We start from the raw sequence: 55,278 nt of genomic DNA, 5'->3' as shown, positions 1-55,278 counted from the left end.
ATAGGCCTTCAAAGAGCATCCATAATCGTGCAATCGAACACCAGTTACCCGTCCTATCAAACGATTCGCAATTTTCGAAGGCAACTTTCGTCGAATTGCAGCGTCTTGTCGTTGATACCGCCAGCCGCTAACCAAATCAAACCCCTCCTTCAATTTTGAAACGAGTAGAGGAATATCAGCTGGATCGTTCTGCAAATCGCCATCAAGGCTAACGATTATTTCTCCCTGCGACAAATCAAAACCTGCAGCCATAGCAGCAGTTTGTCCATAATTTTTTCGCAGTAAAACGCAAACTAGTTCTGGGGTCTCAGAACTTAAACGAGTTAAGACCTCAGCACTCCGATCACTAGATCCATCATTAACCAAAACAAGTTCAAATGATTCACCAATCTGGCGCATAGCAACTAATAATTGCTCAACCAATTGAGGGAGGCTGTCTTCTTCGTTAAATATTGGAACTACTACGGAGATATCTATCTGGTTGTTTGTCATCCCTTCAATTCTTGGAAAAGAGAAAATCAATAAGCCATAACCCTAAGGATACGTCATCCCCTCATAACAGTTCATTACTCTGCCTGCACCTCGAAGGTGTGAACGGTAATAGGAAGCCACTGGATTGTTATCAATTGATTGAAGCCCATCAAACCCAATCCCATTTCTACCATTAATTACACCAGAACTATGACAAAATTTGCCCTCACCTATATATATCCCCACATGATTACACTGCTCGGGTGTACCAAAAAACAACAAATCGCCCGGCAGCAATATTTTAAAGCTAATGGAAGAGATTTTGAGCGGTTGGCAAAATCTTTCTTGCTGGTATGCATCACGTGGAAGCCAAATTTCTTCACGAGAAAAAGCGGCCTGTACAAGACCTGAACAATCAAAATCAGGACCTAGTGTTCCACCCCAAAGGTATTTATTCTCTAGAGTTGCTGAATTCGTTAACCAATTCAAAATAGATGGAATCCGACGTTGAATTTGCCCACTATTAAAAAGCCTAGGTCTCCAGGATTCAATAGAAAGGGCGTGACCAACAACATCTTTAAGTTCTACCCAGCATTGATAATCATCTTCTAATAGTCGAATCTCTACACGTGGAAAGTTATTCATGCCGATAACATTTTTAGCATCATCATGAATTAATTGAAACCTACGGCCAGCTGAGGCCTGAGTAACTAATTCATCACTGTTGGGCCCTGCAAATCCATTAACGTCAACACACAGTTGCCAACAACTTCCCAACAACATTCCATGAATGGTCATTAAGGCTCCTAGGGTCATCAGTGAACAATGCGAGCGCTATGGCGTTCTACCGTGCCGATACAGAAATGGCTTCCCTGCTTGGAGAGCTGCTTAATCAACTAGCTAAGCAAGGACGTCCAGGACTTCACAAAAGTATCGCAATCACCTGGATTCGTTATGACTGTCCAAATCCAGAGTCCTGCAGCGGCATAGGAACTGGGTGGTCAGAAGAAAAGCTCATCTACCCAGCCAGCGTTGTCAAACTGATTTATGCAGTAGCAATAGAAGCATGGCTTCAAAAAGACTTACTCCTTAATACCAGAGAGCTACAAAGAGCGGTTAAGAAAATGATCGTTGATTCAAGCAATGATGCAACTAGCCTTGTACTAGATCTACTTTCTGGAACTACAAGTGGTCCTTCCTTGTTTGGAGAAAGGTTGCAGGCTTGGCAAAAGCAGCGTCTACTTGTTAACGAATGGTTGAAAACCTTTAATTGGGCAGAACTAAAAGGCAGCAACTGTTGTCAAAAAACTTGGGAAGACGGCCCATATGGAAGGGAACAAGATTTCTACAAAGATGGCTATGACAACAGAAACAGTCTTAGTACTGCAGCAACAGCCCGCATGCTGGAAGGGGTCATGACAAATGGGATACTTTCTCCGCCCGCCTGCAATAGATTAAGAACATATCTCTCCAGATCCTTAGATGAAAAGCATCGGAAAGAAAACCCAGAGAATCAAATAGACGGTTTTCTTGGAGAAGGTCTACCTAAAGGCACTCGATTGTGGAGCAAAGCTGGATGGATGAGTCAAGTAAGACATGATGCGGCATGGTGTTGCCCCCCAAAAGGGAATCCCATGCTCCTAGTGATATTTAGTCAAGGCAGACAAAACTCAACTGACACAGATCTCTTACCTAATCTAGCGAAAAAACTCATCAACTACCACATGGAAAAAGACTCCTCTTGACACTGCAATACAGGAGAAAAATTCAATTAAATAAAATTAGAAAGTACTGCAGCAAAAGATTTTACAAGGAAAACAAGGCTGAGATAAAGATAAAAGTCTTTTAAAATGTTTGCTTTGGAAGAATAAAAATATTTTACTTGGCAATCTTCCGCCAACTAATTTCCATCAAATTAATTCCTTTACTAATCAGCCCACCCTAAATTTGGGCTCCCAAGTAAAGGGATCAAAATTTTTAACGGTGAGCTGTGTGAATTATCTAGCAAGCAGCATGACACCTGCAAAAAGAACTGATCCAACGATGAAACCAACTCCCAAAAGGACTGCCACTATTGGTGTATTCAAATATACGGATATGCTTGCCAACTCATTTCCTTGTTTTTCGGCCACTTGTTGATCCCATAATTAGCCCCAATATTCAAGCATCACATATCACCTCAAACACGGAAGACAGGACTCCTCAAAGCAATTACTACAAAAAATTCTGCAATCCTTTACACAGAGGCTGGCAGAGTATTGAACTTTGGGTATTGCAGAGCTAAAAATATCTTTTCCTGAGAATGATATTAAGGACTAGTTTTGAAGCTTCGACCACCAAGCGCAGCAGCAGCAAATTCGGATTTCTTTTGAGCTCTTTCTAATTCAAGCTTTCTATCAGTCTGCTGATCATCTTCGTTAGAAGCTGGAAAAGGCAAATCAGAGGCTATTAACTGATTGCTTTGCTCTTGGAGAACTGGAACAAATTCCTTTGATACCTCAACCCTTTCTGGCTCCAACTGAGCAATACCTAAAGGGGTCTGAAATCTCCCATGAGCAAAGGAAACAGAAGTGAAAACAAATATCACCGCAAGAAAAACGACAATAAAAAGAATTAATAATATTTCATTTATAGGCTTCCAATAAACAGAGACATTTGCGAATTCATTTCCTGGAAGAGAGTTTTTCTCGTTTGATTTACCCCACTCTATGTAGACATCATCAGTCAGCCATCCTTTATTGGCATCTCTATAGGGTGATTCGGTCGTTGCGAAATCAACCAGCTCTTTAATTCTCTCCCTTACCACTAGTACTTCCTCAAGGTGAACCTATATTCAAGCATCGAAAGAGAGCTTCCCTAGGCCACAGAGAAGCCTATCTAACAAAAACAAACTTATTCATACTTCCACTTTCACTCAACTGGCAATAAACACTAAAGCTGCGACCAAAATTGCTGAAGCGACAACACCAACAGACACTATTGCTGCAATTTTCCCAGTATTGACAGAGACAGAAACAGATAGCAACTGGGTGCGTTGATCACGCTTCTTTTCTGATACTGATTTCGTTGCAGAAGAAGGTCTTTCCTTCTCAGCTGCTGCCTTCTTATCAGCTGCTGCCTTCTTATCAGCTGCTGCCTTCTTATCAGCTGCTGCCTTCTTATCAGCTGCTGCCTTCTTATCAGCTGCTGCCTTCTTATCAGCTGCTGCCTTCTTCTCAGCTGCTGCCTTCTTATCAGCTGCTGCCTTCTTCTCAGCTGCTGCCTTCTTCTCAGCTGCTGCCTTCTTATCAGCTGCTGCCTTCTTATCAGCTGCTGCCTTCTTATCAGCTGCTGCCTTCTTATCAGCTGCTGCCTTCTTCTCAGCTGCTGCCTTCTTCTCAGCTGCTGCCTTCTTATCAGCTGCTGCCTTCTTCTCAGCTGCTGCCTTCTTCTCAGCTGCTGCCTTCTTCTCAGCTGCTGCCTTCTTATCAGCTGCTGCCTTCTTCTCAGCTGCTGCCTTCTTCTCAGCTGCTGCCTTCTTCTCAGCTGCTGCCTTCTTATCAGCTGCTGCCTTCTTCTCAGCTGCTGCCTTCTTCTCAGCTGCTGCCTTCTTCTCAGCTGCTGCCTTCTTCTCAGCTGCTGCCTTCTTATCAGCTGCTGCCTTCTTCTCAGCTGCTGCCTTCTTCTCAGCTGCTGCCTTCTTCTCAGCTGCTGCCTTCTTATCAGCTGCTGCCTTCTTCTCAGCTGCTGCCTTCTTCTCAGCTGCTGCCTTCTTCTCAGCTGCTGCCTTCTTATCAGCTGCTGCCTTCTTCTCAGCCGCTGCCTTCTTCTCAGCTGCTGCCTTCTTCTCAGCCGCTGCCTTCTTCTCAGCCGCTGCCTTCTTCTCAGCCGCTGCCTTCTTCTCAGCCGCTGCCTTCTTCTCAGCTGCTGCCTTCTTCTCAGCTGCTGCCTTCTTATCAGCTGCTGCCTTCTTATCAGCTGCTGCCTTCTTCTCAGCTGCTGCCTTCTTCTCAGCCGCTACTACGTTCTTCTCTGCCACTGGTTGCTCTAAAAAATATAAAGGTATTCAAGCACTTTGGTAGTAACAAAAATTACTCGGACAGCATCGTTGAAATCAACTGGGATAATTGACTTCTATTCCTTCACAAAAATTGGATCCTAAGAACAAGTCTATGAAAAGAAACTAAGCAAGGTAAAGATTTACAAGGCATGGCCCTCTAAAAATATATTGAAAAGTTTTTAAAAAATTTATGTCTTTCTGAATCACTTAGAAACGGAGAGGGAGGGATTCGAACCCTCGACAGAAGTTGCCTCCTGTAACTCCTTAGCAGGGAGCCGCTTTCAACCACTCAGCCACCTCTCCAGCAGCCTGCATACCTTATCAAGAGCTTTATCCCCTAAGAGTCTCTTCTTGCATTCAAAAACATCAAATCACTATGCGAGGGAGGCGGTTTTTAAATCCACAGAGAACTTCCCAAGGTATAGATCCACTCCAATCACTCCATTGCTGAGGGGTGATGCAATTTTTGCCGTCAGAGCCAAGTAAAGTCACAACACTTCCAGGCCCAACATCTAAGCGATCTGTTACATCCAAGACAAGCTGATCCATTGTGATGTTTCCTACCTGAGATAAAGGCCGGCCATTTATAAGGACCAGAAGCCTGCCTGAAAGTGCTCTACTAACGCCATCTGCATAACCAATTCCAACAACAGCTAATCGGGAAGAACGTTTTGTTATGAAACGATGGCCATAACTCACCCCAACACCTTTAGCAACTTCACGCACAAGAGTCACTTTTGCTTTAAGTGACAAGGCAGGTTGTAGGCCTAAATCACCCTGAAACTTTTTAAGAGGACTATATCCATACAGAGCTAGGCCCACTCGAACCATGTCATAGTGAAAGGCTTGGTCTCGAAGGGTTCCAGCAGAATTCGCCAAGTGAAAACATAAGTCATGATGTTTTTGCTTCAAACTTCCCAATAACTCTTCAAATCGTTGGTACTGCTTAGTAGTCACGCTCGAAAATTCATCATCAGCCAATGCCAAATGGCTATAAACACCCTGAAGATCAACATCATTACATCTATCGATTGTCTGAATAAGCGCTAATGCTTTCGTCAAATCACAACCGAGCCTTGTCATGCCAGTGTCTACCTTCAGATGAACCCTAAATTTGACGCCACGGTCTTCGGCTACCTTTTGACAAAGCAATGCTTCTCGGGAACTACTTATAGTGGGCATAAGCCGAGAATGAAGACAAGCAGCCAATTCTTCACTATTGATAAGGTTTCCAAGCAAAAGGATCGGACAAGTTATTCCTGACTGCCGCAGTTCTAATCCTTCCTGCAAAGTTGCAACTCCAAGGGTGTCAGCCCCACCTAGCAAGGCTGCACGTGCAACTGTTTGGGCCCCGTGACCATATCCATCTGCTTTAACAACTGCCATTAATAAACAACTATCTGCTATTAGATCCTTCAAAATGCGTGCATTAGATTCAATGGCAGCAGGTTGAATCTCTATCCAAGCTCTCTGACGAGGATCAGCATTTACTAGTACCGTCTGACTTTTGCTCAAGAAATGGGCACCTCTACTGAGCGATCAGCCTCTGTATGAGCAGAATTTTCTGCTAAAGGCATGCATCTAACAGTTGATACAGTAAGCATGCCGCGAAATGAAGGGGCTGGCATGGGCCAGGTTCTCGTTCTCAATGCATCCTATGAGCCGCTAAATATCACCACCTGGCGTCGTGCCACGGTCTTAATGCTTAAGGGAAAAGCAGAAACTTTAGAAGAAGATTCAAGCCACAAGTTAAGGCATGACACCCTTCTACCTACAGTCATTCGCCTAAGACATTTTGTTCGTGTGCCTTATCGCGAACTACCTCTGACTCGCAAAAATATCATTCAAAGAGATAACAATTGCTGCCAATACTGTGGATCATTCAATGAAAAGCTCTCCATTGATCACGTACTCCCTCGCAGCCGTGGAGGGAGGGATGAATGGTCAAATGTCACCACTGCTTGCTTGACATGCAATGTAATGAAAGGCAATCGAACACCTCAGGAAGCTGGAATGACATTAAAAAAGATTCCTTTTAAACCTCTAAGCAACATGAGTTTTGAAGCTAAGAAACAAATTAATTCTGGACGTTACAAAGAGTGGAGCAAATATGTAATCGGTTGGAGCTAGAAAATGTTCTTTTAATCACTTTGTTGACTAAGTTCTTGCATCTGACGTCGCTGTTCTTCTGCAATACATGCTCCAATCAAATCTTCTAATTGACCTTCAAGAACAGGGTCTAAAGAAAAATTGCAACCTAAACGATGATCAGTAGTTCGATTATCTTTGTAGTTGTAAGTACGTATTTTTTCACTACGATCTCCCGTACCTACCTGGGCCAATCGCGCTGACCTTTCTTTAGCATTTGCCTCTGCTATTTCCATTTCCAACAACTTTGCCCGCAAGATCTCCATAGCTCGTTCTCTATTCTGAAGTTGCGAACGCTCCTGTGTACAGAAAACTCTGATTCCAGTGGGTTTATGAAGTAAATCAACAGCTGTTTCTACTTTATTTACATTCTGCCCACCAGCACCGCCAGAACGAGCAGTACTAATTTCTAAATCTTTTGGATCAATCTGTACTTCAACAGGGTCGGCCTCAGGCATAACAGCGACAGTAGCTGTTGAAGTGTGCACCCGCCCTTGGGATTCAGTTGAAGGAACTCGCTGTACTCGATGCACGCCTGCCTCAAATTTAAGTTGACTAAAAACCGCATCGCCCTTGACTGAAATAATGAGTTCACGAAATCCTCCTAAATCAGCCTCAGTAGCACTCATAGGCGTGACAAGCCAACCTACACGCTGCCCATATCTTTCATACATTCTTGCAAGATCACCCGCCCAAAGGCATGCCTCATCACCACCAGCTCCAGCACGAATCTCAAGCATCACACTACGCTGATCTCTAGGGTCTTGTGGCAAAAGAGCCAAAGTCAAGCGTTGCAATAATTCTTCCTTCAAAACGCCTAAACGATGCAGCTCTTCCTGAGCGAGGCACTCCATATCTTTATCTTCTTTGATCGTTCTCAATAAAGTTCTTGTCTCATTCAACTCTTTCTCAACATTCTGCAAAGACTCATAATCCAATACCAAAGGTTCTAATCTGGCTCTTTCGCGTGCAATATTTTCAAGCTGTTTAGGGTTCGAAGCAACATCAGGATCTGCAAGCTGAAGTTCCAAATTCCTAAAGCTAATACTTGCTGTTTCAAGCCTTGACTTTAGGGTTGAAGAGTCCATACCCATCAACTCCAAGTAAACATAAAAGTAGATTGAGGAAAAATTATAAGAAGCCCAAGCTTCTGCAATTAAGGCTTAATTTGAATCTTTTTCTGAATTGGTTGTTTCATCAGAACTTTCTGAAGTTGATCCCATTCCATATTTCCTCATAAATCTATCAACACGACCCTCTGTATCCAAGATCTTCTGTGTACCAGTAAAAAATGGATGATTACCACTCCAAACATCAACATGTATTTCTGGCTGAGTAGAGCCTGTTGTCATAACAACTTCTCCATTACAAATAACCTTGGCCTCTGGATACCAGGTGGGATGAATATCTGACTTGGGCATTTGAGAAATAAGTTAGGAATTAAGGGAAAGACCTGTATGAGGTAGAGGTTAACGCTTAGAAAACTGAGGAGCTTTCCGAGCTTTCTTCAGTCCATATTTACGACGCTCTTTAGCTCTTGGATCCCTACTTAGATGGCCTTCAATTTTTAAAGGTTTTCGATTATCAGCAGACAAATCACAAAGTGCTCTAGCAGCACCCTGCTTAATTGCATCTGCCTGGCCTGTCAGCCCCCCTCCATGCACATTCACTAGTACGTCATATGAATCTGCAAGACCTAGAGTTTGTAATGGAGCTTTAACAGATGCAAGATAAGCAGGATTGAAATTCAAGTAATGATCACCTGGTCGACCATTAATGGTAATAGCGCCATTACCTGGGACCAAACGAACACGAGCTACAGATGTCTTACGACGCCCAGTACCCCAATAAACAACTTTGTTATTAAGAGTGCTATTCATTGAGCTAAGACAGAGGGGTCGAGAGTAAGAGTCTGTGGCTTTTGTGCAGCATGAGGGTGCTCTGAGCCTTTATAAACCTTGAGTTTGCGAAACAATTGTCTTCCCAAAGCATTGTGAGGAAGCATACCTTTAATAGCCTTCTCAACAATTCTTTCAGGAAGACGATGCTGTAAGGAGCTAAATGTCTCAACTTTCATGCCGCCTGGCCTTCCTGAGTGCCGACGATAAAGTTTTTGCTGAGCTTTCTTCCCAGTGACCCGGATCTTGTCAGCATTCACAACCACTACAAAATCACCTGTATCTAAGTGAGGTGTGAAGTTGGGTTTGTTTTTTCCTCTAAGGATTGAAGCAACTTCAGTAGCCAATCTTCCTAGAGTCTGATCAGCTGCATCCACCAAGTACCACTGGCGGTCACTTGAATCAAGGGAAGGGATAGAGGTCTTGTTCATCTCGCCGGCATGCCGGTTTTAATGCCCCTATCGCAAGCGAAAGGGCTGGTCTTTGGAGCTACAGGCCCATGGGTCTAAGGCCTATTTAAATGCTCAAGTTATAACTTTACACTTTCATGCAATCAAAATGCTTTTGTATGTCAGCGTTCAGCCTGAGATAACCAGTTCAAAGTTCAAAAGGCAAAAAAATCTCCTTTAAAGCTCAAATAGGAGGAGGCGCAATTGGCGAATCAATTGTTGCAAGAGAATATCTAGGGAAAGAGTCATGCCAGGCTGACTCAGAGAAGACAGGTTCTGCATACCCCGCACGCACTAAACACAGTCCTTTTGCAGGTGCAGATTCTTTAACCTCTGACCGCAAACATTCTTTCCAACGCTTTTCGAAGGTTTTCAAACTAATCCTATGTTCTCCCAAGGCAACCAGCTGACCTACCAATAATCGAACCATGCCATACAAAAAACCACTCGCCTGAATCTCAAGTACTAATAAATCACCATGGCGGTCTAATTCAACTTCTTGAATTGTTGTCCATGAATGTTTCCTTTTACTGCCCGAACGCTGAAAAGCATAAAAATCATGGAACCCAAGAAGTCCCTCCAAAGCAATTCTCATTAACTTTTCATCTAAACGAAACTTATAACGATGCCAACTCCATGGAGCTAAAAAGAGGTTGGGCATACATGCGTTATAAATCGTGTATCGATAACGTCTATAGATAGCTGAATAGCAAGCATGCCACTCCGAAGGTCTTAAGACCGCTTGCCGAACTCTGATTTGTTTTGGGAGTCTGCCATTCAAGGCAGAAGACCAACTGCCTGCTGGAATCGGCCCACTAGCATCAAAATGTACAACTTGTCCTGCTGCATGGACTCCAGAATCTGTTCTACCAGCAGCAATTGTCCTAACTGGTCTGAGTGGGTCAAGAATAGATATTGCTTCTTCCAGAACACCTTGAATGCTCTTGCCTTTAGGTTGCCTCTGCCAGCCACAAAAACTTGAGCCCTCATATTGAAGGCACAAAGCAATTCTTTTCAGATTGAAAGAGTCACCTGCCACTCTTGAAGATTGATCGAATTATTAGTACCTAAAGTGTCTTTTCTACAAAGACAAAATTTCTTTTAAATTAAACAAGCTCAATGATTGCCATTTGAGCATTATCGCCTCTTCTAGGAACTGTTCTGACAATTCTTGTATAGCCGCCCTGCCTATCACCATAACGATCTTGAGCCTTATCGAAAAGTGCGTGAACTAATTGCTTGTCATAGATATATCCAATAGCACGACGCCTTGAAGAAAGACTGCCTTCTTTCGCCAAAGTAATCATCCTTTCAACTTCATCTCTTAATGCTTTAGCTCTTGCTTTAGTTGTGGTTACACGACCCTCACGAATCAACTGAGTAGTCAATCCACGAAGCATTGCTTTTCGTTGATCAGCTGGACGACCAAGCTGAGGAACTCGACGAAGGTGACGCATGGTATTAAGAAGTAAAAGACAAGAGAAGTTAGGAAGTACGGCTCTGAGGAATTGAAATGCCTATTCTTTCTAAGGCCTCAATCACTTCATCGGCAGACTTAGAGCCAAAGTTTTTAATTTCCAGAAGGTCCTCATAACTAAATCCCATCAGGTCTGAGACTGAATTAACTTGAGCACGTTTGAGACAGTTATAAGCCCTTACAGACAGATTAAGCTCTTCTAATGGAATTTGAGCTTCAGCAGATGGTTCAACCTCTGGAATTTCTTCTTCAACCATAGTTACTGTGGCCAAAGGTTGAAAGAGTTCAATCAACTGATTAGCAGCCTCAGCAATGGCATCGTCAGGTGTCGTGGAACCATCAGTCACAACCTCCATGCGAAGACGCTCACGAGAAGATCCCCCTTCAGCAACTGCGGTTTCATCAATCGTGAAATTCACACGACGAATAGGCATAAAAACAGCATCTATTTGAAGCAAGTCGATAGCACTGGTTTCTTCGTTACGTCGATCAACAGGCCTATAACCAACACCCCGTTCAACATGGACCTCAAATTCAAGACTATGACCCTCATGGACTGTTGCAATTGGCCGCTCGCCATCAACAACCTGGACCTGTGAAGAAAATTGAAGGTCTTTGGCCTTCACTTCAGCAGGACCTGTTACTACTAAACGACCTATTTCCAACTCTTCACTTCTACTATTGACTGATAATTGCTTGCAATTTAGAAGAATATCCAAAACATCTTCACGCACTCCAGGAATAGTTGCGTATTCATGGTTCACACCAGCAATCCGCACTGCAGTAACAGCACTTCCTTCCAGACCTCCCATTAAGACCCGTCTCAAGGAATTGCCCAAAGTTGTTGCCTGGCCTCGTTCAAGAGGGCCTATTAAGAACACACCTGTTTGGGCGCGATCAGCTGCGACTTGATGGTCAATCCGATCGATCTGGTATTGCAACACGGGCTGAAGCGGGAGAGAGGGTTAAAGGTTGAGATTCAATGAAGAGAAGCGGATATCAAACGCGTCGACGTTTGGGTCTCCGGCAACCATTGTGAGGAAGGGGGGTAACGTCTCTGATCAGAGTGATCTCGAGACCAGCGACTTGAAGAGCCCTAATAGCTGTTTCACGGCCAGAGCCTGGCCCTCGAACTAGGACTTCTATCTGGCGCATACCTTGCTCAAGAGCTCGCCTTGCTGCAGCTTCAGCTGCAGTTTGGGCTGCAAAGGGAGTCCCCTTTCGAGCGCCCTTAAATCCACTAGCCCCAGCGGAAGACCATGAAATAACTTCCCCAGAGGTATCGGTAATTGAAACGATGGTGTTATTGAAGGTGCTTTGAATATGCACAACACCGTTAGGTACATTGCGCTTGACCTTCTTGGAACCTGTTTTCTTTGCTGGTGTGGCCATTGTGTGTGTTTGGGCCTTTTAGATTAAAAATTTAGGAATTGAGGTACTGCATAGAGAGCAGTCTTAAGCTTATTTCTTTTTACCTGCCACAGTTTTTCTAGAACCCCGTCGTGTGCGTGCGTTAGTCCTAGTCCTTTGTCCTCGAACAGGAAGACTCATGCGGTGTCGGCGACCCCGCAAGCAACCTATATCTTGTAAACGCTTTAACGCCATCCCTTCCTGACGTCTTAAATCACCTTCAATAGTGAAAGCTTCAGTAGCTGTTCTTAGCTTCTGAACATCACCATCTTCGAGATCCTTTACTCGTATATCCGGATTGACTCCGGTTTTAACAAGAATGGTTTTGGCTCTAGTCAGACCAATTCCATAGATGTAGGTGAGGGCAACTTCAACCCGCTTATCACGGGGTATGTCAACGCCAGCAATCCTTGCCACTTAGCAATCAATCAAAAGGAACAGGTGCCATCCAAAGGAGGCGGGAAGCAAAGAAAGAGTCATTGGATAAATGCCCATAACTCTTTCGATGGTGTTAATTCCAGAGGTTTAACCCTGGCGTTGTTTGTGCTTGGGGATGGTGCAGATGACCATTACCCGACCGTGGCGGCGAATCACCCGGCACTTCTCACACATTTTTTTTACTGAAGCACGCACCTTCATATGGTGTGGCTCTCCAAAGTCCAAACTAAAAGTTTACTACACCAATCAAATTAATTTTTGCTGTATTCGACTTGATATTGCTTCGATGTCACCTTCGCCCGAAATCGTCATCACCAACCCGTGTTGGTTGTAGTGATCTATTAAGGGAGCAGTTTTTTCTTTATAAACCTCAAGTCGATGACGAATCACAGTTTCCTTGTCATCAGCTCTACCCCTAGCTATCAGTCTTTCAACTAAGAGTTCATCAGCTAATTCAATTAACAAGACAGCATCAATAGGTTGATTGATTTTCTCTAGCAAAACTTCAAGCGCTTCAGCCTGAAGAAGATTTCTAGGGAACCCATCTAAAAGCCAGCCATCATTAGAAGTAGCAAGTCTTTTCTCAACAATGGACAAAACAATAGAGTCACTAACCAACTCACCACGATTCATTATTTCAGCAGCCTCAATGCCCAAAGACGTTTGAGATGCGACTTCTGCCCTCAACAAATCCCCAGTAGACAAGTGTAAAAGGTTCTGTTTTTGACACAAAAGGGCCGCTTGAGTTCCTTTACCAACTCCTGGAGGGCCAAGGAATAGTAAACGTTGCTTCATTTGTCTAATTCGTTGGAAAGCAAGAGTTAATTGAAGGTGGACTATTGACGGACCAATCCTTCATACCTCTGAGAAATGACATAAGTCTGAACTTGCTTAGCAGTATCTATAGCCACTCCAACAAGTATCAGCAAAGAAGTAGCGCCAAGGCCTTGAAATGTTTGCACATTCGTAGCTCTCTCTACAGCTGAAGGGATAATCGCTACCGAACCCAAAAACAAACCACCAAGCAAAGTCAATCGATTTTGAACTCCAGATAAGTAGCCTGAAGTAGCACTTCCTGGTCTTACCCCAGGAATTGCTACTCCTCCACGTTTAAGGTTTGCAGCTATATCAATTGGATTAATAGTTAATGAAGCATAGAAATAAGCAAACCCAACTATTAATCCAAAAAAAGCAATTGCATAAGGCCAAGGATTTGCTGCGCCAGGACTTAATGCACTTGCAGCTTTAATAAGAAAAGAGTTCTTGCTGAAATTGGCAATTGTTAAAGGTAAAAAAATCAAAGCCGAGGCAAATATTATCGGCATCACACCACCTGCATTAAGCTTCAAAGGAAGGTAACTCTGACGATTAGGCAAAAGGCTACTGCCACCAATCTGTCTTTTAGCACTAATAATTGGCAACCTTCGCGCACCTTCTTGCACAAATATGATCCCAACAATAGTTATCAAAAAAACAACTAATAAAACAATTATTCCTACTACATCATTCCTATCTCCAGTTTGAGCCTTTTCAATAGTGGAGCTAAGTGCCTTGGGAAGAGTAGCAACAATATTCAAAAAGATAACTAATGATGCACCTTGGCCTATCCCTTTTTCTGTAATGATTTCACTAAGCCACATCACTACCATTGACCCAGTAACCAATGCAAGTGCAGTCTGAAAAACAAATGCCCCTGAGCTAAGACTTTCTATTGCATATGGACGAAGGATTGAAGCAAAAACCAAACTTTGGAGAAGTCCCCAGCCCAAAGCAACATAACGAGTTATTTGGGCTAATTTTCTCCTTCCTGCTTCACCTTCATTTTTTTGAAGATCCTCTAGTTGAGGGATTGCAGCGGTAAGTAACTGAATAATTATCGAAGCATTTATAAAGGGAAGAATCCCAAGCGCAAAAATTCCTAACGTGGAAATACCTCCCCCTGTAAAAATGTCCAAAAATCCAATCAACTGACCACCTTGTGCAATAAAGCTCTGAAAGGCCTCTCTATCAATCGCTGGAAGAGGTATATAAATACCAAGACGTATGAGCAACAACAAACTTAAAGTTGTAAGAACTCTTCCTCGAAGTTCTTTGTTCCTAAATAACTGAGTAATAATCTCAGCTGCACTTGGATTACGACCCCGGTCTACGAGCATGTATGTAATTAATAGTTGGACTTTATGGAGGAGGCTTGAATAAGAGGGTCTCTTTACTAAGAGGTGAAGGAGAGTATCTTTTGACTATGATTTGTTCATCTAAGTCAAAACTTCACAAGTTCCTCCAACACTCTCTATCTTGCTTCTAGCAGAAGCTGTAAACGCAGATGCCTGTACATTAAGTTTAACTTTTAGCTGCCCATTACCAAGTACTTTGAGAGGATGCTTAGGGCTAGTCAACAGTCCTTCCTTAACAAGTGAATCAAGATTCACTTTACTGTCTGGTTTGAGTTCATTTAGAGCTGACACATTTATAACAGTAAAGGCTTTTGGATTAACTAATGGGAAATGCTTGAGTTTTGGTACGCGTCTGTAGAGAGGCATTTGACCACCTTCAAAACCAGGTCGAGTAGGACGCCCTGATCTTGATTTTTGTCCACGCATGCCAAAACCACAACTTGCACCTTGGCCAGCTGCTATACCACGTCCTTTCCGCAACTTACGGCGACGAGCTCCAGAGTTTGCTTTGAGAGTATCGAGTCGAAGTGTCATGAGAAATCAAGAGTAGATCTGCTGGAGGGAGATCCCTCGTTCTTTTGCTGTCTGCTTATGAGTCCGGAGACTAGCTAAAGCAACCATGGCAGCCCTTGCATTATTAAGCGGTGTTTTACTGCCAAGTCTCTTAGCAAGAACATTTTTAATTCCAGCTAGTTCTAGAACAGTACGAATTGAACCTCCAGCAATTACTCCAGTACCTGGAGCAGCAGGTCGAATAAGAACACTAGCGGCACCGTCGCGCCCATTCGAAAGCGTAGGAATAGAACTATTTCGAGTTAAAGGAACCTTAACAATATGCTTCTTACCATCAGCTACTCCCTTTCGAACTGCACCAATCACATCACCTGCCTTTCCAACTCCTACGCCAACTTGGCCACGCTCATTACCAACAACAACAATTGCTCTAAAACTCATTTTTTTACCTCCCTTGACCGTTTTAGAAACCCGGCGAATTTGCACAACACGCTCTTGCCATTCGGAATCACGGTCTTGACCACGTCGGTCTCCTCGTCGGCCACGTCGCTCTCCTCGCCCACCTCGGCGTTGCTGCTGCTGCTGATTTTGCTGTTGTTCTTGGCCTTGTTGGCTTTCAGCGGCTGCTGGCACGTCTGCTGCAGGGACTTCTTTAGATTTGGACTGTGAGTTTGGTTCGGTCATGGTTAAAGCAGGAATCAAAATTGAAGGCCCGCTTCACGGGCTGCACTAGCGAGGGCTTTAACCCTGCCGTGATAGAGGTTGCCGCCACGATCAAAGACGACTTGTTGTATACCCTTTTCTAAAGCACGTTTAGCGACAAGCTCACCAACAGCACTAGATGCATCGCAATTATTCCCACCAGTTTTTAAAGTCTCCCGTAAATCCTTATCTAAGGTTGATGCAGCACAAAGTGTATTTTGAGCCTGATCATCTATAACCTGAGCATAAATATGGTTATTAGAACGAAAAATTGCAAGCCTTGGACGATCTGATGTTCCATTAAGGTTGCGGCGCAGGCGCTTATGACGCTTCTGAGTTTGTTGTTTTCGAGAAAGAATAGACATGATTGAATAAATGAAAAAAAATTAAGAAAGTCCTCTACTTCTTGCCGGACTTACCAGCTTTTCTAAGTATTCGTTCGCCCGCATACTTAATCCCTTTGCCCTTATAAGGCTCAGGAGGCCTGATTGCACGAATCTTGGCTGCTTCATTTCCAACAATCTCCTTATCGGTTCCTGAAACAGTGACATTTGTGTTATTTGCGACAGCAAAGCTAATTCCTGCCGGAGGGATAACTTCTACTGGATGACTGAACCCAGCACTAACAACAAGGTTTTTTCCTTTTAACTGAGCACGTGAACCCACTCCTACAATTTCCAAGTTGCGGGTATATCCCTTACTCACACCTTCAATCATATTGGCCACCAGTGTCCTACATAGTCCGTGAAGCTCTCGAGACTTACGCTTATCGGTTGTGGGTGCGACAACAATACTGTTTTCTACTTGAGTAATACTCACACCATCAGGGAGGGTACGATTTAACTCTCCTTTTGGGCCTTTTACTTTGACAGAAAGGCCGTCAAATGTAACAGCTACCTTTTCAGGAATTGGAATTGGTTGTTTTCCGATACGAGACATAATTAAAACTCCAGATCAGTACACATAGCAGAGGACTTCTCCCCCAACACCTTGTTTACGAGCATCCCGATCACTCATCACCCCTTTAGAGGTTGAAATGATGGCAACTCCTAATCCTCCCAAAACTTTGGGAAGTCCACGAGTATTTTTATAAATACGAAGTCCAGGCTTACTAACCCTTTGCATAGAGCGGATTGTTGGATAACGATGCTTACCGCTGTACTTCAACCCAAGAATTAACTGCGTACTAATTCCTTCACCTTCTTCACTGATTTCTGAAATAAAGCCCTCTTGTCGCAGCACTTTTGCAATACTGCGAGACATGCGTGATGCAGGAACACGCGTAGTCTCATGTCGTTTTTGACTCGCATTACGTATGCGAGTGAGCATGTCTGAAATTGGATCGTGGTTTGCCATAGTCGTCTACGAAGAGGGCTCAGTTATTACGGAAGGGGAATCCAATCTCGCGGAGGAGGGCTCGGCCCTCTTCATCGTTGCGAGCACTTGTAACGATGGTGATGTCCATCCCCCGAATAGCGTCAATTTTGTCAAAAGAAATCTCAGGAAAAATAAGCTGCTCTCTGACCCCAAGGGTGTAATTACCACGACCATCAAAGCTCTTAGGGCTCACACCTCTGAAATCTCTAATTCTTGGTAGAGCAAGATTGACAAGTCGTTCCAAAAAGGCGTACATGCGTTCCCCCCTAAGGGTGACAGCGCAGCCTATTGGCATTCCTTCTCGAATTTTAAAACCAGCAATTGCCTTCTTAGCTCTTGTCACCAATGCTTTTTGTCCTGTGATATTGGCTATTTCAGCCAAAGAAGCTTCCAAAGATTTGGCATTGGAAGCTGCTTCTCCTAAGCCACGATTAACATTGACTTTGAGAACCTTTGGGACTTGATGAATGTTCGAGAGACTGAGATCTTTCAGCAATTTGGGCTGAATTGTCTCCCGATAGCGCTGTTTTAATGACATAGCTAGGAAGGAAAGTTGCTTCTGGTCTTGGTCAGAAGTCGAAGTAATTAGAAGGGATGAGAGAAGAAGAGAAAGAAAGAATCATTAATCAATCAACTCTCCGGTTTTTTTAAGTCGTCGCTTCTTAGTCCCATCTTTTTCGATAATGAGTTCCACACGGCTTGCGACTTTTTTGGCTGTGGAATAAATCATCACGTTGGAAGCATGCAATGACGCTTCTTCGGTAACAATTCTGCCGCTCTCACCATCCTGAGTAGGTTTGACATGACGAGTACGCAGGTTTACCCCTTGCACAACCACCCTATTCTCAAGAGGCAATGTTTTTAAGACCTCACCGGTCTTACCCTTATCTTTGCCATTAATCACCTGCACTGTGTCTCCTTTTCGGATTCGCATCTTGATCCGTTGAGTAGGTTTCGCCTTTTGCATTAAGTTCGCCATTTAAATAACCTCCGGTGCAAGAGAAACAATCTTTGTAAAATTGCGCTCACGAAGCTCACGTGCAACAGGGCCAAAAACCCTTGTCCCACGAGGATTTTTATCCTCATTAATCAAAACAGCAGCATTATCATCAAATCGGATTGAATTTCCAGTCTCTCGTCGCATAGTTGCCTTTGTACGGACCACTACCGCCTTGACTACCTCTGATTTCTTCACTCCCATATTTGGCATAGCGTCCTTCACTGCAGCAACAATTACATCTCCTACATGGGCATAACGTCGATTGGAACCCAAGACACGTATGCACTGAATTCGCTTGGCGCCACTGTTATCAGCGACAGTCAAGAATGTCTCCTGCTGAATCATTTGGGAACCTCCTGTAAATTGGCACTATGACTGAGAACTTCCAAAACAGCCCAGCGCTTAGTTGCACTTAAAGGACGAGTCTCTGTGATTCGAACTCTGTCACCAACGCGACAGTTGTTCTCAGCATCATGTGCCTTGTAACGAGTGGTCCGGCTAACTATCTTTTGATAAGTGGAATGTGGGAAACGGTTTTGTACCGCAACTACCACTGTTTTATCCATCTTGTCGCTGACTACAGTGCCGACCCTTTCCTTGAGTGCCATTGGTTTATAAGAAGATGATCAAGTGGAGGAATTGGAGCGTGATTGCTCATTTTGGACCGTCAAAAGTTGAGCCAACTTGGTACGGGCCTCTTTAAAGCGGTGTGTGTTGCTCAACTGACTGGTCGCTTTTTGAAAGCGGAGATCAAAGAGCTCACGACGAATGCCATCAATCTGTTCAGTAATCTCTGATTCTGTGAGCTTGCGCAACTCTGAGGTGTCTGATTTGGCCATCATGAAATCTCCTCAGTTACTTCTGATGTTGTTGGCATAGAAGATTGTTTGCTAAGAGTTTTCTGTCCCTGATTTTCCAAGGAAAGGAACTTAGTTTTGACAGGGAGCTTGTATTGGGCTAAGCGCATTGCTTCCCGAGCAATTTCTTCTGTAATCTCTTCACCTCCCATTTCGAAAAGAATTCGCCCTGGCTTGACAACAGCAACCCAGAACTCTGGGTTGCCCTTACCAGATCCCATTCGAGTTTCAGCAGGTCTCATTGTGACTGGCTTATCAGGGAAAATCCTGATCCAGATGTTGCCCCCCCGTTTTACGTAACGAGTCATGGCTCTCCTGCTGGCTTCTATTTGTCGGGATGTAACCCAGCCACAGTCTTGGGCTTGTAAAGCAAACTCTCCAAAGGCAATTTTGTTGCCACGAGTTGCAACACCGCGCATCCGGCCCCGATGTTGCTTGCGAAATTTTGTGCGTTTTGGACTAAGCATGATTTAAGTCTCCTTATGAACTTTCATTTGAGCGGTCTTCAAACTGTTGGGGTCTTCGATTACCCCTTCGCCGAGGGCTTGTACCCACTGGCAATGGCTGATCTTCTTTCGCAAGCACTTCCCCTTTAAAAATCCACACTTTGATGCCTAAAACTCCATAAGTGGTGGTTGCAACCTTCGTTGCATAATCAATCTCAGCCCGAAGGGTATGAAGTGGAACACGGCCCTCTCTGGTCCATTCAGTACGAGCAATTTCAGCACCATTTAATCGACCACCGACTTGAATTTTTAATCCAAGAACTCCTGCTCTTTGAGCCCGCTGCACTGCCATACGAATTGTGCGGCGAAAAGCTACCCTCTTTTCAAGCTGTTGGGCTATGTATTCTGCCAAAAGGAATGCGTCTGCATCTGCTCGCTCAACTTCTACAACGTTAATCCTTACCTGTCTGCTTCTATCTCCAATGGTCTTCTGAATACCAGAACGAAGATCTTCAATACCACTACCCTGACGGCCCACAATTACTCCAGGTCGAGCAGTCTTCAGCTCAACTTCAAGCTGATCTGCTTTGCGAGCAATCAAGACATCACTAATGCCTGCTGTACCATATTTTTTAGTAATGAATCGACGAATCCTGTCATCCTCTTGCAGAAGAATTGGATAAGTCTTGCTAGGAGCGTACCAACGAGAACGATGTTCCTGGGTAATCCCAAGGCGTAAACCAGTTGGATGGATTTTGTGTCCCATCAGTCGATGAAGTCGGGGGTCAGGATTCGGAGGGAGCCGCCACAGCAATGCTGATATGGCAGGTCTGTTTCTTGATCTGAAAAGCACGGCCTTGAGCTCGAGGCCTATAGCGCTTCATAGAAGGGCCCATGTCTGCTATTGCACTGGTGATGACCAGGGAAGCAGGGTCCAGCCCAAGATTATGCTCCGCATTGGCAACAGCTGAACGCAGCACCTTAGTGATCGGGCCAGTGGAGCGATAGGGCATAAATTCGAGCATTATCAATGCATCCCGATAAGTTCGACCACGAATTTGATCAAGAACACGTCTTACTTTTGAGACAGATCCACGTATATATCTGCCATGAGCTTTTGCTATAGAAGTTGAATTAGGAGTTGAGGTTGTCATTGGTTACTAGCGGCCTCCTTTCTTGTCTTTGATATGACCCTTGAAAGTACGAGTAGGCGCAAATTCGCCTAGCTTATGACCAACCATTTGCTCTGTGATAAATACAGGCACATGGCTCTTACCGTTATGAACTGCGATTGTGTGGCCGATCATCATTGGCAAGATAGTTGAAGCTCTAGACCAGGTTTTAATAACAGACTTGTCATCATCTGAATTTTGCTTTTCAACCTTACGAAGAAGGCTGTCAGCAATAAAAGGTCCTTTTTTTAGTGAACGTCCCATAACGGATTAAGCGTAAAGAAGAAAAGTGAAAAGCATTAGGAATCCCTTCCCCCGCGACTCCGTTTGGAGATACGTCGACGTTTCCTAAGAACATACCTATTACTGGGCTTGTTCCGCTTTCGTGTCTTCAGCCCAAGTGCAGGTTTACCCCAAGGCGTAACAGGGCCTGCTCGTCCAATAGGTGCTCGACCTTCACCACCACCATGAGGGTGATCGCACGGATTCATCACACTGCCTCGAACCTGCGGGCGTCTTCCCAACCAGCGTCTTCTCCCGGCTTTTCCAAGACTAGTGTTTCGATTTTCAGAGTTGCCCACTTCCCCAAGAGTCGCGTAACACTCACGACGTACTAATCGAACTTCTGTAGAAGGCAATTTAAGGGCTACATAATCACCCTCTTTAGCCATAACCTGAGCACTTGCCCCAGCAGTGCGAACCATTTGCCCGCCTCGGCCCGCATAAAGCTCTACACAATGCACATCTGATCCAAGAGGAACCGCCGAAAGGGGCATTGCATTGCCAATCTCAATTGGAACTTCTGAACCGGAGATAACTTGTTGCCCAATCTTGATACCAGCTGGAGCCAAAATATAACGCTTCTCTCCATCGGAATAAAACAGCAAAGCCAAACGGGCATTGCGATGGGGATCGTAATGAATAGCTGCGACTTTCGCGGAGATTCCGTGCTTATTCCGTCGAAAATCAACAACCCTATATAAGCGCTTATGTCCACCTCCTCTATGGCGACATGTAATAACTCCTCGATTATTACGTCCCTTTCGACGGTGCTTTGCAACCAGAAGAGAACGTTCAGGCTTCCGAGCGGTTACTTCACTGAAATCAGTAACTACTCTTGTACGAGTGCCTGGGGTATAGGGACGAAAAGAACGAATTGCCATGATTGTATAAAACTCGTTTAGGACTCAGGGAACAATTGAATACTGTTGCCTTCAGCCAAGCGCACAACAGCTTTCTTTACCTGGGCTCGTTTACCAGAGAAACGACCAACTCGACGAGTCTTTCGAGGAGGATTCATTGTGCTTACTCCCACTACTCGCACATCGAACATCTTTTCAACCGCTGCCTTAATATCAGGTTTTGCAGCTCGATGATCGACTTCAAAAGTGTACTGATTTAACTCAAGAGCCTTTGTTGCTTTTTCAGTAATTAATGGTCGTCGAATTACATCCGCAAGTCTGCTTTCAAAAAGCTCAGTCATTGCCATAGACCTCCTGAATAGTTGAAAGAGCCTCTTCTCCGATTACAAGCGAATGAGCATTAAGCAAATCAAAAACGTTGAGTTGATCTGCAGCAATCAACTTGACCTTCTCAAGATTGCGTATTGAACGCCTAATAATCTCGGACGGATTTCTAAGGATAATCAAAACTTTGGACTCAGATGCGATTCCGAAACGGTCTAATGCAGAACTGATCTCGCTAGTTTTTGGAGCTTTTAGAGCTTTACCAAAATCTTTAACAACTATCCAATCTTCTATGCGAGCCATTAAAGCTGTGCGCAAAGCAAGTCGACGTTCCTTGCGGTTCATTGCAAGGTTATAAGTACGAGGTTTGGGCCCGAAGATAATTCCACCACCGGGACGTAAGGGAGTTCGAATTGAACCTTGTCTAGCCCGGCCAGTTCCCTTTTGCTTATAGGGTTTACGACCTCCACCTCTGACTTCCGCCCTAGTAAGGGTACTGGCCGTTCCCTGCCGACTATGAGCCTGCTGACGAAGAATCGACCTATGCATTAGGTCAACGGCAGAGGATTCCTTCGCGACATTTAAATCAAGATTAGCCTCTCCAGATTCGTTTCCTTGCCAATCTCGTACAACACAACTAGCCATCACTTCCCTCCTTTAGCAGGCTGAGAACCCACCCGATTGGCGGGACGGATATTTAGGAAGGAACCTGGTTTCCCAGGAACAGAACCCTTCACTACAAGAAGATTTCTTTGACTATCAATTTTGATAATCGTGAGTCCACGGGTTGTGATCTTCTTACCGCCATAACGACCTGCCATTCGCTTCCCTGGATAAATCCGCCCAGGTGTAGTTCCAGCTCCAGTCGAACCAGGTTCACGATGGTTTTTTGAACCGTGACTCATTGGACCTCGACTAAATCCATGGCGCTTCTGATAACCAGAAAACCCTCGACCCATTGAATTTCCACTCACATCAACCTTTTGACCCGCTTCAAAGCGATCAACAGTAATGGGCGAGCCAAGTTCCAACCCTCCTAGGTCCTCTACGCGATATTCACGTAAATGGCGAAGAAATTCTTCACCAGACTTAGCAAGGTGTCCTTTGGCAGGTTGATTAATAAGCTTTTCACGAGTCAAGCCAAAACCAATCTGAACTGCGGCATAACCATCAGTTTGAGAAGTTTTCAGCTGGGTGATTCGGCAAGGTCCTGCCTCGATCAAGGTGACCGGAACAGCTCTGCCTTGATCATCGAAAAATTGGGACATACCCAATTTTTTCCCGAGGATACCTATAGACATGAGATGAGATGACGCCAGCGCTATTAATCTCGTTATTGAGACTTAGTTTAAGTGGGCTGATCATTTACTCACTTGATCACAATCAAACCTCGGCCGTATTACACGAAACTCAAGGAATAATTGGAGCTAGCAAGCTTAATCAACAGGCTGAGACTTGGCTGAACTTATTGAGTTCAGTCAGTTTCTCGGCAAACAGGGATAAATCACCCATCTGCTATGGCCTTTGGATCCAGCGCAATCGCTGAATCCGCTTAGCCTTATGGAGGCCCGGCTAGCGGACGGGCACATGAAAGCTGAGCGATATAAAACCCTACACCACGATGGCACCCATTTAGTTAAAGTTTTCAAGTGTCAGCCTTTTAATAATTCACCTAAATCCATGCCGCTTTTGTTATCTGGAAAGGGTTTTCGACGTGAGCTTGAAGCTTCCGGCTGCATGGCTATAAATGTTCCTCTTGAAGGTGGAACTGAAACTCGGCTACTTCGTCGTTTAAGAGCGGCTGGATATCGCACCCAAATCGCCTCAGCAAGAGGCCTTGGAGATCCAGAGGTGTTTCTCATGCAGCTGCATGGAATTCGGCCTCCACATCTTGGGCACCAGAGTGTTGGTCGCAATGGTGCTCTAGGAGAAGTGCAACAAGTAATTCCGAAATTAAGCGAATTACTAATGCATGATGAACCTGTAGTGCTCTGGTTACTTGAAGGACAGGTTTTATCTCGTTCAGAACTACTAGCACTTTTAGATCTCTGCAAACGAGAGCCCAGATTAAAAATAGTAGTGGAAATGGGAGGTGCACGAAGCCTCAAATGGCAACCAATGCATTCACTATTAGAAAGCTAAATGTTGCCAAATCGATTGTGAGAAGCAAAGGTTTTATAACCGGCGAAGAGGCTCTCAGAAGAGGGTCATGGGTGAAGTTGATCTGTGGTGCAAGCAATCAAGACCTGTCTTCTATTTGGGACCTTTGTGCTCTCTATGCCACAGCAGGTGTTCACTGCATTGACGTGGCGGCAGATGCTGCAGTGGTCCATACAGCTCGAGAAGCACTTGATTGGGTTCAAAAATCTATAGGTGTCCGTCCTTGGTTAATGATCAGCGTGAGTGACGGACAAGACGAACATTTTCGGAAAGCCTGGTTCAATCCAAAACTTTGCCCTATGGATTGTCCAAGACCATGCCAAAAAACATGTCCCGCCCTAGCAATTACAAAACAAGAAGGAATAAATTCAAAACGCTGTTACGGGTGTGGGCGTTGTATACCCAGATGCCCCTTAGGTCTCATTGTGGAACAGGACCATCACCTAAAACTAAAAGACGTTGGCCCCCTATTAGCAGAGTTACGTCCTGACGCTATTGAAATTCATACAGCTCCAGGACGGAAGAACGAATTCCAAGCTACTTTCAGTGAAATCATGTCTGCAAAAGTACCCTTCCAAAGAGTAGCTGTCAGCTGTGGTCTCCAAGGGTATGGGATTACCGCTAAAGAATTGGCTCAAGAACTTTGGGAGCGTCATTCATACCTACGACGCTATAAGCAAAAGCCATTATGGCAACTTGATGGGCGCCGCATGAGTGGAGATCTTGGTGGAGGTACAGCCAAAGTCGCTGCAAAGTTATGGCAGAAAATTCATCCTTTAGCACCACCAGGGCCTCTCCAACTAGCAGGTGGAACAAATGAAAAGACCATCAATTATCTACCTACTAAAAATGGACCAGCAGGAATAGCTTTTGGAGGTATGGCACGCAAATTGATCCAACCCTGGCTAATACAAGCAGAAGCCAATCAAATTCCTCTTAGAAAATGGCCAGAAGGATGGCAAGCAGCTCTTCAAGAAGCAAAACAACTGATAAATCCTTGGTTATTAAGAAGTTCTGGGCATCACACCTGCTAAAAGTCTTTAAACAGAATCCTTTTTAAAGTTTTCAAGCAAATAGAAGTAATGCAAGCCAAGCAAATAACAGATGATTTAAATAAGCTATTGGAGGTATTACCTCCAATAGTTCAAAAAGCACTGGCTGAAAGTAACAGTAAGGATGACTTAATAGAGGTTGTACTTGATCTTGGCCGACTTCCTGAAGCCAGATACCCAAGTCAGTCAATCACTCTAGGAAACAAATATTTATCTATCAATGATTTACAAGCTACTATAAATCAACTAGGAAAATTCGGATCAGATAACCGTGCTGGAATTGAAAGGACACTTCACCGAATAAGTGCGATTCGAAATCGAAAAAATGATGTCATAGGACTTACTTGTCGAGTAGGTAGAGCTGTATTTGGAACAGTGGCAATAGTTAGAGACCTTATTGAAAGTGGCCAATCACTCTTATTAATGGGCCGCCCTGGAGTTGGTAAAACAACTGTTCTTAGAGAAATTGCAAGAGTAATGGCTGATGATCTCCAGCGAAGAGTCATTGTTATAGATACAAGTAACGAAATCGCTGGTGATGGGGACATTCCTCACCCGGCTATTGGCCGCGCAAGGCGAATGCAAGTGACACAGCCTGAATATCAACATCAAGTCATGATTGAGGCAGTAGAAAATCATATGCCAGAAGTTATAGTCGTAGATGAAATTGGAACAGAGCTCGACACACAGGCCGCAAGAACGATTGCAGAGAGAGGAGTTCAACTTATTGCTACTGCGCATGGAAATGCTCTTTCAAACTTAATAAAAAACCCAACTCTATGTGATTTAATTGGAGGTATTCAGTCAGTGACACTAGGGGATGATGAGGCTAGGCGCAGGCGTACACAAAAAACCGTTTTAGAACGAGCAGCTGAGCCCACTTTTACAATCGCTGTTGAAATCAATAGTCGCAGTTGTTGGTCTATTCACAAAGATGTTGCAAACACTGTAGATTTACTGTTGCGTGGAGAGCCACCGCACCCCCAAGAAAGAACATTAGGCAACAATGGAAAAGTAAGACTATTAGGCAATACAAAGATCTCTTCTATCGTCAAAGAAAGCAGATCCAACAAGGCAAATTTATCTGAATCTATTAATAATTTATCGAGTCTAGGTATTACTGATTTTGATTCTATTCCGAAAGAAAATCTGTCTTGTATAACTAATCAACAGGCTGTTAAGGAAAAAGATAAATCAATCAGTTTGCAAATTCTTTGCTGTGAAATCTCACATCAAATTGTTGAAGAAGCTATACGTCATCATGCTTGGCCCGCTCGTCGAACAGAAAAGCTAGAGGAAGCTGATGTGGTAATAACTATCCGTAATGGGCTAAGTCACAACCCAGCCCTGAGAAAGGAAGCTCGTAAGCTCCAAATACCAATTCTTGTAATCAAATCAGATACCCTGCACCAGATCGAACGAGCTATAAAGCGCCTGCTGAACAGACACCAGATTGAAGCAAATAGCAAAAATGTATCATCCAAAAACATTTGCGCTGATAGAGATAACGAGATTGCTGCTTTGGAAGAATGCAGGCTGGCATTGGAAAAAATCGTTGTGCCCTTAGGACGACCAATGGAGCTTTTGCCACGGAATATGAAGGTGCTGCAGGTGCAAGTTGATCTGGTGCACCGTTATCGTCTTCGTTGCGATATTTTTGGAGATGGTGATCAACAGCGGCTAAGGGTTTACCCCCCCTAAACATGAACCTACTCATACTGAAATGACGTAGTTCAATCCGTCGTATGTAATTATTTGAATGCTACTTACATAAGCCCTGCTTAGGTAAGTAGCCCTACTCAATGGGCCGTCGCCAAGCGGTAAGGCAGCGGGTTTTGGTCTCGCCATTCCTAGGTTCGAATCCTAGCGGCCCAGTTTTCAACTCACATTATTGACATCTAGACCACTGTTAATTTTCGATTTTGACGGGGTCATTGCAGATGGCATCGCCGAGTACTGGTGGAGTTCACGCAGAGCCTGTTTTGAACTTTTAGATTACAAATCAGATTCGACTACGTTGCCTGAAGACGTACCTCAAATTTTTCGTCAGATCCGACCTTGGGTTCATCAAGGATGGGAAATGGTTCTTTTAGCCTCCGAATTAATTCGACCAGAAAGTGCGTTAGTCCTTTCAGGAGCCAAAGCATTCGCAAATAATTACCAATTGAATTGCAAGGAAGCCCTAAACGCACGAAACTGGGAGCCAGGCGTCTTGCAGAACGCACTAGAAAGCGTTCGCAGACAAGCCATAAAAAGCAATCGAACACAATGGTTAGGAAGTTATAAAGCCTTTCCAGGGGTTGTGCAGCGTCTCCACCAACTCAATACGGAAGGCTACGAATTTGCTGTCCTAACAACAAAGGGCTCAGAGTTTACCGCCGAGCTACTGGATCATTTCCACATAACACCAAGCCTGATCTATGGCCATGAATCAGGGAGCAAACAAGATGTTCTACTGCAATTAGCCAAAACTCATTGCCTTAAAGGGTTTATAGAAGATCGTCGTAAAACCCTTGAAACAATGATCAATACCCCTGAGCTGAATTCCCTAACTTTCTATTTGGCAAGCTGGGGCTACCTAAAAGATGAAGACACAAAAGATCTGCCTCACAATATTCACCTACTAGACAAACAAACTTTCATGACCCCCTTGGCGAGCTGGCCTTAATTCGTTAGCGTACGTGTGTACTACAAATGGTGGTTGGAAGCTATAGAAGCACTTACGTACTTCCGCTCCTCACGCTCCCTTAGCACAGCGCTCCTTGACCGGGAACAACCCACCGGTCAAATGAATTCTCTAGATCTTTAACTAAAACAATCAGCACAATGGCAGTCGAAATCCAATCAACTCATTCCTCAAATAAAGATTCTCAACAGCTTGGTACAGCCTCAGGTCAAAGAGACAAAGCGCTGAGCCTGGTCCTCGGTCAAATAGAGCGCAACTTTGGCAAAGGCTCAATTATGCGCCTAGGAGATGCCTCCAGGATGAGAGTAGAGACAATATCTACTGGAGCACTCACGCTAGACCTGGCACTAGGTGGCGGCTATCCAAAAGGCAGAGTTATCGAAGTGTATGGCCCAGAAAGTTCCGGCAAAACAACTCTGACTTTGCATGCTATTGCCGAAGTTCAGCGTCGTGGTGGGGTAGCAGCCTTCGTTGATGCCGAACATGCTCTAGATCCTGTATACGCAGCATCTCTTGGTGTCGATGTTGAAAATCTTCTAGTTTCACAACCAGATACTGGAGAAATGGCCCTAGAGATTGTCGATCAACTAGTGCGTTCAGCGGCTGTTGATCTGGTTGTCATTGACTCTGTAGCAGCTCTAACCCCTAGAGCCGAAATCGAAGGAGAAATGGGAGATTTGGCTGTAGGAAGCCAGGCCAGACTGATGAGTCAAGCAATGCGAAAAATTACTGGGAACATCGGCAAATCGGGCTGCACAGTGATTTTCCTCAATCAACTACGCCTCAAAATTGGAGTCATGTATGGCAATCCAGAAACCACAACTGGTGGTAATGCTTTGAAGTTCTACGCTTCTGTAAGACTCGATATACGTCGCATTCAAACACTCAAAAGAGGAACAGAAGAATATGGCATTCGTGCAAAAGTGAAAGTGGCTAAAAATAAGGTTGCACCTCCTTTTCGTATTGCCGAATTCGATATTCTTTTTGGCAAAGGTATCAGCACACTGGGCTGTTTATTAGATCTAGCAGAGGAAACCTCCATCGTTAGCCGGAAAGGTGCCTGGTATAGCTACGAAGGTGACAATATTGGCCAAGGACGTGATAACAGCATTATCTGGCTTGAACAAAACCCTGAGATCAAAGAAAAAATTGAACTATTAGTTCGTCAAAAACTAACTGAAGGCTCAGAAGTAAGTTCTAACTCAATGAAGCCATTAGCGGCGGCTGCGCGCACAGCCAATGAAAAGCAACAAATAAGTCCAAGCTCTAAAGCCGCCTAACAATTTCACTAAGAGCCAACAATTATCGGATATCAGCAGGTATCCACCAACCCAAAGCAGGTCCAACGAACCTAACTACGACCCATACAACGAGCAAAAGACCAATACCAATCCAAGCACCACGTTGTGTAATGGAATAGAACTGCTCTCTTGGACTTTTATCATTAGATGGCCAGGGGAAAAGCCTAGAAGTATCACCTCTTTTAATCTTTGATTGACGTGGGGGCAATCCCTGCTCCACTCGGCGACGAGCTTCTCCCATGGTCTGACTTAAAGGATTAGGTCTTAAACAGAGTAGGGCCTTTTAGTTAGGCAAAAGCCGTTGTAATGGTGTCCAAGGTTCTAGCGATCTAGAAAACTGCTCTCCCCAACTACGAGAACGTAACCTACCATCAAGAATCGCAAGGCGGCCGTGACTAGCTCTCAGAGGAGCTACTGCTTGCGGTAGCACACTCAACGCTTCTGGTAAAAGTAACTCACGGAACCAATCACGACCTTGTCGTTTCAAGGCCTCAACCCTTGCTGCTATTAATGGTTCTTCAACACTGGACAACGGCAGTATTGCTATAATGAGTTGCTGAGGGGGTGGAAGTTGATCTTGATGAAGAAGCCACCAAGACCATCGGCAACATATAACTCCATTGGAATCAGGAGTAATTGTTTCATGTATCACTCTTTTACCAAACTCTGACGCCAACTCACTAGTTATTTGTCGCCGTAATTGATCGTCATCTAGCAAAAGAATAGTAACTCCAGCAAGTCCAAGGATCAATCTTCGAGATTGATCTAGTAAATGCTGTGCATAAAACTCTGTATTTGGCAGTGGTTGACTTCGAGGTGCAAATAGCGAAATCGGCTCTTGCAAAAGGTGTCCTCCCAATGTGACCTTGACCTTGAGAGGGCTAGCTAATGATTCCAATTGAGTAATCAACAAATCATTGCGGTCCGTGCCAGTCAGCAAAAGATAAGGTTGATGCTTAAAAAGGCCATATAAGTGTTTTAGAGGGTCTAAAAGCTTCAAATGCCAAATCCAATTCAATGTTTTGTGATCAAGTTCAGCCCAACTGGCCCAATGATCACTCTCAGGCTGAAGCAACTCAAACCAAGGGGGGGGAGAAGGCAATAAAGAATCGATGAGATCTCTTAGTGCAAATATTTCACTGCAATCCATACGAACATGAGCACCAACTCGGGTGGATTGCGCAAAAAGTTTTCGACTTAAGCGCTCATGTAACTGCATCAATGCAACATCAACAGAGGGGTGAGCCCTTCTGAGCCGTTCCCAATCTTCTGACGTAATTTTCAACGCCATCACATCACGAAGTCTTTCGTTGAGAAACTCAGCCTCCGGAATAATCAAATGCTTAGATTGCAGTGACTCTTGCCGAAAAGCTTGAACCAACCCCAAATAATCCATTAGCCAGAGTTGTCCATCAGGTGGAGCTTGAGAGCCTTCCCAACATTCCAGCTGTACCCCTTTCTCTCTAAGTCGAGGTAGTTCAATTTTTAAAAGCCGTTGACGTTGCTTTTCTGAAAGAATTAAAACCGCACTTGAGGGATCAAAAGAAAGTGGAATAAGAAGCCCGAGCCACCAAAAATCTTGACTACCTATATCAAGTTGAATCAAAGTGTTATCTCTTCTCCTAAAAGTTCGCGCAACCAAGCGACCAAGCGTCAAGTTGTGCGGCCATGGGCATGAAATAGCCTGCAGAATATCTTTGAGCTGGGCATGGGCACTAGCTTCCAGCATCTTGCAAGTTTAGTTAATACAACACAGTTGATTTCTCCATGTTGATCTACCGATCAACATGGAGAGCAGGTAAAAACTTGAAATGACGCACACAAAAAATTCATCGAACTGCATTGGGATAGTTGGACTCGGACTAATCGGAGGATCATTAGCTCTAGATCTACAAGCTCTTGGCTTTAAGGTGCATGGTCTTGTTCATCGCGCTACTACTGCTACAAAAGCAAAAGAAAGAGGGTTAGCTCAAGTAATTAGCACAGATCCAAAAATCCTTTCAGATTGTGACCTAATAATCCTTGCTTTACCTCTCGACCAACTTCTGAAGCCATCTCAATCACTCCTTAAGGCATTGCCACCATCAGCAGTCATTACAGATGTAGGTTCAGTAAAAGCTCCTGTTTTGAAAACTTGGACCAAGCTTCATCAACGTTTTGTAGCAAGTCATCCAATGGCAGGAAATGCTAATTCAGGGGTAGGAGCCGGCCAAATAGAGTTATTTAAACATCGTCCATGGGTGGCAACACCTGATACCAATACAGACACGGAAGCCCTGAAAAAAGTTCAGGACCTAGCACTTGCTTTAAGTAGTGAATGGATCACAGCTGAAGCTGAAATGCACGATCAAGCTGTAGCACTTATTTCACATTTACCTGTACTTATAAGTGCTGCTTTACTAAAAACACTTTGTAATGAGCGCAATCCATCTTTATTAGAACTAGCCAAAAAACTTGCATCCACTGGTTTCGCTGACACCACAAGAGTTGGAGGAGGTAATCCAACTCTTGGAACCGGAATGATGGAAAACAACAGTTCTGCGATTTTGAGAGCATTGAGCTCTTATCGCTGGAGCCTTGAGCAATTTGAGGAGGCCATGATTTCTCAACACTGGTCGCAGATTCAAGCAGAACTCGAAAAAACCCAAACACTAAGACCAGAGTTTCTTAATGACAAACTTTAATTAACTTGGGAAATTAAATTTCTGTCCGCGTTCTGCCATTAATTGACGACATGCCATTAAGGCTGACTGACTGACTCCTGCAGTTCCCTCACCAGGGTAAATGGAATCTCCACAAAGCCATAACCCTCTAAGTGGAGTTCTACTAGCAAGCCCAAAAGGGCCAAAAAATGATGGGTGTTGACCTAATCCACCCACAATCCCGTTAGGCCGACCAGTCCATTTTGCAAAGCTCGTAGGGGTTGCTAGTTCTTTATGTCGCCAATCGGAACAATCAATTCCCAACCAAGTCTGAAGTTTCTGAACTATTTTATCAACTAAAATTATTTTTTTCTCTTGATAATCAAGTTCCTCTAAATGGAACCAATGTTCTGTTTCACTAAAAACACTAACTATTAAAGTTGCCTGCCCAAGAGGAGCACGACCATCACCTTCACGGCTAATCGAAATAAAAAGAGAACCTGGGTCATCTGCAGCTAGCTGAAGATGACTAGGGCAATTTTCTGGTAATGCATGTCGATTGATCACGCCGTAAAAGACAATTGCTCCACTTGGCTTGGGTAATTTTTCCAGATTCTTTCTATATTTATTGACGAAATTTATATCTGAAGGCAATAACTCTAGAAGACACTGTGGAGGAAGACTGCATACAACATCTTTCGATTGAAATTGCAAAGATTTGCCTTTGGGTCCAGTCACATTGACTGTCCATCGCTCAGACAAACGACCAAAAGACAACCCAACAACACGATGTCTCAAAAGCAAGCGAGCATGATCACGCATCAAACAACTTGTTAAAACATCACTTAGTTTTTGCATAGAGCCATCTAAATGCCATAGCCCTAATGGTGCCTGAGCCATTTGCAGAACAGTCGCCCCATAAAGTGCAGCAGTTCTATTCGAAGGCTCTTGGGAATACAACCTGAGCTGTAAATCAAGAAATTGCCTTAATCGCTGATCTTGATGGGCCCCACTAATTCTTAGAAGATCCTCTACAGTCAATTTGCTAAGAATCCCTGTTGCATAATTAAAAGGACGAAGTGCTTTTAAGAGATGTTGTAAGTCCCAAAAGTTCCTAACTGGCAAGACAGGGTCTCTACCAGCGAAGGCCCAATTACTTTTATGTAACTCAGAACAAAGTGACCAAAAAAGTGCGCTCCCAGGAAAATGTTTTTCTCGCTCCTGTTTCCAAAGTCGAGCATCATGCCAAAGATTTATAGGCCCATATCCATCCGCAAGATCTACTGAACAGCCTGGGTCGAGGATCTCCGCAGCAGGAGCAGAAGTTCCAAGATATCTAAATAAACGCTCATGAATTCCACCAGCCTCCAGCCCTGCAACTTGAGTAGCACCAACATCAAAAACATATGGTCCTCTACAAAAGGTTCCTGCACAGCCACCTGTTTGATGATGAGCCTCAAGAAGAGTGACGGGAATCCCTTCATGGGCTAAAAGGGCAGCAGCTGTCAGTCCAGCAATACCCCCACCAACAACTATTACCGATTCCTCAAACATCACATCATGTTGGAAGAGTTAAAAGAAGAAAAGTACATGCATCAATTTCTCCAACAAGCTCTCTTGGGCGCCAAGGGAGATGGGTCAGGTCAATCAATTTCACAAATTAATTCTGTAGCAGGTGGGTGCATTCACAAAGCTTGGAGATTGACATTGAGTGATGGAAGGCAGTTATTTGCTAAAACTGCGGCGGTTGAAGATTTTCCAAAACTTAGCTTCGAAGCCAGCGGACTGAACTCACTAGCAAAATTCGCTAATAAGCATACGATTGAAATTCCCAAACCTTTACTACTAAAAAAGTTCGAAAACGGTTCAGTGTTGTTTCTACCATGGCTAGATTTAGGCAATGGGAGTCAGACTGCTATAGGGAAAGGACTGGCTTTGCTTCACCAGTCTTCATTAGCCCAACACCCAGAAAAATTCGGTTGGGAGGAGCATGGATATATTGGAGCTGGTCCACAAATAGGAGGATGGAAAGATAGTTGGGGTGAATGTTTTATTAATCTACGCTTACTTCCACAGTTAAAAATTGCCAGAAAATGGGGGCTAAATATTTCTGATTGGAAAGATTTACTAGAGTCTTTAATAGTTTTTCTGGAAAGACATAAACCAAAACCCACTCTTGTTCATGGGGATCTATGGAGTGGTAATGCAGGTATTACAAAAGAAGGAAAAGCTGTGATTTTTGACCCTGCCGTTTGGTGGGCAGATAGAGAGGTAGATATAGCTATGACAAGACTATTTGGAGGGTTTTCCAAAGATTTTTATAAAGGTTATGAAAGTATTTTCCCTCTAGAATCTACAGCAGAATCGAGAGTAGATATCTATAACTTGTATCACTTACTCAATCATGCAAATATATTTGGAGGTGCATATAAAGTTCAATGCCTCACAACTTTAGAAAATATTAAAAGAAATATTCTTTATTAATGTCTCTGATGGGAAGATAAAGGCTTACCCCAAATATTCCTTTCGCAAAGTCTGAACTCTCTCAAAAACAGCATTCCGTTTATCGCTAGTTGATAAGTTTTGCCAACTCCATTGCCCAAGTACAACAACACCAAGAAGCTCAAGAAGTCCTGGCACAACAGGGAAGAAATTTATTGTGTCGATAACTACCTTGATAATTACCTGCGCAACAATTACAACAGCAATAATTCCCAGTGCTTTACCATATTTGCCCATTTGACTCCAATCGATCTTGCCCAAAGTCTGATTAATTGTTCCCATTACTTCAGTGAACCGGTCAGAGACACTATTTTCCTGAACTTTGTTGGCAACATTGTCGACAGGAGGTGTTTCGAAGCCAGGAGCTTGATTCTCCTCTGGATTGGAGTCACTCATGAACACAACGCTAAATGCAATTTGTAATGAGCGTATCGAATTTAACTAATAAATGCCAGGTTCTAAATAGAGATAACCCCGAACCTCGATATAGAGAATTCCGAACCTATGCAATCTGCCAATGAAAAGACCAATTGGTATTGAATTAATTGGAGAATGCCTGACAGTACTTCGCGAAACACTACTCGCTGTAAACCCTAATGAAGGCTGCGCTTTGCTGCTTGGCAATCTAAAGAAATCAACCTCTTTACCAGCAGAATATATCCTGCAATTGCAAATGATTTGGCCTTGCTGCAATGTCTGGGGTTCAGAGATAATTAATTTTCTTGAATCTCCTGAAGAACCAAATAGTGTCCTTCAAAAAGATAATTCAAAGAAAAATCGATTTGCAATAGATCCCCGTGAACAACTCCAAGCACAGCATTGGGCAAGAGAACATAATTGGGAAGTAGTAGGAAGCGCTCATTCCCACCCAACTGGAGATCCAATCCCATCTTCCATCGATCGAAATCTGAATTTTTCTCCTGGGTTAATGTTAATTATTGGGCAATTTGGCGAAGTGCGTGCATGGTGGATGGGTGGAGATGAAACTTTTCCACCAATAGAGGTGGCAATTTGGAAGACTTAGTAAGACGATAGAAGAGTATTTTTCATTCCTGATGCAAGACCACGAAGCCCGTGGAATTGAATTGAGTCAAGAGGAGATTGCTCGTTATGCCCGTCACTTAACTCTTCCAGAAATAGGCCTAACAGGCCAAAAGCGACTAAAAGCAAGCTCAGTCTTATGTATTGGTGGTGGTGGACTGGGTTCCGCAGTCCTGCTTTATCTTGCCGCTGCAGGCGTGGGGCAAATTGGTATTGTCGATCCCGACTGCGTAGAAGACTCAAACCTCCAAAGACAAGTACTGCATGGAGTCAGCTGGTTAGGAAAACCCAAAACCGCTTCTGCAAAAGAGAGGATTCTAGAAATAAATCCAAATTGCAAAGTTAAAACTTTCCAAACCCTACTTACTAGTAAGAATGCGCTAGATATAATTCCAAAGTTCGATATTGTTTGTGATTGCACAGATAATTTTCCTAGTCGATATCTAATAAATGATGCATGTGTCCTTTTAAAAAAGCCAAATATATATGGATCTATTGCTCATTTTGAAGGCCAAGTAACAGTTTTCAATTTAAATAAGCAAAGTCCAAATTATAGGGACTTAATGCCCGACCCCCCGCCACCAGGCATGCTTCCCTCTTGCGCAGAAGGAGGAGTACTTGGTGTTCTACCAGGATTAATAGGGGTAATTCAAGCTACCGAAGTGATAAAGATACTTACGGGCATAGGAAAGCCTCTTTGTGGAAGGTTATTAGTCTTCAATGCTCTAGAAATGAAATTCAGAGAATTAACTTTAAACCCAAGTTCTGATCAAAAGAAAATAGATTGCTTGATTGATTATGAAGAATTTTGCTCACTAGAAAGCCATGCAAAAGATAGTCTTGAGACTTTTTCAATAAAAAGTATTTCCGTTCAGATGCTTAAAGAAGAGATTAAAAATGATTCAGAAAGTATTGTGTTGATAGATGTACGTAATCCAAAAGAGTATGAGTTATCCTCAATTAAAGGAGCAATATCAGTTCCACTCCCAAGCATTAAAAATGATCAAGCAATTGAGCTTATACGAAATATGCTTTCAAATAATCAACGACTTTATGCTATCTGCAAAAGTGGTAGCCGTTCAATTCAAGCGTTAATAGAGCTTAGGCGGCATAACATACAAGGCATCAATATCACTGGCGGCATGAATGCGTGGAGTGCAGATATGCCAAAAGAATCATCTAATTATTAACTCCCAACAGTACAGTTAATAGTCGACTCCTTTCTTTAGGTTCACTCCCTGTTCAGCATAATGCTTATGACACACCATTTCTGAATGAACACTTGCAAGATCAAAATAAGAGGGCAAATTCTTACAGCGCCCAGTAATAATCACTTCGGTTTCTGCCGGCTTTCTAAGTAAAGTTTGAACTATTGGCTCTACAGGTAACAGTTCCAAATCTACACTTGGGTTTAATTCATCAAGAATTACTGTTTTATATAGTCCACTTGCTATGGCAGCTCTTGCTATTTCCCAAGCACGCTCTGCTTCCACATAATCAATAGGTTGCTGTTGACCACGCCAAACAATTGCGTCTCTGCCCGAGCGAAGATGATCGACTAAATGCGGATAACTCTCACGAAGTGCAGCTATTGCAGCATCTTCTGTATACCCACTTCCGCCTTTTAGCCATTGCAAAATAAGTACTCGATGACTCTTATCCTGGCTGATTCCACGACCTATCGCTTGCAAAGCTTTACCTAATGCACTCGTCGATTTACCTTTCCCCTCTCCGGTATAAATCTCAATACCACCAATGGAATTAGGAATAGTTAAATTCTCAGAATCAATTTCTGGGCGTCGATGTGCCCGCATCTCAGAGTGCAAATCAGCAACTCTGACAAGAGAAGCAGGTGCTCCCCTGCCAGTAACAATGATTTCCATGCCCTCTGGTCGATCATTAAGGGTACGCACAACATCTTCGACAGGAAGTAATCCGAGATCCAATACAGGGCTTAACTCGTCGAGCACAACAACTGAATAAAGTGCGCTTGCGATAGCTCCCTTAGCTATATCCCACCCTCGTTGCGCTTCCATGGCGTCGAATTCTGTTGCTTCATGAGCAGTGAAGAAATCTGCTCTTCCTGTTCTCACCTGATCTATTAAATGTGGGAAACCCTGCTGCAAAGCCTCTATCGCTGCATCCTCGTCATACGCTCTACCTGGTCCTTTGAGAAACCGAAGAAGAAGCACCCGAGTTCGTCGCTGCTCACATATTCCTAAACCAATAGTTCGCAATACAACTCCCAGGGCCGCCTGGCTTTTCCCTTTACCCTCGCCGTCATAAATATGAAGCTGACCATGGCTCCGTTCTTTGCTATCAGCAGCAGTAACTATGCCAATACCTCTTACACGTCCTCGGCGAATTGCCTTGGAGTCTTCAGGCTTTAACACCATGTATGGACCTCTTAATGTTTGGAGCTTAACTTGATCAATCAGTGAAGGTAGTCTTCAAAGGATTGCCGGAGAAAAATGTTTCGTCAGCTGAAACTTTTGCCCAAGGCAAAGCAAAAGAAATTAGCACTCTTGAGAGAGAAGCTAAGGAGCTTCGAAAAAGTATGCGTAGCTTATTCAGGAGGAGTTGACAGTTCTCTAGTGGCCGCAATTGCTCAAGAACAACTAGGTGCACAAGCATTAGCAATTACTGGTATTTCTCCATCACTTGCCAGCCATTTAAGAGATGAAGCACGGCAACAAGCGAAATGGATAGGCATTCGTCACCAAGAATGCATCACGAAAGAGCTTCAAGATCCCTCTTACAGCAAAAATCCAAGAGATCGATGTTTTGCATGCAAGCAAGAGTTACACCTTCATCTAAGTGAAATAGCTCAAGCTTCCCCTGGCTGCCAAGTAATTGATGGTGTGAATTTTGATGATCTCAGTGACCATAGACCAGGTGTTGAAGCTGCTCGTAAAGCAGGTGTTCGATCTCCTCTGGCCGAACTAGAAATGAACAAAGTTGAAATCCGTGAAATATCACAATCATTAGGTTTCTCTTGGTGGAACAAACCTTCACAACCCTGCCTAGCTTCACGTTTTCCTTATGGTGAAGAAATAACATCAGAACGACTAAAACAAGTAGAAGATGCCGAAGCTTGGTTGAGAGCGAATGGATTTGATGAAATACGAGTACGAACACACAACCTTTCTGCGAGAATAGAGGTTCCTACAAATCAAATTGAAGAATTAATTTCTCAAATAGGTCGAGATAATATCGTCAATTATTTTTTATCTATAGGGTTTACATCAGTAAGTATTGATCTAGAAGGATTAGTTAGTGGAAAGCTGAACCGAGATCAACACCAAAAGAATAGTTAACAAATAGCCAGTTAATTATATGGATTCAGATCAATTGAAAAACTATAAGTGGCTTATTATACTCAACAAATAATATCAATAGTCAGCGACTTACTTGCTTAACAGAATGTGGCCTGCGAAGTGTATTACTTAAGGTGTCAGGAATTTCACGTTGAAAGCTTTTTAAAGAAAAACGTCTTGCTAGAAATTCTTGTCGAAGTATCTCACAAGCTTTTTCTGGCATCGTATGGTCACCACAAGTGAAAACATCCACAGCTGCATAACCATTTTCAGGCCAGGTATGGATAGAAATATGAGATTCAGCTAAAAGAGCCAATCCAGTTACTCCTTGAGGCTCAAATCGATGAGTAATTAAGTTGAGAAGAGTAGCTCCAGACATTTTTGCTGAAGTTGTAATGGTGGTCCTCAAGAATGCTTCGTCATTCAATCTGGCTGTGTCACATTCATAAAGTTCGAGAATGCAATGCTTACCCACAACTTCGGCAGCACTAGTAGTAACTGTTCCAGGGGTGTGGACAATATCACTATCTATCCATCCAGGATTTGGATGCAAGCAAGGCAAAATATGCTCCATTGGCAAATTAAAAATGACTGCCTACCTTAGCCGACACCTCTTACATTGCGCGCAATAATTCTGCTTCTACCACTTGTGCATGCTTCTGCCAATCTCCTTCAAATGCCTCCAAATGAGTAGCACTTACAAGACATTGATGAGAATCTCCAACCGCATCAAGCAAAAGCAGCTGTCGAGTGGGGTCTAATTCTGCAAGCACATCATCCAACAGCAATATCGGTGGTTCCCCAAAAAGTTTTCCTATTAATTCCAATTCAGCAAGTTTTAAAGACAAAACTAATGTCCTTTGCTGCCCAGCCGAAGCAAAACGCCGAGCAAGATTTCCATTAAGCAAAAGACCTATCTCATCACGATGTGGACCAATCTTGCAACGACCTAACTTCTCTTCATGAGGTCTTTGCGCCAGTAATTGCTGTTCTATTGATATTCTCCAAGATTCTTCTTCCTCCTCTCCCTCTAAAAGACTTCCAGGTAAATAAGAAAGCTCTAAATGTTCTTGACTGTTACTCAATCTCTGTTGCCATGTAGCTGCCAATGGTTCTAAATGTCGTAAAGCGCGACTTCTACGGCGATGAATACGTGTACTCACTAAAGCCATTTGGGAATCAAATGCATCTAACAACGCATCTCGATCTTTAAGAGGAAAATTGTGAGATTGTTTCCAAATCTGACTTCTTTGGCGCAGTAATTTTCCAAAGCGACTTATCAAATCTGAATAAATTGGTTCCAATTGTTGAATCACTCTATCTAGCCAATTCCGTCTCAGTCCCGGTTCACCACGCACTAATTCCAAATCAAGAGCACTAAAGCCAACACATCTCAAGGGACCTATCAAGTCAAGCTGACGCAATAATGGTTTTTGATTTCGATGAGCCTGTCTTCCTCCTTTTCTTCGTAACTCCAATTGGAGCTCTTCAGTGTTATTGGCTGTAGCACGCAATAACGCCCTCTCTTTATCCCAACTAATAAGGTCCTGATCACTACTAGCGCGATGTGAGCGCAGACTACCCAGCAACTCAACTGCCTCTAAAAGATTTGATTTTCCAACTCCATTAGGCCCTACAACCAGCAAACGTTTTTCAGTCAGCTCAAAATTAAGCCGACTGTAATTACGGAATGAATAGAGCTCGAGCTGGTGAAGCCGAATCTTTCTTTGGGCATCTTTTGGCTAAGCTAATTGTAATGAGACTGCTAGAAAGTGGCTCTCATACATCTGCATCAAGCTGATGTTTGGGCATGTAGCTCAGTTGGATAGAGCATCAGATTCCGGTTCTGAGAGTCGGGGGTTCGAGTCCCTCCATGCTCGTAAATTTTAAAGTTCTTGTAATTAACGAAGCTTGAAGCCCATCGCACGAATGCCTCCTGGGTCAATTAAAAATCCATTTTCTTTCAATGCTTCCAGTGCTATCACAGGAGCTGATACTGAAACACTGCAACCAGGCATTTTTTTGCGCAAAATTCCTAATGAACGATGCACTAAAACTGCTAGCAATTGCCCTTGAGCAAAAGATGGCTCCGCGACAAGGTTCCATAGGTTTGCATTTAATCCCTTATCACTTGTAGCCCTTACAAAACCCGATAGTTTCCCACTTGATTCTTCCAAGATGCTTAGATGAAAATCACTCTTTTCCAATGCCAAAGCCAATCTCCTAGAGGGGTGAGTCTCTTCATTACATCTAGCCAAAAGACGATTTAAAGCATCTGGAGAAGGTACATAGTCAATATCTAAGACAAAGCCAGATGGTAAATGGGGGGATCGCTGACGAAAAGAGAACAAAACCTCAACCAGTGTTACGCATACCTGCCGCAATTCCGTTAATTGTGAGCAAAGCACCTCTCAGTAATTCACTACGGCTGTAAGTACGGCCACCATCACCTTCTGCGCCCATAGTCTCACTAATAGGTGGTTGACGATTCTGATCACGTAATCTTCGCAATAAAGCAACTTGCAAAAAACCTAATGGCACAATAGTGCTATTGCGCAAGTCGACTGAGAGTTGCAATGCAGGATCCGCACTCAACAATCTAGAGTTCCCTGTTATATCCAAAATCAACTTCTTCGTCAGACTGTACTCAGTGGAAATAGTGTCAAATATGGATCTAAAAGCATCTCGATGAACGTCACTACCAAGACTAATCATGTAGTGATTGGCCAATTCTAAGTCTACTTTCGATAGAGTCATTTCAACCTTTGATATCAACATACGAAAAAATGGCCAACGTTGATGCAATCTTCTTAGCAAATCCAATTGGTCAGCATCTGACTCGACTTCAGCAGCAAGAGCTGTACCTACCCCAAACCAGCTAGGCAAGAGGAACCTACTCTGCGTCCAACCAAACACCCATGGAATCGCTCTAAGACTTCCCAAGTCCTTAGCTCCAGTTTTACGACGTGCAGGACGGCTTGAAATCTGCAACTTACTGATTTCTTCAATAGGGGTAACCTCTTGAAAAAACGCGACCAAATCAGGATTATCATGAACTAGTGCACGATAATGCTCACGAGAGCTTGCAGCTAGTCGACTCATAAGTTGATTCCAACTTGGTGTTGCATCTAACTGATTTGTAACCAAGCTATTTTGAAGCACAGCAGTTGTAACCGTTTCAAGGTTATAGAGCGCAAGTTCAGGGAGACTGTACTTAGAAGCAAGGACCTCGCCCTGCTCCGTAATTTTAATTCGTCCTTGAAGGGTTCCACTTGGCTGAGCAAGAATTGCTTGATAAGCTGGCCCGCCTCCTCGACCTACAGAGCCACCTCGACCATGGAATAAACGCAAAACAACGCCTTGCCTTTGGGCAAGGTCTTGTAAAGCAATCTGTGCTTGATGAATCTCCCAATTACTAGACAAGAAGCCTGAATCTTTATTGCTATCGGAATAGCCAAGCATCAATTCCTGGAGAGGCTGAAAACTTTCGCCAACACGAGGCAGCAAATTTCTATACATAGTTTCCTGGAACAATTGCTCCATCACTGCCGGTGCTCGCTGTAAATCCTCAACAGTTTCAAACAAAGGAACAACTAATAAGTCAGCAGTGCCAGCAGAAAGATCAACTAATCCGGCTTCCTTTGCTAGCAAAAGAACCTCAAGTAAATCAGACACCGTATGACTCATAGAAATCACATAAGTCCTGCAAATTCGGCTTCCAAATTCTTCCTGTAGTCGATGCAACATACGAAACACAGATATTGTTTCCGATGTAGTGGGGGACCAAGTAATTGCAGAAGGAATTAATGGGCGGCGTGTCTGTAATTCTTGCATTAACCATTGCACACGTTCTCCCTCATCCATCTCGCCATAGGCCTTTGGAAGCTTGAGATATCGAGTCAATTCGTCAAGTGCGTCACTATGACGAGTGCTTTCCTGGCGAATGTCTAAGCTTGCCAATGAAAAGCCAAAAATATGTACCTGAGTCAAGAGTGTATCGAGAAGCTCACAACTCAGATCAGTACTCACCAAGCTATTTCTAATCAGTTCCAAGTCTCCTCGAAATTCTGTAATTAATCCATAGTGAAGTTCATCTCCACCACTGCAATCGAGAGTCGCGGGGTTCAGTCCTTCAAGTGATGTCTTCCAGCCGGCTTCAGCAAGTTGTTGATTGCGTTGCTGAGTTAATCGTAGTCTTTCTAGGGTATAGCTAAGTTTTAATCGATAAGGTTCTAATCGATAGCGAGCAGCCCTTTCTTCATACACGTCAGGGAATCGCAAGCGATCCATCTCCAATGACTCCAACAATGGTGTACTGACCTGACTCCACTGCATGGAAATACTTAATTGATCTCTTAATTTCTGGACAGCGCTTACATAGCGCTCAAGCATCAGCTGACGCTGATAACAAGCTGTGCGCCAAGTAATTTCAGGCGTAACAGATGGATTGCCATCACGATCTGAGCCCACCCAAGATCCGAAAGTACAAAAAGCCTCTTGAGGAATCTGTACATCTGGATAACTAGCCGATAAAGCTGAAGCAATACGTCGACGCAACTGAGGCATTGCATCAAACAAAACCTGCTGAAAATAGTGAAGTGCATAATCAACTTCATCTAAAACAGTCGGCTTGAATTGATGTAACTCATCAGTTCTCCACCAAAGACGGATTTCCTCTTCTAGTTGCAGTCTAAGGCTCTCATGATCTGGTCCAGGCGCTGAACAATCAGACTGCAGTAACTGCAAAAGGCTGGCCACCCGGCGTTGCTTGTGGCGAACTGTATGTCTTACTATCTCAGTAGGGTGAGCTGTAAAAACAAGGCGTATATCCATCTCCTGAAGCAATTTCTCCAACTGTGCAGGAGGCACATTTAATCCACGAAGTCTCTGAAAAAGCTCTCTAAATGTTGCTGGAGCTGTCTGGCTAGCCAAGGGAGGAGCAAAAGGGTCCAAACATTCATCTTGTGAAGCTTGGTCTTGAGAGCGACTCATAGTTGCGAGATAACTATCTTCCTCAATTCGCTGCTCAAGAATATTGACCAACTGAAAATAAAGAGAGAAGGCACGAGCAGCGGAAATAGCCTCCGCAAGATCCATTTCACGAATTAGTAGCACAATGGCATCACTAGTAGTCGTATTCGCCCCTTCAACATTAACTGGATCACTAAGTTGTTTGAGTCGTAGCAGACGTTCTGTTTGCTCAGGTGGACATTCACTTTTTAGAACTGTTTTCCAAAGGTCTTCAACTAACTCCAAGCGTTGCTGAAGCAAACGGCTGGCATCATGATCACTTTCTTGAGAATTGATATTTTGACCACCAGGTAAATGAATGGAAGATTGCTCCTTGGAAGAACTAGTCGAATCATTATTGGTCATAATCATCCCAAAATGGCCTCGCTCTTAGTAGTCGCGATTTCTTCTACTTCCATCTCTGCAATACTTTCTTGTACAACATCCTCAACTGAATCACCTAAGGAATGTTTCTTGAGCCATTTCATAGCTTGGTTCCCCTGATCTAAAACGGATTGAATTGGGGCAAGCAGATGAAACATCTCAATATCCTTAGCTAAAGGCGTAACATTCTCAAGCAAGTTGTATAGCCATTCACGGCAGAGAATTGGCTTACCGTCTAACCAAGAGTGCAAAGTTGCATCAAGACTATCTTGAGCTGCTGCTGAATCGTTCATATCACTTAAATCTGCAAGCTCTACCGCTGATAAACGACTTACTTTTAAAGGGTCAAGCTGGTCTGGGTCCTGAAATAGTTTTAAAAGCCGGAGCTCAAGCAGAGCAGTAATAGCCAAAAGCAAGTCGCAATTGGTTATACAATCACAAATACGAAGCTCAAGGCGATTCAAGTCATGTGGCCGAGAGGGCCCATTCGGACGAACCGAAGTCCAAAGGTGACGCTCATTCCACATACTTCCATTAGCAAGCTGATCTTCAAGCCAATGCACATAATGAGCATGATTTAGAAAAAGGGGCACTTTTTTTGGCGTAAGTGGAAACTGCAACCATCTCTGGGAATGTGCACCTGTAGGTCTGCCATCAAGAAAAGGAGAGCTAGCACTCAATGAAAGAAACAGCGCTGCCTCGCACCTAACCAAACGAAGAGCTGAAAAAAGCCTAGGTAAATCTGCTATACCCAGATTGATATGAATGCTAGTGGTAACTACTCTTGTCCCATAAGTAGCCTCAATCAAATCATGATAGGGATTTGAGGGTTCTGAACGTTCAAATTGTGCACTATTACCAAGACTTAGAGTACTGCCAGGTAAAAGAGTGAGTTGCCTAACAGCTAACCACTCACGCAATCTTCTTCTAGGAGTAAGAAGGGCCTCTTTTAAACATTCATACTTACGAATTGGAGCTGTAATGTATTCGAGATTTCTTTGATCTGGTTCCTTTACAAAACCTGCAAGGTCTTTAGAAACATCAGCTGAAACACCCACATGCTCACCAGTTGCAAGTCCAGTAAAAAGTTCAACTTCGAATCCTTTCAGCAAATATTCTCGCGTCATGGCTTCATCGGACTAAGGCACGCAAGAGCCGTCAACATTCCCTTGGCCTTATTTAAGGTCTCTTGATATTCAGAAGTGGGGACCGAATCTGCGACAACACCTGCTCCTGCCTGTACCTGCATAAGCCAACCGCCCTGAGGATGTGCTCGCACTAACATTGTGCGAATAGTAATCGCAGTATTTAAAGCTCCATTCAAATCCAATGACCCATAAACCCCCGAATAGGGTCCTCTTGCTTGAGTTTCAAGCTCATTTATCAATTGCATAGCTCTAATCTTTGGTGCACCACTAACAGTCCCTGCAGGGAATGAAGCCATCAATAAGTCCAAGACATCTTTCCCTACTGAAAGTAAGCCATCGACTTCGCTAACGATATGCATCACATGGGAATATTTCTCAATCACCATGAGTTCCTGAACCGCAACACTGCCTGGTCGACAAACCCGACCAAGATCATTGCGCCCTAAATCTACAAGCATCACATGCTCAGCTCTTTCCTTAGGATCAGACAACAGATCTGCTTCCAATTCTAAATCTTCCTTCTCATTGCGACCACGAGGCCGAGTACCTGCAATTGGCCTAAGACTTGCACGAATACCATCAATTGTTGGCTCAGCCTTAACCATGACCTCAGGGCTAGAACCAATAAGCTGCCAATCTCCAAAATCAAAGAAGGCCATATAAGGAGAGGGGTTTACCATTCTCAAGCTGCGATACAACTCAAAGGGATCCTGATTGACTCGAGCCTCTAGCTTCTGACTAAGAACAAGCTGAAACACATCTCCAGCAGCAATATGTTCCTTGGCATTGCGCACTGCAGCCTCAAAGTCAGATTTGCGAAAGTTACGTTTCGTTCTGGGTATAGCTAAGCCATTCTCTCTCCAGCGCAAAGGCTTCATAGCAGGAAGGGGCTCTTCCATAAGCTTTTCAAGGTTCTGAATACGCTCACAAGCTCCCTCATATGCTTCCTCCGGCGACTGGTTACTACTTAAATCCCCATAGGCCACTGCAGTAATAAGACGTTTAACTTGATCAAAAATCAAAATGCTATCCATCAACATCCATACACCATCAGGTAAGTCTTGTTCTTTCCTCGTATGCACAGGCACAGTTGACTCAATCCACTGAATCAATTCATATCCCCACATCCCATAAAGCTGACCAAGTGGAGGAAGTTCAGGCTTGCTTAACGACCTATAAGGAGCAAGCCAGCGTCGTAGTTCTTCAAAAGGGTTTCCCTGTGATTCATCAATTCGACCATCTCGCCAAATACGTTGTAAGCGATCTCCATAGGCACTAGCAGTCCATAAAGGATTAGTGGCCACAACACTCCATCGCCCTAAATTTTCTCCACCTTCAACAGATTCCAGCAAGACTCCTGGTGGTTTGCCGTGGCCAACCTTTAACCAAGTAGTTAAGGGAGTCTCAAGGTCTGCAGGCCAACTATGAGCTACAGGGATGAAATTGGCGCCGTTTGAGGCTGACTCTAAAAATGAGTCAAAGTCTGAGCTTTGCATGAAGAGATCATTGCAGCTCTAACCTGGAGCCCAAATGAACAGGCAAATTGTAGTTGTATTGATTGAATTTATTCGTAGCTTTGCTTGCCGCTGAACTTAACACTTGCTGGATTTGGGTTTTCACCAATACGGCGTGGATTGTGGCCCACCATTGGACGTCCTTCATTTACCTTTTCAGGGAATACACCATCTTTAGGGTGAAGGAACTCAGTATCACCACCAGCAAAGATTCGGTAAATCTTGTAGTCCTCAATTCTTGGCTTAAAAGTCCTTAATTGAGTTCCGAGGGCCAGGCATTGCTCCTTACGAGCAAAGTACATCAAATTGTCGCCCTCGTTCATCACAGCTGCCCCACCAGTAGGCAGCTCAAATGCTTGTGACTTGGAACTAGACCAAGTAATTGCATACTTTTCTTCTGTTTCCGCAGAATTAAGCAAGCCACCAGTGCTGGCGATGCTTTGAGGAAGATTACCTTTTAGAGCTTCTGTCATGGCTGAAGTCGTGAATCAACATGCCTTGGTTAAGTGAAAAGTAGCACCGCATTTTGTGCCCTAAGGCACTTCACTGGTCTAACCTTCACACCCGTCAACATTAGTACATTCAAAAAATCAATTTTTAACTTCCGCAATTGGGAAGAAAATAATTAATCCACTCTCTCCACGACGGGTAAGTCTGCCTCCCAAACTCGCTAATAAACGCTGAGTAGCTTCCTGAGTTAGTTGGAGGCTTCCGGTGCTTGGATTCCAACTAAGAACAGGCCCCAAGTCAGAATTTTGTTCATCACGAGCATTTGCAGAGTGCTTGGACTTTGGGGTCTTACTCAAAATTGTGAGCTTTAGTCTCTGACCTGCAGGACGAAGCTCTAAACAAAGAGTTCCACCAGATTGCAATCCCCGGGTATTTCGATCTATCAAACCTCCCAGCATTAATTCCAATCTCGCTGGGTCACTAAGAACATGCGGCAAATCAGGGGATATATCCAAATGAAGCTTGATGCCTCGCCTTTCAACTACTTGACTCCAAACAGGGTGAAGCATCTCGAGCATGTTGCCCAAATCAGTTATCGCTAGCTGAGATGACTCTGGTGGCTGCCTTTGTAATTCGGCAGCATTAAAAATCAACCCAAATCTATCTATTTGCTCAGTGCACTCTGAATCAATTTGATTAAGGCGATTTATTACTAATTCTGAAAGATCCTCACGCCTAAGAAGAGAGCGAATCAATGTTCGAATCGTTGCAAGAGGTGTTCGAATCTCATGAGTTAATGCCTCAAGAAGATTCAAATGAGTACTTGACTCATTTTCTTTCTGATTGCTAGCTGAGTGATCCGGCAGAGTTTGAAGTGTCAAGCTAGGAGCAATGCCAGCCAACCTTGCTGAAAGAAAAGGCCAAAATATCTTCTGAATCCCATCATTACCGCGTAGATCTCCAAGTGAAGCTAAAGAAAAGCGAAGTTCTCGGGCCTGTTTCGGGTCTTCATCATCAAATCTCAAATCAAGCATTCTCAATAGATCCCTAATTGTTTCTGAATCACTACGCATAAGAAGATTCCTTTCGCCTGGAGGGCCTTGCAAAGCCAGTGCAACTTGAACATCAGGAGTGATGATCATCAAAAAAGGATCGTGGCCATCCTCATCTCTCAGTGGGAGGCGTATGTAGCGCCCTAGTGTTAACTCATTGATCTCGTTTACTGAACCAGCTCGGCTGGGAGGCAATAAAGAAGCAAAAGGGGCATTAAGTCTTTCCAAAGCTTCCGGAGCCCAAACCCATCCCTGCAATTTGTCTAACAACCTCGGCTCATAAAGAGCAGGCAGAGGAGAAGCCAGCCATAAGCCTTTGTCTAATTCCATAGGGCCTAGAATTTCATCCTGCAAAGTATCCAAAGCCCCCCACCACATTCTCCTAGCAGTTTGTTCATCAACTCTGCTATTTGGAACATCTTGAGCCATTCGCTCTTGAATGGCACTTAAAGAAATTTGTGCACTCACCAGCTTCTACTTGCTGTATATCCACGTCGGGCTACCGACATGCAAAGGCCAAGAGCAACAAAGTTCACTAACAAAGCAGTTCGTCCATAACTCATAAATGGCAAAGGAATTCCTGTGACAGGGCCTAAACCAATAGTCATAAAGATATTCACCATCACTTGAAAGACCAACATTGCTAAAACTCCAACGACAACAAGTGACTCAAAATCAGTTCGTGCTTCTCTAGCCACAGTCAAGAGTCGAAGCAGTAAAAAGAAAAAACCTGTTATCACAAGCATTGTGCCTAAAAAGCCCGTTTCTTCCCCTAATGCACTAAAAATAAAATCGGTATGTTGTTCAGGAATAAAACGCAATTTTGTAAGCTGACCTTGAAGCAAGCCAGTTCCAAATAACTGGCCAGATCCAATCCCAACAGTGCTTTGGAGTAAGTGATAACCACCCCCTAAAGGATCTTTAGTGGGATCAAGAAATAAAACCAAACGATCTCTTTGATAGTCCTTTAAACCATAAAGCCATAACCAAGGGGTAACCCATGCAATTACAGCTTGCAAAATCATTGTGAATGCAGCCGCAAAATTCCGTTTTGGCAAAGATCGATACGCCAAGACACCCATTAATGGAATCCAAACAAACAAAACCCAAGGCAGTAATCCAGCTAAAACCGCAGTAACTATTGCAGATAAAACAAGTAAAAGCCATTCAAAAGGCATTCCAGACCAATAGAGCATTGTTAAAAGAACAGCACCAAAAACTAAAGAAGTACCCAAGTCAGGCTGGAAAAATACCAATAACCAGGGCAACAAAATCACACTTAGAGGCTTCAACAAGTTGATTGGTTTTCTTATTTGATACCCATCAAGAACTGCTGCTAAAACAATAATTACAATCAATTTTGCGAACTCTGAAGGTTGAACATTGAGCCCAGCAATGCTGAGCCACCGTTGCGCACCCAAAGCTGTTGTACCAATCAGTTGAACAGCAACCAAACTACCAATTGATAAAGAATATAGAAACATTAAAAATGGTCGGATTCTCTCAATAGAGATTTGAGCAAGTACATTGGCGAAGCAAATACCTAAAAAAGCAATTATCAAATGTTGAGACCAATCAGCGTAATCAACCTGTCTCTGAGTACTTGCGATCAAAACACTGGCCAAAAGCACCAACAACAAAGGAATACCCCACAGTACAAACTCCATATGGTTCAAGGTATTTCTCAAACGACCAGTACGCCGCATCAAGTTTCGTCGGCCCTTTAAGTAGAAACTTGAGGGCATAATTAAGTGTTTTGAGATATAGATTCCAAAACACTATTGGCGAGATCAAGAAAAACTTGAGCACTAAGAGATTCAGGACGACTATGAACTATTGGCTTGCCTTCGTTTCCATCTTCTTGAAGGGGCATCTCCATTGGAATTTTCGCTAATAATGGGACATCATTTTCATCTGACAACTGATCTCCTCCACCCGAACCAAATAAGGAATAACTTTTATTTGGCTGATCTGGAGGAACAAAAGCAGTCATGTTTTCAATTACTCCAAGAACAGGAACATCCATTTGTTTAAACATTGCTAATCCACGCCGGGCATCCTGAAGGGAAACCTTCTGAGGTGTAGTAACTATTATGACGCCAGCCATTGGGACTGCTTGCGCCAAAGAAAGTTGTGCATCTCCAGTCCCAGGTGGAAGATCGACAACCAAAATGTCTTTTTCGCCCCAAAGCGCTTGAAAAAGAAATTGCCTAATTATTCCGTTAAGCATTGGGCCCCGCCAGATAACTGGTTGACTCTCATCTATTAGTAATCCCATAGATACCATGGCAACACCACAACTTTCTATAGGGATTATTTGTTGCTCAGCCCCACTACCTACTACCTCTGGTGTGGAATCAGCAACACCAAGCATAATAGGGATATTAGGGCCATATATATCTGCATCAAGCAAACCAATCCGAAGCCCCCTCTGAGCCAAGGCACAAGCCAGATTGACGGCAACCGTACTTTTTCCAACACCACCTTTACCACTGCTGACAGCGATAATCTTTTTTACGCCAGCAATAGACTCAAGCTGAGCAACTTGCCCATGCCCAGCTTGACCAAGTGGAGCCTGAGAGGGTGGGCTCCCAATTTCTATCTGAACCTCACTGACATCTTGTAGGTCAAGAAGGTGCGCCCTAATTAATTCAGCCAAACTTTCCCTTTGGCTCTGTGCAAAGCCAGGCAACCGAAGACGAACGATAGCTTTGGGAGGGTCGACTCTAATTTTGTCAAGCCAACCAAGCTCAACGACTGAGCGACCACTACCTGAATCTTTGACGTTATTGAGAGCGATTCTCGCCTGCTCAGCAGTTGTCATTCATTCAAATCTAATGGCTTTAATCCTAAGCGTGAAATCCTATGACTTAGTCTAAAAATCGCAAAAACTTGGCTTTTAGCTTTGACCTAAATAGCAAAAAAGCTTTATTTGTAGAATTCCTATGTTGCGTTCCATCACCAAGCTTTTCAAAAAGTCTTCAGTTGATGCTGATATGAGAGGAAGTGATAAATCGCTGACTGAAAAAAACTTGTCAATGCCTCCAACAAATTCCAGAGAAAAAGCAAGAGAACTTGTCTTAGGACTGCAAGATGAAATCTGTGCTGGATTAGAAGTTATAGACAGAGAAGGTAAATTTCAAGAAGAAACTTGGGAACGGCCTGAAGGGGGGGGTGGCCGTTCACGAGTAATGCAGGAAGGAAGAATTTTTGAACAAGGAGGAGTTAATTTTTCAGAAGTTGAGGGTGCTGAATTACCACCATCAATCCTTAGTCAAAGACCAGAAGCAAAGGGGCATAATTGGTTTGCAACAGGCACCTCAATGGTGCTACATCCACGCAATCCTTATATACCAACCATTCATCTCAACTATCGTTACTTCGAAGCTGGTCCAGTTTGGTGGTTTGGTGGAGGTGCTGACCTGACTCCTTTCTATCCCTATTTGGAAGATGCACGCCACTTTCATAGAGTCCACAAACAAGCATGTGATTCAGTTAGTCCTGAACTACACAACGTTTTTAAACCTTGGTGTGATGAATATTTTTTCCTCAAACATCGAAACGAAACTCGTGGAGTAGGAGGAATCTTCTATGACTATCAGGACGGCTCAGGAGTCCTTTACAAAGGACAAAATCCAAACGGCCCTGCTGGAAAAATCTCTAATGAACTTGGAGCCTGTCCTCAAACTTGGGATCAACTTTATGCATTAGCAAAATCATGTGGAGAAGCTTTTCTACCTGCTTACACTCCAATAATTGAAAAGCGTCAAAATCAAAATTATGGCGATAGAGAGCGACAATTCCAGCTATATCGTCGTGGGCGCTATGTCGAATTCAATCTTGTTTGGGACCGCGGCACAATTTTTGGGTTACAAACCAATGGGCGTACTGAATCAATTCTGATGTCTCTCCCACCAATGGCACGATGGGAATACGGATACAAAGCCCCAAGTAATTCAAGAGAAGCCCTACTAACTGACCTGTTTACTCAGCCACAAGATTGGCTAAATGACCGGACACTTGATGAACGATGTCTTGTTCATCAAGCGATTGACTAAATACTTTATTTACTACTAATTCCTTGAGTTATTGCTTGAACAACTCTACTAGCGAGTTGTTTCACAACTTTGTCTCGAGAATTGATATCTCGTAAATTTCTCTCTAATTTCCCTTCTAGTTTTCCTATTTCCAGAATTCTTATACCTCTTCTAGGAGCACCTAAACCTCCACGAAAAAAAATCGGATACCGTCCAAAACTCCTAGCCAGGCTTTCATCTACACTGTTTAGACTTCGAGAGATTGCAGGTATAAGACCTGAACCAAAACCATATTCGCCATAAGAGTCAAAATGAATTTCTATTGCATAGCCTCCTTCCCTTACGTGTCTTGAACCAACAGACCAATTTGTACTGGGGTGATTACCATCAACAATATTACGTATTCCAGGATCATAGGAGTTGATATTCAGACCTCTTTCTCTACCAAGTTGAACAATGGCATCACGTACTTTCATATTCCAAAAAAGCTCATCACTCATGGATGGATCCATTGGCATCTTGCCTTTTAAGTCAACAGCTTCACCAGCAGTTCCTGCACCTGCAATACCTTGTGAGTCTGCATGACCAGCCAGAATCAAAAATGACAATGAAGGTGACACTTTTTTTGTCCCCAACCATTCACTTTTGAGTCCTACTCTCGAGCCCAAAAGGGGATCTTTAAAATGCAGAGGTAATTTTTCGGTTGAAGCTTGTAAATCAAAAACGCCCCAAAAACCAAATAGTCCTATGGCAGTAAGCAAAGCATTTCTCACATATGAAGATATATACCCCATCTCTTAAATCGGAGAAGAAAGGAGTGAGCCATCAGTTGCTAATTGCAGACTTTTGGCTAGTTCTAATTCAATAGCAATCAACTCATCACGATGAGCTCGAATACGCAACAAACTACCTTCTTCTTCAGCAGAACTAATCAACCGAAGCTCTAAACATTCCATCCGAGCAGCTCTTCTTTGATAAACAAATCCTGCTGCAGGTCCTCCTATCAAGGCAAGTAACAACGGCCACCAACCCAAAACGGGATACAACTGAGTTATTACCAAGCCCAAGCAAGCAGAGCCAAGGCTTCCGAAAATTGACAACAAAACTGCCAAGGTTCTACTAGATGCAACACTGCCCTGGAAGCGAAGCAATTGTCTATCAGCATCCCCACCATCTCTTTTCCAGCCTCTTTCTTCTAACCAGACACTCAGTCCATTCAGGACTTTCAATGGTGGCAATGTTGATCGCACATCTACTACGGTCGTGCGGTCTTTGCTGGCAGCCCGCAGAAAAAAAACCAATCCAATAGCCAACAAAAGAGTTAGCAAAAGTACGGAAGAGAAGCCCATTCACAACTCAGAGGTAATAAATCAAATCAATATTTGCGAAAGTCCTCAACCTATAAAAAGCTTTAGAACAGTTCGCAAGATTTTTTCAATTGTCGTCTTAATTAACTTACCTACCCACTGCCAGCAGAAATCAAATGTCACAATTTCAGTCTGAATAAATTAGCAAGTGAGGAACTTTAAAGATGCAAAATACTTGTTAGTACTTTGGGCCTGACCTCTCCCCTTTATTGTTTCATGAGCAACTTCTCAATGACTCCTCATAGTTTTTCCATTTTTGACGGAGACCTAGATATAGAAAGTGCTGATTGCTTCACCAAAGCATCGGCAATTGCAGTCGATACAGAAGCCATGGGCCTCATTCATGGTCGAGATCGACTTTGCCTAGTACAAATCTGCGACTCAGATGACAACGTTGCATGCGTAAGAATTGGTGTTGGGCAAAAAACTGCTCCAAGACTGAAAACCTTATTGGAAAAATCTACTATTGAAAAAGTATTTCATTTTGCTCGCTTTGATGTGGCTGCACTAGGAAGCGGTCTTGGCATTGAAGTTAATCCTATTTTCTGCACCAAAGTGGCAAGCAAAATCGGACGTACTTATAGCCCTCGTCATGGGCTCAAGGAAGTAATCATGGAACTAGTAGGAGTAGAGCTCGACAAAAAATCACAAAGCAGCGACTGGGGACGAGTAGAAGAGCTAACTACAGACCAATTAGCATATGCGTCTAATGATGTTCGTTATTTACTAAAAGCAAAAATAAAACTCGAAGATATGTTGAAACGAGAGAATAGATGGGAATTAACCCAAAGATGTTTCAAATGTATTCCAGTGATGGCTGAACTAGATAAATTGCGATTTACACAAGTTTTTGAACACTGAACCAATTACTTCATAGCTTCAATCTTCCACCATAAAGTTCTCTTCCTCTGCCAATGCTCTTAACAACTCATCTAATTTGGCAGCTACCTCAACATCCCCTGAACTTTTATGTGAACGGGCCTCTTTCAGTAGACGCTCAGCAATATCTTTTTTGTTATTCAAATTTTTCACGCCATCTCTTGCAGCAACCAACTCAACTTTTCTTCTAGCAGAAGCAAGGCTAATACTTAAACAACTAGCCAATTCTGCACAAAGTTTCATATAGAGATGATCCTCAATAGGTGCCATATCAAAATTGCTTTACAGCTTCAGTATCCATCTTGAAAGACCAAGTCTCTAAAAATATTATGCATGCTCTAATAAAAATTTCGAAATCAGGGCTGCCAATGCACTACTTCCTCCGCTTGAGCCCATTCTTCTTGATCCAACTCTGCCTATCCGCTCCCGAAGAGAAGCATCATTAAGCAAAGTTTCTAGATGTTCAGCCAACAAGCCTGGACTTCTGCAAGGCATGACTGCCCCTCCAAGCAATCGACTCTGACGCAAAGCAAAGCTGCGCTTGAACTGAGGCCCTTCACCTGGCAAAGACAACGCAGGAATGCCCAGTCCAACCAATTGCTCTGTAGCGGTACCTGCTGTTGCTAATCCAATCTCGACCCAAGAAACCCAAAGGCTAAATTTTCCTGGTCCTAAGAAAACATTGCAAAAACCATTTTT

The 55,278-nt window shown here is 43.5% G+C and carries 69 protein-coding genes and 3 tRNA genes (2 of these 72 only partly in view); 16 read left to right on the top strand and 56 right to left on the bottom strand.

Annotated features, from left to right (window positions below):
- Together SOI82_RS07945 and SOI82_RS07940 are read right to left on the bottom strand one after the other, a co-directional pair.
- Window positions 1-492, bottom strand: the 5' portion of a protein-coding gene (locus SOI82_RS07945; RefSeq protein ID WP_320666894.1) for a glycosyltransferase family 2 protein. The gene continues 483 nt to the left of window position 1, outside the view; 492 of the gene's 975 nt are visible here — the first part of the coding sequence; its start codon is at window positions 490-492; its stop codon lies off the left edge, out of view.
- A gap of 42 nt (window positions 493-534) precedes the next feature.
- Window positions 535-1,269, bottom strand: coding sequence for a C40 family peptidase (locus SOI82_RS07940; protein WP_320666893.1), 735 nt, complete (start codon window positions 1,267-1,269; stop codon window positions 535-537).
- Between the two features lie 38 nt (window positions 1,270-1,307).
- Here SOI82_RS07940 and SOI82_RS07935 point away from each other — a divergent pair, with 38 nt between their 5' ends.
- On the top strand, window positions 1,308-2,216 hold the full coding sequence (locus SOI82_RS07935) for a serine hydrolase (RefSeq protein WP_320668396.1): 909 nt from the start codon (window positions 1,308-1,310) through the stop codon (window positions 2,214-2,216).
- A 252-nt stretch (window positions 2,217-2,468) separates the two neighbouring features.
- Here SOI82_RS07935 and SOI82_RS07930 read toward each other — a convergent pair whose 3' ends face one another.
- The 5 genes from SOI82_RS07930 to alr all read right to left on the bottom strand — a co-directional run bounded on the left by SOI82_RS07930 (window position 2,469) and on the right by alr (window position 6,025).
- Window positions 2,469-2,603 carry a hypothetical protein gene (locus tag SOI82_RS07930; RefSeq protein ID WP_320666892.1) on the bottom strand — a complete coding sequence of 45 codons (135 nt, stop codon included), beginning with the start codon at window positions 2,601-2,603 and terminating at the stop codon, window positions 2,469-2,471.
- Between the two features lie 176 nt (window positions 2,604-2,779).
- The gene (locus SOI82_RS07925) at window positions 2,780-3,277 is read right to left on the bottom strand and encodes a hypothetical protein (protein WP_320666891.1); all 498 of its coding nucleotides are present in this window, start codon (window positions 3,275-3,277) and stop codon (window positions 2,780-2,782) included.
- A gap of 108 nt (window positions 3,278-3,385) precedes the next feature.
- Window positions 3,386-4,489 carry a hypothetical protein gene (locus SOI82_RS07920; RefSeq protein ID WP_320666890.1) on the bottom strand — a complete coding sequence of 368 codons (1,104 nt, stop codon included), beginning with the start codon at window positions 4,487-4,489 and terminating at the stop codon, window positions 3,386-3,388.
- Window positions 4,490-4,724: 235 nt separating this feature from the next.
- Window positions 4,725-4,813, bottom strand: a tRNA-Ser gene (locus SOI82_RS07915).
- A 63-nt stretch (window positions 4,814-4,876) separates the two neighbouring features.
- Window positions 4,877-6,025 (bottom strand): alanine racemase, encoded by a 1,149-nt coding sequence (gene alr / locus SOI82_RS07910; RefSeq protein ID WP_320666889.1) that lies wholly within the window; start codon window positions 6,023-6,025, stop codon window positions 4,877-4,879.
- Window positions 6,026-6,136: 111 nt separating this feature from the next.
- Here alr and SOI82_RS07905 point away from each other — a divergent pair, with 111 nt between their 5' ends.
- The gene (locus SOI82_RS07905; protein ID WP_320666888.1) at window positions 6,137-6,640 is read left to right on the top strand and encodes an HNH endonuclease; all 504 of its coding nucleotides are present in this window, start codon (window positions 6,137-6,139) and stop codon (window positions 6,638-6,640) included.
- A gap of 11 nt (window positions 6,641-6,651) precedes the next feature.
- Here the strand turns inward: SOI82_RS07905 and prfA are convergent, their stop codons facing one another.
- The 30 genes from prfA to rplC form a co-directional block, all read right to left on the bottom strand.
- Window positions 6,652-7,746: a peptide chain release factor 1 gene (prfA, locus tag SOI82_RS07900; protein WP_320666887.1), complete on the bottom strand. Its 1,095-nt coding sequence runs from the start codon at window positions 7,744-7,746 to the stop codon at window positions 6,652-6,654.
- A gap of 75 nt (window positions 7,747-7,821) precedes the next feature.
- Window positions 7,822-8,079 (bottom strand): 50S ribosomal protein L31, encoded by a 258-nt coding sequence (gene rpmE / locus SOI82_RS07895; RefSeq protein WP_320666886.1) that lies wholly within the window; start codon window positions 8,077-8,079, stop codon window positions 7,822-7,824.
- Between the two features lie 48 nt (window positions 8,080-8,127).
- Window positions 8,128-8,538 (bottom strand): 30S ribosomal protein S9, encoded by a 411-nt coding sequence (rpsI, locus tag SOI82_RS07890; protein WP_320666885.1) that lies wholly within the window; start codon window positions 8,536-8,538, stop codon window positions 8,128-8,130.
- A complete protein-coding gene (gene rplM / locus SOI82_RS07885; protein ID WP_320666884.1) occupies window positions 8,535-8,987 on the bottom strand; it encodes a 50S ribosomal protein L13 in 453 nt (150 codons plus the stop codon). Before rplM ends, rpsI begins: the two co-directional genes overlap by 4 nt.
- Window positions 8,988-9,189: 202 nt before the next feature.
- Window positions 9,190-10,044 carry a tRNA pseudouridine(38-40) synthase TruA gene (truA, locus tag SOI82_RS07880; RefSeq protein ID WP_320666883.1) on the bottom strand — a complete coding sequence of 285 codons (855 nt, stop codon included), beginning with the start codon at window positions 10,042-10,044 and terminating at the stop codon, window positions 9,190-9,192.
- Between the two features lie 67 nt (window positions 10,045-10,111).
- A complete protein-coding gene (rplQ, locus tag SOI82_RS07875; protein WP_320666882.1) occupies window positions 10,112-10,462 on the bottom strand; it encodes a 50S ribosomal protein L17 in 351 nt (116 codons plus the stop codon).
- Between the two features lie 28 nt (window positions 10,463-10,490).
- On the bottom strand, window positions 10,491-11,426 hold the full coding sequence (locus SOI82_RS07870; protein WP_320666881.1) for a DNA-directed RNA polymerase subunit alpha: 936 nt from the start codon (window positions 11,424-11,426) through the stop codon (window positions 10,491-10,493).
- 55 nt (window positions 11,427-11,481) lie between these two features.
- Window positions 11,482-11,874, bottom strand: a complete 393-nt coding sequence (gene rpsK, locus SOI82_RS07865) for a 30S ribosomal protein S11 (protein WP_320666880.1) — start codon at window positions 11,872-11,874, stop codon at window positions 11,482-11,484.
- Between the two features lie 69 nt (window positions 11,875-11,943).
- Window positions 11,944-12,309: a 30S ribosomal protein S13 gene (gene rpsM, locus SOI82_RS07860; protein WP_320666879.1), complete on the bottom strand. Its 366-nt coding sequence runs from the start codon at window positions 12,307-12,309 to the stop codon at window positions 11,944-11,946.
- Window positions 12,310-12,417: 108 nt separating this feature from the next.
- The gene (rpmJ, locus tag SOI82_RS07855) at window positions 12,418-12,531 is read right to left on the bottom strand and encodes a 50S ribosomal protein L36 (RefSeq protein ID WP_320666878.1); all 114 of its coding nucleotides are present in this window, start codon (window positions 12,529-12,531) and stop codon (window positions 12,418-12,420) included.
- Between the two features lie 45 nt (window positions 12,532-12,576).
- The gene (locus tag SOI82_RS07850; protein WP_320666877.1) at window positions 12,577-13,125 is read right to left on the bottom strand and encodes an adenylate kinase; all 549 of its coding nucleotides are present in this window, start codon (window positions 13,123-13,125) and stop codon (window positions 12,577-12,579) included.
- A gap of 41 nt (window positions 13,126-13,166) precedes the next feature.
- Window positions 13,167-14,486 (bottom strand): preprotein translocase subunit SecY, encoded by a 1,320-nt coding sequence (gene secY, locus SOI82_RS07845; RefSeq protein ID WP_320666876.1) that lies wholly within the window; start codon window positions 14,484-14,486, stop codon window positions 13,167-13,169.
- Between the two features lie 99 nt (window positions 14,487-14,585).
- Window positions 14,586-15,038 (bottom strand): 50S ribosomal protein L15, encoded by a 453-nt coding sequence (rplO, locus tag SOI82_RS07840; RefSeq protein ID WP_320666875.1) that lies wholly within the window; start codon window positions 15,036-15,038, stop codon window positions 14,586-14,588.
- A gap of 6 nt (window positions 15,039-15,044) precedes the next feature.
- Window positions 15,045-15,701 carry a 30S ribosomal protein S5 gene (gene rpsE, locus SOI82_RS07835; protein WP_320666874.1) on the bottom strand — a complete coding sequence of 219 codons (657 nt, stop codon included), beginning with the start codon at window positions 15,699-15,701 and terminating at the stop codon, window positions 15,045-15,047.
- Between the two features lie 14 nt (window positions 15,702-15,715).
- Window positions 15,716-16,084: a 50S ribosomal protein L18 gene (rplR, locus tag SOI82_RS07830; protein ID WP_320666873.1), complete on the bottom strand. Its 369-nt coding sequence runs from the start codon at window positions 16,082-16,084 to the stop codon at window positions 15,716-15,718.
- Between the two features lie 34 nt (window positions 16,085-16,118).
- The gene (gene rplF / locus SOI82_RS07825) at window positions 16,119-16,658 is read right to left on the bottom strand and encodes a 50S ribosomal protein L6 (protein WP_320666872.1); all 540 of its coding nucleotides are present in this window, start codon (window positions 16,656-16,658) and stop codon (window positions 16,119-16,121) included.
- Between the two features lie 15 nt (window positions 16,659-16,673).
- Window positions 16,674-17,075: a 30S ribosomal protein S8 gene (rpsH, locus tag SOI82_RS07820; protein WP_320666871.1), complete on the bottom strand. Its 402-nt coding sequence runs from the start codon at window positions 17,073-17,075 to the stop codon at window positions 16,674-16,676.
- Between the two features lie 19 nt (window positions 17,076-17,094).
- Window positions 17,095-17,634 carry a 50S ribosomal protein L5 gene (rplE, locus tag SOI82_RS07815; protein WP_320666870.1) on the bottom strand — a complete coding sequence of 180 codons (540 nt, stop codon included), beginning with the start codon at window positions 17,632-17,634 and terminating at the stop codon, window positions 17,095-17,097.
- 84 nt (window positions 17,635-17,718) lie between these two features.
- Entirely contained in the window at window positions 17,719-18,030 is a 312-nt protein-coding gene (gene rplX / locus SOI82_RS07810; RefSeq protein ID WP_320668395.1) for a 50S ribosomal protein L24, read from the bottom strand.
- 45 nt (window positions 18,031-18,075) lie between these two features.
- On the bottom strand, window positions 18,076-18,441 hold the full coding sequence (gene rplN / locus SOI82_RS07805; RefSeq protein ID WP_320666869.1) for a 50S ribosomal protein L14: 366 nt from the start codon (window positions 18,439-18,441) through the stop codon (window positions 18,076-18,078).
- Window positions 18,438-18,704: a 30S ribosomal protein S17 gene (gene rpsQ, locus SOI82_RS07800; protein WP_320666868.1), complete on the bottom strand. Its 267-nt coding sequence runs from the start codon at window positions 18,702-18,704 to the stop codon at window positions 18,438-18,440. Before rpsQ ends, rplN begins: the two co-directional genes overlap by 4 nt.
- Window positions 18,705-18,722: 18 nt before the next feature.
- Window positions 18,723-18,935 carry a 50S ribosomal protein L29 gene (gene rpmC / locus SOI82_RS07795; protein ID WP_320668394.1) on the bottom strand — a complete coding sequence of 71 codons (213 nt, stop codon included), beginning with the start codon at window positions 18,933-18,935 and terminating at the stop codon, window positions 18,723-18,725.
- Window positions 18,935-19,420: a 50S ribosomal protein L16 gene (gene rplP, locus SOI82_RS07790; protein WP_320666867.1), complete on the bottom strand. Its 486-nt coding sequence runs from the start codon at window positions 19,418-19,420 to the stop codon at window positions 18,935-18,937. Before rplP ends, rpmC begins: the two co-directional genes overlap by 1 nt.
- 13 nt (window positions 19,421-19,433) lie before the next feature.
- Window positions 19,434-20,165 (bottom strand): 30S ribosomal protein S3, encoded by a 732-nt coding sequence (rpsC, locus tag SOI82_RS07785; protein ID WP_320666866.1) that lies wholly within the window; start codon window positions 20,163-20,165, stop codon window positions 19,434-19,436.
- A 19-nt stretch (window positions 20,166-20,184) separates the two neighbouring features.
- Window positions 20,185-20,553 (bottom strand): 50S ribosomal protein L22, encoded by a 369-nt coding sequence (gene rplV, locus SOI82_RS07780; protein ID WP_320666865.1) that lies wholly within the window; start codon window positions 20,551-20,553, stop codon window positions 20,185-20,187.
- 6 nt (window positions 20,554-20,559) lie between these two features.
- Window positions 20,560-20,835: a 30S ribosomal protein S19 gene (gene rpsS / locus SOI82_RS07775; RefSeq protein WP_320666864.1), complete on the bottom strand. Its 276-nt coding sequence runs from the start codon at window positions 20,833-20,835 to the stop codon at window positions 20,560-20,562.
- A 35-nt stretch (window positions 20,836-20,870) separates the two neighbouring features.
- On the bottom strand, window positions 20,871-21,734 hold the full coding sequence (rplB, locus tag SOI82_RS07770) for a 50S ribosomal protein L2 (RefSeq protein ID WP_320666863.1): 864 nt from the start codon (window positions 21,732-21,734) through the stop codon (window positions 20,871-20,873).
- A 17-nt stretch (window positions 21,735-21,751) separates the two neighbouring features.
- A complete protein-coding gene (locus SOI82_RS07765; RefSeq protein WP_320666862.1) occupies window positions 21,752-22,054 on the bottom strand; it encodes a 50S ribosomal protein L23 in 303 nt (100 codons plus the stop codon).
- A complete protein-coding gene (gene rplD / locus SOI82_RS07760) occupies window positions 22,047-22,682 on the bottom strand; it encodes a 50S ribosomal protein L4 (protein ID WP_320666861.1) in 636 nt (211 codons plus the stop codon). Before rplD ends, SOI82_RS07765 begins: the two co-directional genes overlap by 8 nt.
- Complete coding sequence (rplC, locus tag SOI82_RS07755) at window positions 22,682-23,338, bottom strand: 50S ribosomal protein L3 (RefSeq protein WP_320666860.1); 657 nt, start codon at window positions 23,336-23,338, stop codon at window positions 22,682-22,684. Before rplC ends, rplD begins: the two co-directional genes overlap by 1 nt.
- A 379-nt stretch (window positions 23,339-23,717) precedes the next feature.
- On the opposite strand from rplC, the gene SOI82_RS07750 reads away from it, so the two are divergent.
- The 6 genes from SOI82_RS07750 (at window position 23,718) to recA (ending at window position 29,215) form a co-directional block, all read left to right on the top strand.
- On the top strand, window positions 23,718-24,179 hold the full coding sequence (locus SOI82_RS07750; protein ID WP_320668393.1) for an NAD(P)H-quinone oxidoreductase subunit N: 462 nt from the start codon (window positions 23,718-23,720) through the stop codon (window positions 24,177-24,179).
- Between the two features lie 71 nt (window positions 24,180-24,250).
- Window positions 24,251-25,231 (top strand): LdpA C-terminal domain-containing domain, encoded by a 981-nt coding sequence (locus SOI82_RS07745; RefSeq protein ID WP_320668392.1) that lies wholly within the window; start codon window positions 24,251-24,253, stop codon window positions 25,229-25,231.
- Between the two features lie 48 nt (window positions 25,232-25,279).
- Complete coding sequence (locus SOI82_RS07740; RefSeq protein WP_320666859.1) at window positions 25,280-26,950, top strand: AAA family ATPase; 1,671 nt, start codon at window positions 25,280-25,282, stop codon at window positions 26,948-26,950.
- Window positions 26,951-27,052: 102 nt separating this feature from the next.
- Window positions 27,053-27,124 (top strand) — tRNA-Gln (locus tag SOI82_RS07735).
- 16 nt (window positions 27,125-27,140) lie between these two features.
- A complete protein-coding gene (locus tag SOI82_RS07730) occupies window positions 27,141-27,917 on the top strand; it encodes an HAD hydrolase-like protein (protein WP_320666858.1) in 777 nt (258 codons plus the stop codon).
- A gap of 158 nt (window positions 27,918-28,075) precedes the next feature.
- Entirely contained in the window at window positions 28,076-29,215 is a 1,140-nt protein-coding gene (recA, locus tag SOI82_RS07725) for a recombinase RecA (protein WP_320666857.1), read from the top strand.
- A gap of 22 nt (window positions 29,216-29,237) precedes the next feature.
- Here the strand turns inward: recA and SOI82_RS07720 are convergent, their stop codons facing one another.
- Together SOI82_RS07720 and SOI82_RS07715 are read right to left on the bottom strand one after the other, a co-directional pair.
- Window positions 29,238-29,477 carry a DUF2839 domain-containing protein gene (locus tag SOI82_RS07720; protein WP_320666856.1) on the bottom strand — a complete coding sequence of 80 codons (240 nt, stop codon included), beginning with the start codon at window positions 29,475-29,477 and terminating at the stop codon, window positions 29,238-29,240.
- Window positions 29,478-29,519: 42 nt separating this feature from the next.
- A complete protein-coding gene (locus SOI82_RS07715) occupies window positions 29,520-30,965 on the bottom strand; it encodes a helicase C-terminal domain-containing protein (protein WP_320666855.1) in 1,446 nt (481 codons plus the stop codon).
- 82 nt (window positions 30,966-31,047) lie between these two features.
- On the opposite strand from SOI82_RS07715, the gene SOI82_RS07710 reads away from it, so the two are divergent.
- On the top strand, window positions 31,048-31,920 hold the full coding sequence (locus SOI82_RS07710; RefSeq protein WP_320666854.1) for a prephenate/arogenate dehydrogenase: 873 nt from the start codon (window positions 31,048-31,050) through the stop codon (window positions 31,918-31,920).
- Here the strand turns inward: SOI82_RS07710 and crtD are convergent, their stop codons facing one another.
- The gene (gene crtD / locus SOI82_RS07705; RefSeq protein ID WP_320666853.1) at window positions 31,921-33,432 is read right to left on the bottom strand and encodes a C-3',4' desaturase CrtD; all 1,512 of its coding nucleotides are present in this window, start codon (window positions 33,430-33,432) and stop codon (window positions 31,921-31,923) included.
- A 6-nt stretch (window positions 33,433-33,438) separates the two neighbouring features.
- Here crtD and SOI82_RS07700 point away from each other — a divergent pair, with 6 nt between their 5' ends.
- A complete protein-coding gene (locus SOI82_RS07700; RefSeq protein WP_320666852.1) occupies window positions 33,439-34,362 on the top strand; it encodes a fructosamine kinase family protein in 924 nt (307 codons plus the stop codon).
- Between the two features lie 24 nt (window positions 34,363-34,386).
- On the opposite strand, the gene SOI82_RS07695 is transcribed toward SOI82_RS07700, so the two are convergent.
- Window positions 34,387-34,776, bottom strand: coding sequence for a CAAD domain-containing protein (locus tag SOI82_RS07695; protein WP_320666851.1), 390 nt, complete (start codon window positions 34,774-34,776; stop codon window positions 34,387-34,389).
- Between the two features lie 121 nt (window positions 34,777-34,897).
- Between SOI82_RS07695 and SOI82_RS07690 the strand changes: the two genes are divergently transcribed.
- Complete coding sequence (locus tag SOI82_RS07690) at window positions 34,898-35,404, top strand: M67 family metallopeptidase (RefSeq protein WP_320666850.1); 507 nt, start codon at window positions 34,898-34,900, stop codon at window positions 35,402-35,404.
- A 31-nt stretch (window positions 35,405-35,435) separates the two neighbouring features.
- Window positions 35,436-36,611, top strand: a complete 1,176-nt coding sequence (gene moeB, locus SOI82_RS07685) for a molybdopterin-synthase adenylyltransferase MoeB (RefSeq protein ID WP_320666849.1) — start codon at window positions 35,436-35,438, stop codon at window positions 36,609-36,611.
- A gap of 15 nt (window positions 36,612-36,626) precedes the next feature.
- Here moeB and SOI82_RS07680 read toward each other — a convergent pair whose 3' ends face one another.
- Entirely contained in the window at window positions 36,627-37,817 is a 1,191-nt protein-coding gene (locus tag SOI82_RS07680) for a cob(I)yrinic acid a,c-diamide adenosyltransferase (RefSeq protein ID WP_320666848.1), read from the bottom strand.
- 75 nt (window positions 37,818-37,892) lie between these two features.
- Between SOI82_RS07680 and larE the strand changes: the two genes are divergently transcribed.
- The gene (larE, locus tag SOI82_RS07675; RefSeq protein WP_320666847.1) at window positions 37,893-38,738 is read left to right on the top strand and encodes an ATP-dependent sacrificial sulfur transferase LarE; all 846 of its coding nucleotides are present in this window, start codon (window positions 37,893-37,895) and stop codon (window positions 38,736-38,738) included.
- Between the two features lie 82 nt (window positions 38,739-38,820).
- Here larE and speD read toward each other — a convergent pair whose 3' ends face one another.
- Both speD and recF read right to left on the bottom strand, forming a co-directional pair.
- Window positions 38,821-39,312 carry an adenosylmethionine decarboxylase gene (speD, locus tag SOI82_RS07670; RefSeq protein ID WP_320666846.1) on the bottom strand — a complete coding sequence of 164 codons (492 nt, stop codon included), beginning with the start codon at window positions 39,310-39,312 and terminating at the stop codon, window positions 38,821-38,823.
- A 40-nt stretch (window positions 39,313-39,352) separates the two neighbouring features.
- A complete protein-coding gene (recF, locus tag SOI82_RS07665; RefSeq protein WP_320668391.1) occupies window positions 39,353-40,459 on the bottom strand; it encodes a DNA replication/repair protein RecF in 1,107 nt (368 codons plus the stop codon).
- A gap of 85 nt (window positions 40,460-40,544) precedes the next feature.
- Here recF and SOI82_RS07660 point away from each other — a divergent pair.
- Window positions 40,545-40,618 (top strand) — tRNA-Arg (locus tag SOI82_RS07660).
- A 21-nt stretch (window positions 40,619-40,639) separates the two neighbouring features.
- Here the strand turns inward: SOI82_RS07660 and SOI82_RS07655 are convergent.
- The 8 genes from SOI82_RS07655 to SOI82_RS07620 form a co-directional block, all read right to left on the bottom strand.
- Window positions 40,640-41,089 carry an N-acetyltransferase gene (locus SOI82_RS07655; protein WP_320666845.1) on the bottom strand — a complete coding sequence of 150 codons (450 nt, stop codon included), beginning with the start codon at window positions 41,087-41,089 and terminating at the stop codon, window positions 40,640-40,642.
- 4 nt (window positions 41,090-41,093) lie between these two features.
- Window positions 41,094-44,120, bottom strand: coding sequence for a phosphoenolpyruvate carboxylase (ppc, locus tag SOI82_RS07650; protein WP_320666844.1), 3,027 nt, complete (start codon window positions 44,118-44,120; stop codon window positions 41,094-41,096).
- The gene (gshA, locus tag SOI82_RS07645; RefSeq protein WP_320666843.1) at window positions 44,117-45,259 is read right to left on the bottom strand and encodes a glutamate--cysteine ligase; all 1,143 of its coding nucleotides are present in this window, start codon (window positions 45,257-45,259) and stop codon (window positions 44,117-44,119) included. The genes ppc and gshA overlap by 4 nt, the downstream gene beginning before the upstream one ends.
- Window positions 45,256-46,776, bottom strand: a complete 1,521-nt coding sequence (locus SOI82_RS07640; RefSeq protein ID WP_320666842.1) for an anthranilate synthase component I family protein — start codon at window positions 46,774-46,776, stop codon at window positions 45,256-45,258. Before SOI82_RS07640 ends, gshA begins: the two co-directional genes overlap by 4 nt.
- Before the next feature lie 68 nt (window positions 46,777-46,844).
- Window positions 46,845-47,267 carry a photosystem I reaction center subunit II gene (locus SOI82_RS07635; protein WP_320666841.1) on the bottom strand — a complete coding sequence of 141 codons (423 nt, stop codon included), beginning with the start codon at window positions 47,265-47,267 and terminating at the stop codon, window positions 46,845-46,847.
- Between the two features lie 117 nt (window positions 47,268-47,384).
- Complete coding sequence (locus tag SOI82_RS07630; protein WP_320666840.1) at window positions 47,385-48,764, bottom strand: sensor histidine kinase; 1,380 nt, start codon at window positions 48,762-48,764, stop codon at window positions 47,385-47,387.
- Window positions 48,761-50,041 carry a rod shape-determining protein RodA gene (rodA, locus tag SOI82_RS07625; protein ID WP_414153506.1) on the bottom strand — a complete coding sequence of 427 codons (1,281 nt, stop codon included), beginning with the start codon at window positions 50,039-50,041 and terminating at the stop codon, window positions 48,761-48,763. Before rodA ends, SOI82_RS07630 begins: the two co-directional genes overlap by 4 nt.
- A gap of 2 nt (window positions 50,042-50,043) precedes the next feature.
- Window positions 50,044-51,120, bottom strand: coding sequence for an Mrp/NBP35 family ATP-binding protein (locus SOI82_RS07620; protein WP_320666839.1), 1,077 nt, complete (start codon window positions 51,118-51,120; stop codon window positions 50,044-50,046).
- A gap of 214 nt (window positions 51,121-51,334) precedes the next feature.
- Here SOI82_RS07620 and hemF point away from each other — a divergent pair, with 214 nt between their 5' ends.
- A complete protein-coding gene (gene hemF, locus SOI82_RS07615; RefSeq protein WP_414153529.1) occupies window positions 51,335-52,354 on the top strand; it encodes an oxygen-dependent coproporphyrinogen oxidase in 1,020 nt (339 codons plus the stop codon).
- Between the two features lie 5 nt (window positions 52,355-52,359).
- Here the strand turns inward: hemF and SOI82_RS07610 are convergent, their stop codons facing one another.
- Window positions 52,360-53,106 (bottom strand): N-acetylmuramoyl-L-alanine amidase, encoded by a 747-nt coding sequence (locus SOI82_RS07610; protein ID WP_320666838.1) that lies wholly within the window; start codon window positions 53,104-53,106, stop codon window positions 52,360-52,362.
- Window positions 53,107-53,130: 24 nt separating this feature from the next.
- Window positions 53,131-53,682: a cofactor assembly of complex C subunit B gene (locus SOI82_RS07605; protein ID WP_320666837.1), complete on the bottom strand. Its 552-nt coding sequence runs from the start codon at window positions 53,680-53,682 to the stop codon at window positions 53,131-53,133.
- Between the two features lie 234 nt (window positions 53,683-53,916).
- On the opposite strand from SOI82_RS07605, the gene SOI82_RS07600 reads away from it, so the two are divergent.
- A complete protein-coding gene (locus SOI82_RS07600) occupies window positions 53,917-54,561 on the top strand; it encodes a ribonuclease D (protein ID WP_320666836.1) in 645 nt (214 codons plus the stop codon).
- Window positions 54,562-54,579: 18 nt separating this feature from the next.
- Here the strand turns inward: SOI82_RS07600 and SOI82_RS07595 are convergent, their stop codons facing one another.
- Together SOI82_RS07595 and SOI82_RS07590 are read right to left on the bottom strand one after the other, a co-directional pair.
- Window positions 54,580-54,849 (bottom strand): hypothetical protein, encoded by a 270-nt coding sequence (locus SOI82_RS07595; protein WP_320666835.1) that lies wholly within the window; start codon window positions 54,847-54,849, stop codon window positions 54,580-54,582.
- 57 nt (window positions 54,850-54,906) lie between these two features.
- Window positions 54,907-55,278, bottom strand: partial view of a lipid-A-disaccharide synthase-related protein gene (locus SOI82_RS07590; RefSeq protein WP_320668388.1) — the end only. Its footprint extends 942 nt past the window's final position; the window shows 372 of its 1,314 coding nt (coding positions 943-1,314); the start codon falls outside the window, past its right edge — the gene reads right to left on this strand; its stop codon occupies window positions 54,907-54,909.

This window comes from Prochlorococcus sp. MIT 1307, from assembly GCF_034092395.1.
Taxonomy (GTDB): domain Bacteria; phylum Cyanobacteriota; class Cyanobacteriia; order PCC-6307; family Cyanobiaceae; genus AG-363-K07.
Note: the sequence above shows the minus strand (reverse complement) of the source record. Positions and strands in the feature narration are given on the sequence as shown.

Coding starts and splice junctions, on each gene's coding strand:
- SOI82_RS07740 (WP_320666859.1), top strand. CDS start 25,280: ATGCAAGCCAAGCAAATAACAGATGATTTAAATAAGCTATTGGAGGTA.
- rpsI (WP_320666885.1), bottom strand. CDS start 8,538: ATGAATAGCACTCTTAATAACAAAGTTGTTTATTGGGGTACTGGGCGT.
- gshA (WP_320666843.1), bottom strand. CDS start 45,259: ATGACGCGAGAATATTTGCTGAAAGGATTCGAAGTTGAACTTTTTACT.
- rplF (WP_320666872.1), bottom strand. CDS start 16,658: ATGTCTCGTATCGGAAAACAACCAATTCCAATTCCTGAAAAGGTAGCT.
- ppc (WP_320666844.1), bottom strand. CDS start 44,120: ATGATTATGACCAATAATGATTCGACTAGTTCTTCCAAGGAGCAATCT.
- SOI82_RS07640 (WP_320666842.1), bottom strand. CDS start 46,776: ATGCAAAGCTCAGACTTTGACTCATTTTTAGAGTCAGCCTCAAACGGC.
- recA (WP_320666857.1), top strand. CDS start 28,076: ATGGCAGTCGAAATCCAATCAACTCATTCCTCAAATAAAGATTCTCAA.
- prfA (WP_320666887.1), bottom strand. CDS start 7,746: ATGGACTCTTCAACCCTAAAGTCAAGGCTTGAAACAGCAAGTATTAGC.
- rplX (WP_320668395.1), bottom strand. CDS start 18,030: ATGCGAATCCGAAAAGGAGACACAGTGCAGGTGATTAATGGCAAAGAT.
- SOI82_RS07935 (WP_320668396.1), top strand. CDS start 1,308: ATGGCGTTCTACCGTGCCGATACAGAAATGGCTTCCCTGCTTGGAGAG.
- SOI82_RS07715 (WP_320666855.1), bottom strand. CDS start 30,965: ATGCTGGAAGCTAGTGCCCATGCCCAGCTCAAAGATATTCTGCAGGCT.
- rodA (WP_414153506.1), bottom strand. CDS start 50,041: ATGCCCTCAAGTTTCTACTTAAAGGGCCGACGAAACTTGATGCGGCGT.
- hemF (WP_414153529.1), top strand. CDS start 51,335: ATGCCTCCAACAAATTCCAGAGAAAAAGCAAGAGAACTTGTCTTAGGA.
- rplE (WP_320666870.1), bottom strand. CDS start 17,634: ATGTCATTAAAACAGCGCTATCGGGAGACAATTCAGCCCAAATTGCTG.
- SOI82_RS07850 (WP_320666877.1), bottom strand. CDS start 13,125: ATGAAGCAACGTTTACTATTCCTTGGCCCTCCAGGAGTTGGTAAAGGA.
- SOI82_RS07905 (WP_320666888.1), top strand. CDS start 6,137: ATGGGCCAGGTTCTCGTTCTCAATGCATCCTATGAGCCGCTAAATATC.
- SOI82_RS07750 (WP_320668393.1), top strand. CDS start 23,718: ATGCCGCTTTTGTTATCTGGAAAGGGTTTTCGACGTGAGCTTGAAGCT.
- moeB (WP_320666849.1), top strand. CDS start 35,436: ATGCAAGACCACGAAGCCCGTGGAATTGAATTGAGTCAAGAGGAGATT.
- rplP (WP_320666867.1), bottom strand. CDS start 19,420: ATGCTTAGTCCAAAACGCACAAAATTTCGCAAGCAACATCGGGGCCGG.
- rpmC (WP_320668394.1), bottom strand. CDS start 18,935: ATGGCCAAATCAGACACCTCAGAGTTGCGCAAGCTCACAGAATCAGAG.
- SOI82_RS07620 (WP_320666839.1), bottom strand. CDS start 51,120: ATGACAACTGCTGAGCAGGCGAGAATCGCTCTCAATAACGTCAAAGAT.
- larE (WP_320666847.1), top strand. CDS start 37,893: ATGTTTCGTCAGCTGAAACTTTTGCCCAAGGCAAAGCAAAAGAAATTA.
- rplC (WP_320666860.1), bottom strand. CDS start 23,338: ATGTCTATAGGTATCCTCGGGAAAAAATTGGGTATGTCCCAATTTTTC.
- SOI82_RS07720 (WP_320666856.1), bottom strand. CDS start 29,477: ATGGGAGAAGCTCGTCGCCGAGTGGAGCAGGGATTGCCCCCACGTCAA.
- rplD (WP_320666861.1), bottom strand. CDS start 22,682: ATGGCTAGTTGTGTTGTACGAGATTGGCAAGGAAACGAATCTGGAGAG.
- secY (WP_320666876.1), bottom strand. CDS start 14,486: ATGCTCGTAGACCGGGGTCGTAATCCAAGTGCAGCTGAGATTATTACT.
- rplN (WP_320666869.1), bottom strand. CDS start 18,441: ATGATTCAGCAGGAGACATTCTTGACTGTCGCTGATAACAGTGGCGCC.
- SOI82_RS07680 (WP_320666848.1), bottom strand. CDS start 37,817: ATGGTGTTAAAGCCTGAAGACTCCAAGGCAATTCGCCGAGGACGTGTA.
- SOI82_RS07700 (WP_320666852.1), top strand. CDS start 33,439: ATGTTGGAAGAGTTAAAAGAAGAAAAGTACATGCATCAATTTCTCCAA.
- rplV (WP_320666865.1), bottom strand. CDS start 20,553: ATGACAACCTCAACTCCTAATTCAACTTCTATAGCAAAAGCTCATGGC.
- rpsS (WP_320666864.1), bottom strand. CDS start 20,835: ATGGGACGTTCACTAAAAAAAGGACCTTTTATTGCTGACAGCCTTCTT.
- SOI82_RS07940 (WP_320666893.1), bottom strand. CDS start 1,269: ATGACCATTCATGGAATGTTGTTGGGAAGTTGTTGGCAACTGTGTGTT.
- rpsK (WP_320666880.1), bottom strand. CDS start 11,874: ATGGCCACACCAGCAAAGAAAACAGGTTCCAAGAAGGTCAAGCGCAAT.
- SOI82_RS07765 (WP_320666862.1), bottom strand. CDS start 22,054: ATGACTGAGCTTTTTGAAAGCAGACTTGCGGATGTAATTCGACGACCA.
- crtD (WP_320666853.1), bottom strand. CDS start 33,432: ATGTTTGAGGAATCGGTAATAGTTGTTGGTGGGGGTATTGCTGGACTG.
- SOI82_RS07595 (WP_320666835.1), bottom strand. CDS start 54,849: ATGGCACCTATTGAGGATCATCTCTATATGAAACTTTGTGCAGAATTG.
- rpsC (WP_320666866.1), bottom strand. CDS start 20,165: ATGGGACACAAAATCCATCCAACTGGTTTACGCCTTGGGATTACCCAG.
- rplM (WP_320666884.1), bottom strand. CDS start 8,987: ATGAACAAGACCTCTATCCCTTCCCTTGATTCAAGTGACCGCCAGTGG.
- rpsH (WP_320666871.1), bottom strand. CDS start 17,075: ATGGCAAACCACGATCCAATTTCAGACATGCTCACTCGCATACGTAAT.
- rpsE (WP_320666874.1), bottom strand. CDS start 15,701: ATGACCGAACCAAACTCACAGTCCAAATCTAAAGAAGTCCCTGCAGCA.
- rplB (WP_320666863.1), bottom strand. CDS start 21,734: ATGGCAATTCGTTCTTTTCGTCCCTATACCCCAGGCACTCGTACAAGA.
- SOI82_RS07695 (WP_320666851.1), bottom strand. CDS start 34,776: ATGAGTGACTCCAATCCAGAGGAGAATCAAGCTCCTGGCTTCGAAACA.
- rpsQ (WP_320666868.1), bottom strand. CDS start 18,704: ATGGCACTCAAGGAAAGGGTCGGCACTGTAGTCAGCGACAAGATGGAT.
- rplQ (WP_320666882.1), bottom strand. CDS start 10,462: ATGCGTCACCTTCGTCGAGTTCCTCAGCTTGGTCGTCCAGCTGATCAA.
- SOI82_RS07605 (WP_320666837.1), bottom strand. CDS start 53,682: ATGGGCTTCTCTTCCGTACTTTTGCTAACTCTTTTGTTGGCTATTGGA.
- SOI82_RS07690 (WP_320666850.1), top strand. CDS start 34,898: ATGAAAAGACCAATTGGTATTGAATTAATTGGAGAATGCCTGACAGTA.
- rplO (WP_320666875.1), bottom strand. CDS start 15,038: ATGACACTTCGACTCGATACTCTCAAAGCAAACTCTGGAGCTCGTCGC.
- rplR (WP_320666873.1), bottom strand. CDS start 16,084: ATGTCTATTCTTTCTCGAAAACAACAAACTCAGAAGCGTCATAAGCGC.
- SOI82_RS07600 (WP_320666836.1), top strand. CDS start 53,917: ATGAGCAACTTCTCAATGACTCCTCATAGTTTTTCCATTTTTGACGGA.
- SOI82_RS07710 (WP_320666854.1), top strand. CDS start 31,048: ATGACGCACACAAAAAATTCATCGAACTGCATTGGGATAGTTGGACTC.
- speD (WP_320666846.1), bottom strand. CDS start 39,312: ATGGAGCATATTTTGCCTTGCTTGCATCCAAATCCTGGATGGATAGAT.
- rpmJ (WP_320666878.1), bottom strand. CDS start 12,531: ATGAAGGTGCGTGCTTCAGTAAAAAAAATGTGTGAGAAGTGCCGGGTG.
- SOI82_RS07635 (WP_320666841.1), bottom strand. CDS start 47,267: ATGACAGAAGCTCTAAAAGGTAATCTTCCTCAAAGCATCGCCAGCACT.
- rpmE (WP_320666886.1), bottom strand. CDS start 8,079: ATGCCCAAGTCAGATATTCATCCCACCTGGTATCCAGAGGCCAAGGTT.